Below are 57,671 nucleotides of genomic sequence, written 5' to 3'. Positions count from 1 at the left end.
TACAGTTTATGGTTCTGCAAAGAATAACTGGATGAGTGACGACTGGAAAAATGAAACGGAAAATATAGAACCATTATTAGATATGGTTATTGAGCATATACCTGAGCCTAAATTTGAAGAAGGTACAACGCAGATGTTAATTACATCTTTAGATTTCTCTTCGTTTACAGGTCGTATTGCTATTGGTCGTTTAACAAGAGGTAGCTTAAAAGTAAACCAACAAATCTCATTAGTAAAAAGAGATGGTTCTATTGTAAAGAGTAAAATTAAAGAATTGCACACGTTTGAAGGTGTAGGTCGTTTAAAAGTAGACGAAGTACAAACAGGCGATATTTGTGCCATTGTAGGTTTAGAAGGCTTTGAAATTGGAGATACAGTTGCAGATATTGAAAACCCAGAAGCATTAAAAACAATTGCTATAGATGAGCCTACAATGAGTATGTTATTTACAATTAACGATTCGCCTTTCTTTGGTAAAGACGGAAAGTTTGTAACATCTCGCCATATAAAAGACCGTTTAACTAAGGAGTTAGAAAAGAACTTAGCACTTAGAGTTGAAGAAACAGATAGCGCAGATAAGTTTATGGTTTTTGGTCGTGGTGTATTACACTTATCGGTATTAATAGAAACAATGCGTCGCGAAGGTTACGAACTTCAAATTGGACAGCCACAAGTTATCATTAAAGAAATTGATGGTGTAAAATGTGAACCTTTTGAAGAAATGACAATCGATTTACCAGAAAATGTATCTGGTAAAGCCATTGAAATGGTGACAATGCGTAAAGGTGAAATGATTAGTATGGAAGCGAAAGGCGACCGTATGGTTTGTGAATTTATTGTGCCATCTCGTGGTATTATTGGTTTACGTAATCAATTATTAACTGCAACAGCAGGTGAAGCCATTATGGCACACCGTTTTGTAGATTATAAGCCGCTTAAAGGTGGTATTCCAGAACGTCAGAATGGATCTTTAGTATCTATGGAAAACGGACAAGCAATTCCTTATTCTATTGATAAATTACAAGATAGAGGTAAGTTTTTTGTTGATCCAGGTGAAGATATTTACGAAGGTCAGGTAATTGGAGAGAATTCTCGTGGTGATGATATGACGGTCAACGTAACTAAAACTAAAAAATTAAGTAACGTACGTTCTTCTGGTGCAGATGATAAAGCTAAGATTGTACCAGCGATTAAGTTTTCTTTAGAAGAAGCTTTAGAATATATTCAGAAAGATGAGTATGTTGAGGTGACGCCAAACTTCTTGAGATTGCGTAAAATCTATTTAAAAGAAGTAGATCGTAAGCGTAACAAGAATATATAATTACAAATTAATTGATAGATTTATTAAAGAGAAATACTGAAAAGTGTTTCTCTTTTTTATTGTGCTATACAGAAGCATAATTCAACTTTATTCTCAATCAATTTGATTTCATTTGGGCATAATAGAAAATTAGGATTATTTTTGATTAATGTCAGATTCTAAAATCAAAAACAAATTTAAGGTTGTAAGATACAATGCGTCTTATGAAGCCGATTGGAATTCATTTGTTAATGAAGCAAAGAACAGTACTTTTTTGTTTCATAGAGATTTTATGGATTATCACTGTGATAGGTTTACAGATTTTTCAGTTTTAATTTTTAAAGACGAAGAATTATATGCTATACTACCTGCAAATATGGTTAATGAGAAGTTAATTTCTCATCAAGGTTTAACATACGGTAGTTTTGTGTTGCAAGACAGTGCAAAATTATTCTATGCTTTTGAAGCTTTTAAAGCCATGTTAGCTTTTTATGAGTCTAATGGTATACAAGAAATAGAAATAAGGGTTATTCCAACGTTTTATAATAAAATGCCATCAGACGAACTCGATTACTTTCTGTATAAAGCCAATGCACAATTAATTAAAAAAGATGTGTTAATGATTATTGATTACGCTCATAAATTGCGTTTTCAAAAAAACAGAAGGGAAGGTATTAATAAAGCCACAAGAGCAGGATTAAAATTAAAAGTAGATTCTAATTTTTCAGGTTTTTGGAATGATGTACTTATTCCAAATCTTAAAAATAAACACAACGTTTCACCTGTTCATACATTAGAAGAAATAGAATTGTTAGCTTCTCGTTTTCCTGATAATATTAAACAAGTCAATATTTACAAAGACAATAAAGTGGTTGCAGGTACAACTGTGTTTTTAACTGAGACTACAGTGCATCCGCAATATGTTTCTGGTAATGTAGATAAAAATTCTTTTGGAAGTTTAGACTTAGCGTACGATTATGTTATTAATAAAATGTGCAAGGATAAACGTTATTTCGATTTTAATATATCAAGTGAAGATAATGGCAGTAAAATAAACGAAGGTCTTATTTTTTGGAAAGAAAGCTGTGGTGCTCGCAGCCATACTGCAAACACGTACCTTATTGAAACAGCAGCTTATAAGTCGCTTCAAATTGTAAAAGCATGATTTTTAACTTTTATTATACTGAACAATAATAATGCTATTTAATTCTATAGATTTTGCAATTTTTGTACCTATTGTATTTATACTTTATTGGTTTGTTTTTAAGTCTTTAAAATCCCAAAATGTCTTATTAATAATTGCCAGTTACGTGTTTTACGCATGGTGGGATTGGCGTTTCTTAGGGCTAATAATAGTTAGTACTTTAATAGATTTTAGCATTGGTTTAGCAATTGAAAAACAAACCAATTTAAAATCTAAAAAGTCATTTTTGATTTTGAGTATTTTACTCAATCTAAGTATTCTAGGTTTTTTTAAATATTATAATTTCTTTATTGAAAATTTTAATGCTGCTTTTCAGCTATTTGGTAGAGATTTAGACCTCAATTACTTAAATATTATTTTACCTGTAGGTATTAGTTTCTACACGTTTCAAACCATGAGTTATTCTATAGATATTTATAGAAATAAGATAAAACCAACCACCAATCTTGTTGCATTTGCCTCCTTTATTTGTTTCTTTCCTCAGCTGGTCGCTGGTCCTATAGAACGTGCTTCCAGTTTTTTGCCTCAGGTAGAAAAACGACGTGTTTTTAATTATGCAAAAGCTACAGATGGCTTAAAACAAATGCTTTGGGGACTTTTTAAAAAAATGGTCATAGCAGATAATTGTGCGGTTTTTGTAAATGATATTTTTGAAAATTATGCCAATTATTCTGGCAGTACATTATTATTTGGCGCTTTTTTGTTTACCATTCAGATTTATTGTGATTTTTCAGGATACTCAGATATTGCCATTGGTGTGTCTAGATTATTTGGTTTTAATTTAAAGAAGAATTTCGCCTTTCCATATTTCTCTAGAAACATAGCAGAATTTTGGAGACGTTGGCATATCTCTTTAACCACATGGTTTAAGGATTATTTTTATATTCCGATTGGTGGAAGTAGAGGTAGTAAATGGATGCAATTACGAAATACGTTTGCTATATTTTTAGTAATTGGTCTTTGGCATGGTGCGCATTGGAAATTTGTTGTTTATGGTTTTATAAATGCACTACATTTTGTGCCTTATATTATTAAAGGTAAAAACACAAAATACACGTCAGTGATAGCAAATAAGCGTTGGTTACCAAATTCAAAAGAACTGTTTGGAATGTTTCATACCTTTTTGTTTTTAGTATTTGCTAGGATATTTTTTAGAGCTGATTCTTTGACCAGTGCTATAGAGTTTTTGTCTGGTATATTCTCGTTATCAGTGTTTAGTTTTCCAAATTTATCTAATACTACTGATGCTTTAATATTGTTAGTTCTAATTGCATTCTTTTTTATAATTGAATGGATTGGTAGAGCCAAAGACCATGCTTTGGAACATGTTTTTTCGAACTATAAAAAACAATATCGCATTGCATTTTATTATGTTTTAGTGTTTCTTATTTTCTATTTCAATGGTGAAGAGCAACAATTTATCTATTTTCAGTTTTAGGTATGAAAAAATTCATAACATATACCGTATTTTTTATTTGTCCTGTGATAATCATAATGGTTGTTATGGAGTTTGCGCTGCGACAAATACCTAACGATTATAAGTTGAAAAGCGAACAAATAGAATTGAAAAAGGAAGCTATTGAGACACTGATTCTAGGTAGTTCTCATAGTATGTATGGTTTTAATCCAGAATATTTTACTAACGAAGCCTACAATTTATCGCATGTTTCACAATCTATAGATTTAGATTATTTATTGTTGCAGAAATATATAAATGAATTACCTAAACTAAAAACGATTGTAATTCGTTTGTCTTATACCACATTGCATGAACAACTTGGTGAGACTTCGGAAGCGTGGAGGCAAAAGGATTATAATTTGTACTATGATTTAGACATCTCTAATACTCTGAAATTTAATAGTGAAGTACTAAGTATAAAGCTTAAAAATAACATTAAGAGATTAAGGGATTATTATTTAAAGAACGAGAACCCTATTTCGGTAGAAAATTCTGGTTGGGCATTTTTTAATAAAACAAAACTCAATAAATCACTAGATGAATTAGGAGTTATGGTGGCTAAGAAACATACTGCCAAGAATGATAAGTTAGTTGAAGAAAATATTACATATCTAGAGAAAATAGTTAAACTCTGTGGTAAGCAAAATGTTAAAGTGATTATTGTTACCTTGCCTGCCTATAAAAGTTACAGAGCACATTTAAATAAGTCTCAATTAGAAAAGGTGATTTCAACTGGTGTCAAAATGTATAACAACTATAGTAATTGTAGTTATTTAAATTTGATACAAGATGAAAATTTTAATGAAAATGATTTTTACGATGCTGACCATTTAAATACAAATGGTGCAAAAAAGTTAAGTTTGTTTTTGGATGATTTTATAATACAATCTTATAATTGATTAATTTAGAATATGGTTAAATTCTTAGACTTACATAAAATCAATAATAGATTTAGAGATGAATTAGAAGCTTCATTTTCTAAGTCTTTAGAAGATTCTTATTATATTCTAGGTAATAATGTTTCTAATTTTGAAAATGAATTTGCTGAATTTTGTGGTGCAAAATTTTGTATTGGTACTGCAAATGGTTTAGATGCCTTAACTCTTATTTTAAAAGGCTACATTCAGTTAGGGAAACTGAAAAAAGGCGATAAAATTATTGTACCAGCAAATACATTTATTGCCACCATTTTATCGGTTTTACATGCTGATTTAGTTCCTGTTTTGGTTGAGCCAGACCCAAATACTTATAATATTTCAATTGATTCTATAAAAGAAAATTTAAAAGATGCAAAAGCTATAATTATGGTGCATCTTTACGGTCAGTTGTGTGCTATTGAAGGTTTACAAGATATAGCCAAAAAACATAATTTACTTTTAATTGAAGATGCAGCTCAGGCTCATGGTGCTATTTCTGAATATAATGGGTCTAGAGCAGGAAATTTATCTCATGCTGCTGCATTTAGTTTTTATCCGAGTAAAAATTTGGGTGCACTTGGTGATGGAGGCGCTGTAACCACAAATGATGGAGAACTAACTGAGGTTATAAAATTGCTTCGTAATTACGGAAGTATTAAAAAATATACCAATAAAATTATAGGCTTTAATAGCCGTTTAGATGATATGCAAGCAGCATTTCTAAATATCAAACTAAAAGCCTTAGATAACGATAATAATAAACGAAGAGCAATTGCAAAAGCCTACATTAACGGCATTACTAACCCAAAAATTAAACTACCGTTTTATAATGGTTCTCAGAATCATGTGTTCTATGCATTTGCGATAGAAGTAGAGGATAGACAGGGTTTTACTAAGTTTTTAGAATTACATAAAATTGAATGGTTAATACATTATCCTATTCCTCCACATAAGCAGGTGGCATTAGATGCTTTTTCTAGTTTAATTCTGCCTATTACAGAAAAAATTCATAAAAGAATAGTTAGTTTGCCAATGAGTCCCGTAATGACCAAAAATGACGTGCAACGTGTTATTGTAGTTTTAAATCTCTATTAATTGAAGCGATTTTTTAATTATATAAATAAAGAAGTATTGGTGCAATCTGCAGGTTTAAATTCTGCTAATATTGGACTAAAGATTATTTCTGGGATTATTATTTCAAAATTTATAGCGCTTTTTATAGGACCATACGGAATGGCTCTTATAGGTAATTTGAGAAATTTTTTAAGTGTTATTCAATCTTTAGCTATTTCTGGTTTATATAAAGGAGTTGTAAAACATATTAATGAAGTAAAAAATGATGTATTAGAATTAAGTAAAACCTTGTCTACCGTTTTTTATTTTGGTTTTTTCTCGTCTATGTTTTTGGCTATATTATGTTATTATAATGCCGAATTTATTAATGATATATTGTTTTCATCTACTTATAATTACACTTATATTATAGAGACTTTGGCTATAGTATTACCATTCTATTCATTAAATATGTTTGTGTTTTCTATAATGAATGGTTTTTCTAAGCATAAATATTTATTAATAATCAACATTTTAGGCCAAGTTTTAGGTCTTTTAGTGACCTTAGTTTTAATATATCAAGAAAATATTAATGGTGCATTAATGGCAATTGTTATAACACCAGCACTTAGTTTACTCATTACTTTGGTTGGTATTGTTTTTAGACGCAGCTTAATTGGGTCTATAAAAATATCAGAAATAAGTTTATCAATTTTGCAGAACTTAAGTCCATATATGGTAATGGCGTTGGTAAGTGCAATCGCTATTCCTATTGTTATGATTATTATTAGAAATCATCTCATTTCTGAAATAGGTATAAAAGGAGCGGGTTATTGGACAGCAATTACGCGTGTTTCAGATTATTATTTAATGTTTATAAATTCTTTAATGGCATTGTATATTTTACCTCGTTTTGCAGAAATTAACTCTAAAAATGAATTTAAAAAAGAGGTGATTAATTTCTATAAAACAGTAATGCCTGTGTTTTTGGTTTTATTATTTATAATATATATAAGTAGGTCTCTGTTGGTAAAATTGTTGTTTTCTGAAGATTTTCAACCTGTAGAAAGTCTCTTTGGTTTTCAAATTTTGGGTGATATAATGCGTGTTTTAGCAATGGTGATTGTTTATCAGTTTCTAGCAAAAAAGATGTTTGGTCATTTTTTAATTTTAGAAATATTTCTATTTATTATAATGTACTTTTCTAGTATTTATTTTATAGATTCATTTGGACTAAAAGGCGCAGTAATGGGTCATTTCTTTAGCTATTTATTATATTTTGCCATTATATTATTGACTTTTAATAGTTCATTATTCGGAATTCTGAATGATGATGGATTAGACGAAACTTATAATTAGAACCGTGAAACTTCCTAAATTTATTAGTAGTAATACTGTGCTTAAGATAACTTCTCTTAATGCAGTAGTTATTTCTATTAGGTTAGTTGTTTCAGTTTTTATACAGCGATTATTGGCTGTAACCGTTGGAGAAGCTGGTATCGCAAATATTGGGCAGATAAGAAACTTGCTGGCTATGCTTACAACGACATCTACTTTGGGTGTTTTTTCTGGAGTTGTAAAATATGTTGCGCAATTTAAAGAAGAGCAACCAGAACTTTCTAAATTATTTTCTACAGTTACACTTTTTGTGATTATTGGTTCAATAGTATCTGCTGCAATCTTATTTTTTGGAGCTTCTTATTTTTCGGATAGTGTATTCTATTCTCAAAACTATATTTATGTATTTCAATTGTTGGCTGTCATAGTTCCTTTTATAGCTGTAAATAGAGTGATAAATGGTGTTGTTAGTGGTTTGTCTGATTATAAAAGATATGCTAAAATAGAATTAATAAGTTACCTTCTAGGAGCTGTTGCCTTATTAATAGGTTTGTATACTAAAGATTTAAAAGGTGTAATAATTGCTATTGCATTAGCACCCGTAATTCAGTTACTGGTTTTGGGTTTTGTATTTGGGAAAACTCTAAATAGGTATGTTAATTTTAAATCTATTAAGCTCAATTTTAATTACCGAAATAAATTATTGGCATTTACATTAATGTCATTTATCTCATCTTTTTTAATCAATTATATAGAGTTAGACATTAGATCTCTAGTTACTGAAGAAATAAATATAAATGAAGCTGGTTATTGGACAGCCATGAGCTTTATATCTAAAAATTATATGGTGTTTGCTACAGGTTTATTTACGTTATATGTATTACCAAAATTTGCAAATATTAAAAGTAAGTCTGAGTTTAAACATGAAGTTTTAAATATCTACAAAACCATTTTGCCGGTTTTTGCTTTAGGTATGTTATTGGTATATCTTTTAAGAAATCTAATAATTCAGTTTGTGTATCCTGATTTTACAGGAATGGAACCTCTGTTTAAATGGCAGCTTTTAGGGGACTTAGTGCGTTTAGCGTCGGTTGTATTAGCGCATCAATTTTTAGCCAAACGATTGGTAAAAAGTTTTGTAATTACAGAACTAATTTCAATAGGCTTGTTTTTTGGACTCACTAAACTATTTATTCCGTATTACGGAACAGAAGGTGTTGTGATGGCTCATTTTGTGAGATATATAATTTATTTTCTAGTGGTAATAATGGTTATTAAAAACTATTATAACAAAACAGATTTAGAACTACAATAATCATAGCTTAATTCTCTCTATTCTCTTATTTTCGCTTGCCATTTCTCTAAGTAGTTTTGGGCACATTTAATATGATCATGTTCTGCCTCAACAAATTGTCTGGCATTTTTTGAAATTTCAATTATTTTTTCAGGATTAAGAATTAACCATTCTAATTTTTTTGCAATGGCTTCAGCATCTGGTAAAGCATTTATGGCAATGGCGTCTTCTGTGAGACTATAATACTCTAACCATTCTTTTTCTGCACCAGTAAACACAACTTTGCCTTTAGCCATAGCCTCGAGAGCATTATAACCTTGGTCATAGGCATAAACTTGGTCTAGTAAAATGTGAGCTTTATCAAAACTTTTAATGTAGTCTTTGTATGGTAAATCTTTGGTAATTAAAATCTCTACTTTATTTGGGAATTTTTCTGCAATAAGCTTTAATGCCTCATCAAAAATATCGTTCCCTTTTTTTATATAATTGAGTGTGTTAATTCCATGGAATATGACAATCTTATCATTAATAATAGGTGTTTTATAGTCTAGTTGACTTAAATCAATGGCATGCGGAATCATACCCAAATATTTTTGATACCCAATTAAAGGAATATGATAATCTAAATCATTAGAAATGACGCCTTTTATGGTTTTAAAAATGTGTTGATGTAAATTCTTATGTTCATCAGTTAAATAACTGAGCGCAGGAGAGAAATCGCGTTTGGTACCTTTGTTTTCAAAGTAAGGTGTTAAAATTGAGTATCTAAATTTTTTGTCAAAAGCATAACTAACACTAGGATAATCTAAACCTGCTGATAATAAAAACACATTTTTGTTCCAATCGGTTAGCCAATTAAAAATCTCTAATTGGTCTTTTCTGTCAAAATCAAATAGAGCTTCATTTATAAATTGAACAACATCGTAATTAGAAAGTAATTCTTTTTTAGATTTTATTTGTCGTTTAATGGCAAGAGCTGAAATGTCAATTCCTGTAAACCTTTTTATAATACTTCTTATTTTTTTTAATAAGTATGGTCTATAAGGGTCTTTAATTTCAACATCAACATCAACTTTTTTAAAACCATCTCTATTACTCACTAAAATGGCGTCGTGACCTAAGTGATATAGGCCATTTTTAATATTCCATTGCGCTCTATTATATTCACCAAAGAGTAAAACTTTCATTTATTGAGGTTTCATTTAATATCTTTATACTTTATTTAAACGTCATGCAAAGTAATCATAAAAAAAGAATCTGTATTGTGTCTCGATCACTAAGTGAAGGAGGAGCAGATAGAGTGGCTGCAATGCAGTCTGTTTTTTTATCAGATTTAGGCTATGATGTTTATATTGTTACTATTCTTAATAGTGTAAAGTACCCTTTTAAAGGTGAGTTATTTAATCTAGGAAAAATTAAAGAACAGAACGATACACTGTTTGGTCGTTTTAATCGGTTTCTTTTATTTAAGAAGTTTTTAAGGTCCAATAATATTGATGTGGTAATTGATCATCGTGTGCGCTGTAAACCATTTTCTGAGTATATAATTTCTGGTTTTGTTTATTCTGAGTCAACTATTTATATGGTGCATAATTTTACGGTAGACCGTTATTTTCCTCCATTAAAACTTTTAACCAATTTCTTCTATAAAAAGGCAAAATCCATAGTATCGGTTTCTAAAAATATTGAAGAAAAAGTAAGAGAAACTTATAAGTTCAAAAATTTAAAAACGATTTACAACCCAATAGATTTTGATTACATTAATAGATTAAAAGAACAAAAAATAGAAATGTCGTCTCCTTATGTTTTTTGGTATGGACGATTTGAAGAAAATCAAAAAAACCTGTCACTTTTAATAGATGCATATTCTAAATCACAACTTCCTAATCGTAATGTAAAGTTATTACTTATGGGAAATGGTAAGGACAAAAGTATAATAGTTAATAGAATTATTAATTTAGGTTTAAGTGAAAATGTAGAGGTATTACCTTTTTCTGAAAATCCATTTTGCTTCATAACTTCTTCAAAATTTACCATTTTGTCTAGTAATTATGAAGGTTTTCCTATGACCGTTTTAGAATCATTAGCGTGTGGTATTCCGGTGGTTAGTGTAGAATATAAAAACTTTGAAGATGGTGTTATAAAGCATGAATATAATGGCTTAATGGTAGAAAATCATAACCCTGAAGCTCTGGCAAAAGCCTTAAATCGTTTTATTAACGACGAAAAATTATATCTTCGCTGTAAAACAAACGCTAAAAAGAGTGTAGCATCTTTTTCCGTAGAAAATATATCTAAACAATGGCAAACTTTAATAGATAATTAATGGGTACAACAATTAACGATGTTACAATTTTAGAAATTCCAAGAGTTCATGATGAGCGTGGCTTATTGGCCGTAATAGAAAAAGAAACCATTCCTTTTAAAATAGAACGTGTTTATTATTTATATGATGTGCCATCAGATGCTTTTAGAGGAGGACATGCTCACAAAGAACTCTATCAGCTAATTATACCGCTTTCGGGCAGTTTTAATGTATTATTAAAAGATGGAAAGGAAAGTAAAACGATAAATCTAAACAAGCCACATAAAGGCTTATTAATTGTGCCTGGTATTTGGCGAGAAATTGATAATTTCTCTTCAGGTTGTGTGTGTTTGGTATTAGCATCTTCTGTATACAATGAAGATGATTATATTAGAAACTTTAGTGACTTTTTAGCCTTTAAAAAGACTTAGGTAGATTTTGTTTTTTATAATATAAGGCCTTATTTTGTTTAGAGCTTTTAAAACAAAAGAAGGCGTTTTTAGTAACGTTTTTTGTTTAAAATTTAGATGATTAAAATCTATTGTTTTTAATGTGTCCTTATATATTTTAGTTTCACCATTAATTTTAGTTCTTAAAGCTAATCCATAACGTTTAAGGTCTAAGTAATGTTTTAAATCTTCATTTTTTAATTCAGCCGTCTTAAAAGAATTAAATATTCTGTACCGTACATCATTAAACTCTGATTTAGATAAACTATTTGTAATTCCTTTATTGTAAATCATAGTTACCTTAGGATTAAAAATAATAGTTTCTTTAAGAGCAATTCTAATCCATAAATCTAAATCTTGTCCTGTTTTATATTCAACGTTGAACATTTCATAAGAAAAAAAATTTTCTCTAGATATAGCTGCGGCAGACGTCCAAATGATATTATCTTTTAAACTAGCCTTAAAATAGTTTTCTAAAAGAACAGGTTGATCAATGGTATTAATATTCAGGTTTGCGTTGGTAATATAATTAGAACTATATTTTATCTCATAATTATTTCCATAGAGGCCAGCATTTGGAAATAGGGAAATACTTTCTTTTAAACTTTGTAAATGATTTGTTTTCCAGTTATCATCTGCGTCTAAAAATGCTAAATATTTTCCAGAGGATTTCTTTGCAGCAAAGTTTCTAGCAGCTGCTACACCTGAATTTGTTTGATGAAACAACTTTATTTTATCTGAAGAGAATGATTCTACAATTGAAACACTTTGGTCAGTAGAGCCATCATTAACAATAACAATTTCGTAATCTAAAAAATCTTGAAGCAGTACACTTTTTAAACAATCAGAAATGTAAACTTCCTTATTATAAAGCGGTATAATAACAGAAAAAAAAGGCATATTATAAATTCTGTATTAAGTGATTAGCAATTGTTTTTGAAGATTTTAAAGTCCTGTCTGTAATTGCACCTTGTAGTAAAACACTATTAAACAAAGCATCTTTAAAGGTATCAATTTTAGATTTGTTAGGTATATAATCAACAGCCTTTTCTAAGATTTGAGAAAGTTCTGACTTATTTTCAAGTTTAAGACAAATAGTGTTGTTGTCATAAAAAGCATTACCTAAAACCACAACGGTTTTATAGTTTAGTATAGCTTCTACACCAACAGTAGAGTTATTTACAATGACAATTTTAGCTGTTTTTAAGGCTGAATTTAAAGATGTAGTATTATCAATTAAAATATGGTTTGTGTTTATAAATTTATATAGTTCGTTGTCATATTTATTAACATAAAGCGGATGTTCTCTAACTATTAATTTTACACTTTTTGGTAAATTGTCATAAACACTCTTTACAATTTCATTATGAGATTTAAAATGAGGACTATGATAAATCATATTAACATCTAATGGAACCTGAAGCACTAGTAAGGCAATAGGTTGCGAAGTGTTTTCAAAAGCTATTGCAGAATTTTTATTCCTTTTAGTTAAGCGTTGTACAACATCTGTAAACTTTATGTCTGGAGGACAAATAGTAGTTTTTTCAAATAAGATGGAAAACAGAACATCCATTCCACGATAAAAAGGAGAACGATTGTATTTTTTAGCAAAACTATTTAAAGGCTTATCATTATATTTTTTAGCATTATTTTGCACTTTAAGAGCACTCTTGTTTCGTATACTCAAGTTAGCATTTGCACCTTCATCATCAAAAAAAGTTGTGTTAACTGGTCCTTGTTCTATATAATAAACTTTGATGTTATGTTTTTTGGCTACGGCAACTGCAATTTCTACACAAAGTCTAGAATCGCCAAGGGTTAATAAATAATCGGGTTTTTCTATTGTAAATCTTTTTTCAAAAATATCTATGTATGCGAGGGCTTGAAGTTTTAGTGCTGTTTTTGAAATTTTAGAGTTTAGTGCTTTATGAAATTGAATACAATTTAGATATGAAATCTCTTTGAATAACTCAGAAGAGTTAATTATTCTTTTATAGGTCTTTTGTTTTTTCTGTACTAAAAACCAGGCTTTTAAGGTAATCCAACTACTAAACTTTAATCGGAATAACGTGTACAAAAAACCACTTATATGAATACTGTAAATTTTAAAATGAATTGAAGTTTTTGAATTAATTTTAAGATGCTTCTCTATATCTAGAAAGAATCTCGAAAATTTATCAAAATACCCAATGCATATTACAGTCATGTTTTAATATATAAATTTAGCTTCAATCAATGGTGAAATTAATTTGAAATGCTAACCAACCAACAACTAATTATCCTTTTCGCTGCACCACCTCAAAAACCTTATTCTCATCGCATTTTAAAGTTTTGCTTGGATATTTTAAAAGCAAAGCATAATCGTGTGTGGCCATTAAAATTGTATTGCCATTTTTATTAATGTCTTGCAATACTTCCATAACTTCTATACTTGTTTGTGGATCTAAGTTACCTGTAGGTTCATCAGCTAAGATAAGTTCAGGGTCATTTAATAAAGCTCTTGCAATAGCTATACGTTGTTGCTCTCCACCAGAAAGTTCATGAGGATATTTAAACCCTTTAGTTTTCATGGCAACTTTATCTAAAACGGTGTCAATTCGGTCTTGAATTTTATTTTTCTCTTTCCAGCCTGTAGCTTTTAAAACAAATTCAAGATTACCAATAATGGTTCGGTCTGGTAGTAATTTAAAATCTTGAAAAACAATACCCAACTTTCGTCTTAGAAAAGGAATGTCTTTCTCTTTCATGGTTTTAAGATTAAAATCTACTACAGAACCTTCGCCTTCAGTTAATTCTAAATCACCATAAAGGGTTTTCATAAAACTACTTTTACCGCTACCTGTTTTACCAATAAGATAAACAAAATCACCTTTTTGCATTTCAAAATTAACCTTAGAAAGGACTACACTTCCGCCTTGGTAAATTGTGGCATCTTTTAGTTCTAAAACCGTTTCAGACATAGTATTGATATAATTATTTGGTAACTGTAAATGTATTGCTTAAAATCTCAAATGCCAAAAGCTACAAGTTAATTTGTAAACGAAATTCTAATTACGTTAGTATTTTAGAACGTAAAACGGCCAACTATTAGTAACCAATCAAATATTAATAACTCGGTTTATAATTATAAGCAAATTCTGTCGTTATAGATTTGGTATATAATTATATTTGAACTTAAATTAAATCATCAATTAAACACATAACTAATGATGTTACTTAAAAGACAGTTAATCATCGTTTTTATAGTTTTTACTTCGTTTGGTATGGCACAAAAATCTGCCGTTTATACTAGCGATTTACAAGACTACCAAAAAGCATTAACTTTATATAATAATAAACAATACAAAGCTGCGCAGTCCTTGTTCGATGCTATTAAGGACAATACTTCAGATGTTACAATTCAGTCAGATTGTGCCTATTATATTGCAAATTGTGCTGTGCGTTTAAATCAGAATAATGCAGACGATTTAATAACCGATTTTGTAGATGAATATCCTACAAGTACTAAAAGAAATACAGCATTTTTAGATGTTGCGGATTATTACTTTAATAATGGCAAATATGCTTATGCACGCAAGTGGTACGAGCGTGTGGATGAAAGAAGTATTGCACGTTCAGAAAAAGAAAGTTTTAACTTTAATTATGGGTATTCCTTATATTCTACAAAAGACGAGAAGAAGGCAACCAAGTATTTAAATAGAGTTGTAAACTCTAAAGAATATGGTTCTCAGGCTAAGTATTACATAGGTTTTTTAGCATACCAAGGTGATGATTATGATACAGCTAACGAGTATTTTGACCAAGTTAGCGACAACGAAAAGTACAAAGAGAAGTTATCTTACTACCAAGCTGATTTAAATTTTAAACTAGGAAAGTTTGAAAAAGCCATAGAATTAGCTTCAGAACAATTGCCAAAAAGTAACGCAGCTGAAAAGTCTGAGTTGTCTAAAATTATTGGTGAAAGCTATTTTAATTTAGAGCAATATGCAGAAGCAATTCCTTATTTAAAAGACTATAAAGGTAAAAACCGAAAATGGAGTAACACAGATTATTACCAATTAGGTTATGCGTATTACAAACAAAATGATTTTGAAAGTGCTATTTCAGAATTCAATAAAATTATAGGTGGTGACAATTCCGTAGCACAAAATGCCTATTACCATTTAGGAGAAAGTTATATCAATTTAGATAAAAAACAAGAGGCTTTAAACGCCTTTAGAAATGCGTCTCAAATGGATTATGATTTAAAAATCCAAGAAGATGCATGGTTAAACTACGCTAAGATTAGTTACGAGATTGGTAATCCATACCAATCCGTTCCTCAGGTTTTAACCGGTTATTTAGATCAATATCCAGATTCTGGTTTTAAAGAAGAAATTGAAACACTTTTAATAGATTCTTACATCACATCAAAAAATTACGAGGAAGCATTAATACTTTTAAAAGGGAAAAACAGTTTTGAAAATAAAGAAGCTTACCAAAAAGTAGCCTTTTTTAGAGCAGTAGAATTATACAACGAAAATAAATATAACGAAGCTTTAGACTTGTTTAATGGTTCATTAAAGGAGTCAATTGACCCAATTTTTGTAGCCAAAGCAACGTTTTGGAATGCCGAAACAGAATATAACTTAAACAATTATAATGACGCTTTAACCGGCTTTAAACAATTTGCAGGTTTAAGTGAAGCTTCAGGTTTAGAAGAAAATAAGAATCTTAATTACAATTTAGCTTACACTTATTTTAAGTTGAAAGAATATAGTAATGCTTCCACTTATTTTGAAAAATTTATTCAATCTAATTCTTCAGATTTATTGCGAAAAAACGATGCTTATTTAAGATTAGCAGATGGTTATTTTGTGTCTAGCCAATATCAAAACGCTATAGATTCCTATAAGAAAGCGATTAAACTTAATAAAATTGAAACAGATTATGCTGCTTTTCAAATAGCCATGAGTGAAGGCTATTTAGGAAAAGGGGCTGCTAAAATTTCAGCTTTAAAATCGTTTATAAATGATTACCCTAAATCGGCTTTAAGAGATGATGCTATGTATGAGTTGGCTAATTCTTATGTAAAAGCTAACGACACAGACAAAGCAATGCAAATGTATGATAGGTTGAATACTGAATACAGTAAAAGTGCATTTACATCTAAGTCTTTACTGCGTCAAGGTTTAGTGTATTATAATGGAAATGATAATGAACGAGCGCTGAGTAAATTTAAAAAAGTAGCAACCGATTTTCCTGGTTCTGGTGAAGCTGTTCAGGCTGTTTCAACTGTAAGATTAATATATATCGATCTTGGTCGTGTAGATGAATATGCTAATTGGGTTAGAACTTTAGATTATGTTGAAGTTTCAGATATTGATTTAGATAATACAACCTATTTAGCAGCAGAGAAACCTTATTTAGATAATGAAACAGATAAAGCAATCCGTCAGTTTAACAAATATTTAAATGAGTTTCCTAACGGTATTCACAGTTTAAAAGCACACTTTTATGTCGCACAACTATATTATAAAAAAGATTTATTAGAAAACGCACAACCACATTATAAAGCGGTTGTTGAAGCTTCAAAATCTGAATATACAGAACAAGCCACTGTAAAACTGTGCGAAATTTATTTAAGTAATTCTAACTGGAATAAAGCTATACCAGTTTTAAAAGATTTAGAATTAGAAGCAGATTACCCTCAGAATGTAATCTACGCACAATCTAATTTAATGAATGCTTACTACCAAACGGAAGACTTTGCAAAAGCAGAAAATTATGCCGAAAAAGTATTAAGCCATTCAAACCTAGATAACAAAGTAACCAGTGATGCTAAATTAATCATTGCACGTTCGGCTATAAAAACAGGAAACGAAACTAAAGCCAAAACAGCTTATGCAGAAATTGAAAAAATAGCCACAGGAAGCGTGGCAGCCGAAGCATTATTCTATAATGGTTATTTTAAAAATAAGGCAGGTGATTATGAAGCATCTAATACAGTGATTCAGAAATTAGCTAAAGATTATGGGAGTTATAAATTGTTTAGTGCCAAAGGTTTGGTGGTTATGGCTAAAAACTTTTATGCTTTAGGTGATGCCTTCCAAGCGACATACATATTAGAAAGTGTGATAAGTAACTTCCCTGATTTTACAGAAGTTGTAAATGAAGCACAACAAGAACTGAATAAAATAAAAGCGGAAGAAGCAAAAACAAATTCATCAATTGAAACTGAAGACTAAAACAATCCCTTTGAAAAAGGAATCTCTTAGTTGAAGCAAATTCAAATCAAAACATATAAAATGAAAATCAAGTTTTTAATTTTTATACTAACCATATCAAGCAGTCTTTCTTTTGTCGTAGCACAAGAAAAAGACACCATTGCAGACCAAACGGTTAATGTTATAAAACCATATAAGCCAACAATTTCTGATGCCTTTAAGATTAAGGATAATCCAAAATTGAATGACTCCAACGCAGTGAAGAAAAAGGAAATAAAATATAATATTTTCTCAATTCCTGTGGCTTCTACATTTACACCAGCAAAAGGAAAAGCTGCAACTGTAGATAAAGTTAAGGCTGTAAAATTATATGATAATTATGCGTCTTTAGGTTTTGGAACGTACACTACTATTTTAGGTGAAGTGTATCTTAACCATGAGTTAAGCAGAGACGAGAATGTTGGTGGTTATTTTAGTCATCATTCTTCACAAGGTGGAATAGACGAATTATTGCTAGATGATAATTTCTCAAAAACAAAATTAAACGCATATTACTCTAAAAGTTTAAGAGATTTTTCTTGGAAAGTAGATGGAGGCATAGATATGCAAACTTATAATTGGTATGGCTTACCTCAAGATTATTTTGGTGAAGCAGAAGCCAATGTTATTAATCCAAAACATAATTTCACTAGTTTTAATATTGGCGGAAAAATTGATTTTAACGATGCTATTGTAAACGATGCTAGTATTCGTTTTAGACGCTTTGGAGATGACAGAAATTCTGGTGAAAACATTTTTAGTGCAAATACAAATTTTGAAGTAGCCATAAGAGATGCAGATATTGATGCAGAAGTATTTTTAGAAGGCATAGCAGGAAGTTTTGATGCAGATTATAATGGAATAGCAGAAGTGAATTATGGAAACTTTATGTTTGGTGTAGCGCCTTCTTACCAATTGATTAGAGATGATTTAACACTTAATTTGGGTGTGAGATTAACTTATCTTAACGATACGGAATTGAGTAAAAGTAAATTTTACTTCCATCCTAATGTAGATGCATCTTATCGTTTAGTAGACGAGCTTTTAATAGCTTTTGGTGGTTTAACAGGTGAAGTAATTCAGAATTCATATTACCAATTTGCAAATGAAAATCCATTTGTGTCGCCAACCCTTGCTATTGTGCCAACCAATCAACAGTTTAGAGCTTTTGTTGGTGTTAAAGGTAAATTAACCAATAATGTGAGTTATAACGTTAGAGGAAATTACGGTTCAGAAAAAGATAAGGCTTTATATAAATCTAATACAGCTGTGGCAACACCTACTGAAGATTACCAATACGGAAACTCTTTTGGAGTAGTTTATGACAATGTTACTACATTCTCTGTTTCAGGTGAGTTAAATGTAGATGTCAATAGAAATTTTTCTTTGGGAATTAAAGGCGAGTACTTTGCTTATGATATGAAAGACCAAGCACAAGCCTGGAACTTACCAGATTTAGAAGCATCCATATTTGTAGATTATCAAATATCCGAACAATGGTTTGCAGGCGCCAGTGGTTATTTTGTAGGCGAACGTAAAGATGAAAGAATCGTAGAAATTCTCTTTGATACTGCAGAAGTTACACGAGTTGGTTTAGATAGCTATTTTGACCTCAATGCACATGTTGGTTATAAATTAAATGACCAATTATCGTTTTTTGCAAAAGCAAATAACATATTTAATCAAGATTATGACCGTTGGTTAAATTTCCCAGTGCAAGGCATTCAATTTTTAGCAGGTGCTACATATCAGTTCGATTTTTAAATAGAACAGGTATTGCCAACTTAATTAGGTAACCTCTTTCTTTGTTATATAAAAGCGTTCCAAATCCGGAACGCTTTTCTTATTTTTACAATGCTTATAAACCAACCACTATGAAGAAATTATTATCCATTCTAACATTGTTTACAATCTTCGCATGTCAAAAAGATAAACAACAAGCAGATTTAATAGTTACAAACGCTAACATTTATACGGTAGATAATGACTTTAGTAAGGCTGAATCCTTTGCTGTAAAAAATGGTAAAATAATTGCTGTCGGTTCAACTTCAGAAATTGAAGGAAAATATAAAGCAATAGATACACTTAATGCCAACGGCAAAACTCTTTTGCCAGGTTTTATTGATGCACACTGCCACTTTTTAGGACTAGGTCTAGACCAACTAGATGTTGATTTGGTTGGAACAGAAAGTTTTGAAGATGTAATTAAACGTGTACTAGATTTTCAAAATAAAAAACAACAAAACTATATTGTAGGAAGAGGCTGGGATCAAAATGATTGGGAAGATAAAGCGTTTCCGAATAAAAAATTGTTAGATAAATTATTTCCTAAAATACCTGTGGCATTAACACGTATAGATGGTCACGCTACTTTATGCAATCAGGCCGCCTTAGATCTCGGTAATATTACAATTAATAGTAAAGTTGAAGGAGGAGAAGTAGTGATTGAAAATGGTGAATTAACAGGAGTTTTAGTTGATAAAGCTGTAGATATGGTGTGGAGTAATTGGCCAACAGAATATACAAGGGAAGATTTTGTAGAAGCGCTACTGGTTGCTCAAGACATGTGCTTTGATTTGGGCTTAACAACTGTTGACGATGCTGGTCTAGAACAGTATGCTATAGAACTCATTGATAGTTTGCAAAACACTGGAGATTTAAAAATGCGAGTTTATGCTATGGTATCAGCTTCGCAAGATAATTTAGATTACTTTTTAAGTAAAGGGACGATAAAAACAGATCGACTAAATGTGCGTTCATTTAAGTTTTATGCAGATGGAGCATTAGGATCTAGAGGAGCAATGCTAAGAGAACCTTATTCAGATAAACCAGGTCATTTAGGTTTAATGGTTACGGATTTAGAAACACTGAATAAGTCTGCTGAACGAATTGCAAACTCGGAGTATCAAATGAACACACATGCCATTGGAGATTCTGCAAACAGAGCGGTTTTAGAAACATATAATAAGGTTTTAAAAGGAAAAAAGGACAGACGTTGGCGTGTAGAGCATGCACAAATAGTATCTGAGGATGATTTTGAATTATATAAAAATGTAATGCCATCAATTCAACCAACACATGCTACAAGCGATATGTATTGGGCAGAAGATAGAGTAGGAGAAGAACGAATAAAAGGTGCTTATGCTTATAAACAATTATTAGAAGCTTATGGAAAAGTAGCCTTAGGAACCGATTTTCCTGTAGAACGTGTTAGTCCGTTTTTAACGTTTTATGCGGCTGTTGCCAGGCAAGATTTAGAACACTATCCAGAAGGTGGTTTTCAAATGGAAAATGCTTTAACTAGAGAAGAAGCTTTAAAAGGAATGACTATTTGGGCAGCTTATTCAAATTTTGAAGAAAACGAAAAAGGAAGTATTGAAGTTGGTAAATTTGCAGATTTTATCATCTTAGATAAAGATATTATGACGGTTGAAGCTAATGAGATTCCTGATATTAAGGTGTTGAAGACCGTTGTTGGTGGTGAAGTGCAGTAGTATGGATTAGTTAAAAAAGTTTCAAAGTTTCGAAGTTTCAGAGTTACAGAGTAGCATTGTTCCTAAGAAGCATAGATTTTTTTAATGAAATTTTAAATCGAATCACTCATTCAACTTTGCGGCTTAGCGTCTTTGCGAGCATTAATCTTCCATAGAAGCAAATTAATACAAGCGCGCCAAATAATCAAAATGTTCGCCATCCATAACCTTCTCACATTTTAAGCCAACAGTTAAGCATGCTGTTTTTAAAGTTTCAAAGTCGAGATATAACCATTTCATTGCAGCTTCTTTTTCGCCTTTATAAGATAAATAATAATTGAGTTCTCCAGGATAACCTTGGTTTAAATCTAACCATTGTCCACCATCTTCATCTTCGTACATATAAGAAATGTCAGAAGAATCAATAAGAATTTGTCCATTGGGTTTTAATAAGGATTTTAAATGCTTCAAGTTTTGAGAGACAAGAGACAATTCTTGAAAAATTCCTGTGCCATTCATTAATAATAAAATAGTGTCAAACCTTTCAGTCTCTTCTAAAAGCGGTTTTAATTCAGCACTAAAAACACCTCTTTTTTTAGCGACTTCAATTGCACCTTTAGAACTATCAATAGCTTTTACGTTTAGTCCTTTGTTTTGCAACCATAAAGAATGACTTCCAGAGCCGCAACCAACATCTAAAACTTGACCTTTAGATAATTGCAAAGCCTTTTGCTCTAGTTTAGGCATTTCAGAATAGGGTCTAAATAAATATGGTATAGGTAAAACATCGTCATCAGAAATGTTTGTGGATGTAATTATATCTTCAGAATAATTTCCGTTTTGGTAATCTAATAATGCTTTTCCAAAAATATCTTTTTTCATAATTTCTGTCAGTTCTAGTGATTTTGATTTTTCTCGAAATTGTATCGAGAACTTTACTTAAATTTGTGTTATGCAAGACCAAATCAATAACCTTCCAAAGCTCGCCAAAGATAAGCATAAGGAGAATAAAACCTTTTTTACCAAGCTAAAAAAGAAACCACCAAAACAGCTCGATTATTTAATGCAAGAGTTGCACGAAGATGAATTTGAGCGTACTGATTGTTTAGAATGTGCTAATTGCTGTAAAACAACTGGTCCTTTGTTTACAGATAAAGATATTCAGCGTATTTCTAAGTCTTTTAAGATGAAAGAGCAACAGTTTATTGAAACATATTTGCGCTTAGATGAAGAGAACGATTATGTATTACAATCTGTGCCATGCACATTTTTGGGAGCTGATAATTACTGTTCTATTTACGATGTAAGACCAAAGGCATGTAGAGAATTTCCGCATACAGATAGAAAAAAGTTTCAACAGATTTCTAATTTAACATTGAAGAATGTTGCCATTTGTCCGGCTGCTTTTAATATCGTTGAAGAAATGAAAAAACGGATTCAATTTTAATATTGAAGATTTCGGAATAATTTTTGATAATAAATCTTAAAAAATAAAATATGAGAAACCTTATTATAAAAACAATCTTTATTCTATTTACAACTTATGGTTTGTCTGCACAAGCATGGATGACTAATTTAGAAATAGCTCAAAGTTTAGCTTCTGTTGAGAACAAAATGATTTTAATGGTTTGGGAAGAAACTACAAAATTTCAATACCCAGTTTTTGTAAATGATGATAAAGGAAATGTTGTTTTTATAAATAATTTGTTTCAAGATGAAGAAATAAGTCCAATTATTTGGAAAAACTTTATTCCAGTTATTGTAAGCGAGTATCAATATGCAGATTTATATGAGAAAATAAAAGGTAAAAGAAGTCAGCGATATATAGATAAGTTTAATGACGATACTATTAAAATATTAGATGTTAATGGTAATATTTTAAATGTAAATGACACATCTGAAGATTTAGAAAATATTACAGTAATGATACAGAAGTATGCTCTTAATACAGAATATATAGCTATAGAGTTAAATGGTTACCGTCAAAAAAAAGATTTTTTTACAGCTTATTATTTAGCTTCGAAATACCTGGATTTTTCAATGTATATGAAAGATAACGTTAGAGATGATATCATAAGGTTATCAAATATTTATTTGAATGAAGCTTATTCATTTTTAAATTCCGAAAAGAAAGAAGATCAATTAGTTTTAAAGCAACGAGTAGAACTCTTGGGTATTCAGCAAAGTTTAGTTGCCAAGCGTCCAAAAAAGGTATTGAGACAGTTAAAGCGTATGGATGCCGAAAAAGTTGAATCTAGCAATCAGTCCTTTGTTGCTTTTTTATACTATACAGCTTATAAGATTTTAAAAGACGAAACTAATGCTGCAGTATGGGAATCTAAGATTTCTTCTGTAAATTTGAAGAAAGCGCAAATGATTATCAACTTAAATAAAACCTGATTGGAAAGCATCATAAACTATTTCGAAACTATTCCATCTCTGCATCGAAGTCTTATTCTAGTAGGCGGACTTACTTTTTTTTGGTTTCTAGAAAGTGGTGTACCGCTATTTAAATTTAAATATATAAAGTGGAAACATGCACTACCTAATTTGTTCTTTACGTTTACAACCATTATTATAAATTTTGCATTAGCATTTTTGCTTATAGGCGTTGCAGATTGGGTTAAAGCAAACAATTTTGGTATTATAAATTGGTTGCCAGAAATGCCATTATGGTTATATGCTTTTATTGGCGTTTTGTTTTTAGATTTTTTTGGTGCCTATTTAGCGCATTATGTAGAGCACAAAGTAAAACCGTTATGGATGGTTCATTTAGTGCATCATACGGATCATAAAGTAGATACTACAACCGCCAATAGGCATCATCCCATAGAAAGTTTAATAAGATTTGGTTTTACGTTATTAGGTGTTTTTGTTGTTGGCACACCAATAGCCTTGGTAATGTTGTACCAAGCTATGTCTTTAATATTTACACAATTTACACATGCTAATATAAGATTACCAAAAGGTTTAGATAAAGCACTAAGTTATTTTATTATTTCACCAGATATGCACAAAACGCACCATCATTATAGGTTACCTTATACAGATTCTAACTATGGTAATATTTTTAGTATTTGGGATCGCATCTTTGGAACTTATATGTATTTAGATCGCGAAAAATTGGTGTATGGTGTAGATGTGTTTCCAGATGAAGTAAAAAATAGTGACATAAAACATTTGCTTAAACAACCTTTCTTGCCATATGAAAAAGCAACACTTTCTACCAATCTTGAAGATTAGCGTATTATCATTTTTTATACTATTAGTTATGAGTTGTAATACTGAAATTATACAAATTGATATACAAGGTCATAGAGGTTGTAGAGGTTTAATGCCTGAAAATTCCCTGCCGGCTTTTGAAAAAGCGATTGAATTGGGTGTTACAACGTTAGAATTAGATATTGCTATTTCAAAAGACAATAAGGTTGTTGTAACTCATGAGCCTTATATGAATCCCTTAATTTGTCTAGATGCTACAGGTGAAGTTATTCCGGATGCTTTAGAAACACATTATAATTTATACAAAATGGATTATAATGAAATTAAACAATTTGATTGTGGTTCAAAATTTCATCCTAGATTTCCAAATCAACAGAAAATAAAAACCTTCAAACCTTTATTATCCGAAGTTTTTGATTTAGTGAAACGTAAAAATTCTGATGTAAAGTTTAATATTGAAATTAAATCAGAGCAAGATTATTATAACATCTTTACACCCAAACCAGAAGCTTATGTAGCTTTAGTATTAGATGAATTAAAGAGGAATGACATGTTGAGTCGTGTAATTCTTCAATCTTTTGATATTAAAATTCTGAGAGAGATAAGAAAACAATCTCCTAAAACAGAAATAGCGCTTCTAGTTGATGAGAATGAAGAGATTTGGGATAAAATATCAAAATTAGATATAGTAAAATTACCCGAAATAATAAGTCCATATTATAAGCTTTTAGATGAAAAAAAGGTTAGAAATTTACAAGCAGAAAACTTTAAAGTAATACCATGGACTATTAATGAAGAAAAGGATATGGAGCAAATGATGAAATGGAAGGTTGATGGCATTATTACCGATTATCCTAATCGATTAATAGACCTATTATAGATTATAGTTTATGTAATTGATTACAGACAAAGCGTATTTCCTCGATTATTTTGTGCAATTCACAGGTGTTTTGCCGAAATAATTAATAAAACCTATTATGTTTAAAACGGATTAATTAATTACTGTTGAGTTAACATACATTTTGTGTAACTTAAAGTATTAATGCATTGAAAAATTTAATCCGTCTCTGTCTCGTTGTTATTCTCACTATTCTATTAAGTTACACGTTACAAGCACAAAATCATTTTGCTAAATTAGAACAGAATAGAAATAGCCAAGCTAAAGAGTTAATTCATACTTTAAATAAAACTAGAGATACCCTTATTCTTAAAAGTGATAAAATTATCAATTCGTTATATACCTTAAATCATGACGATACACGAAATATTGATTTTGAGATAGATTCTACTAATTATAAATTTCCATTAAACAAATTACCTAAAGGTAAGCACGTTTTTGTAGCCGTTTTAGAACCAAAACTAATTGTGTTTGTAGTTAAAATTTTTAATGATGCTCCAAATAATCAATCGGAAATTAGTAGAACTAGCAATTTAATCTCTGTTGAACCTACGGATGAAGATATTTTAATTGTTGATTATTAAATCAATTATAGATAAGGTATTTACTTCTTACGGTTTTAAAGGTTTCTAATCCTTCTTGCCACGTTGCTCTTATCTCGGTTTCAGACCAACCATCCTCTATTTGTTTTTGTAATTTATCCGTACCAGAATGAGCTGTAAAGTTAGAAGTGTCAAATACTTTAGATTTATCATTCGCATATTTGTAGGCATCCATTATATATTTTAAAGTAAAATGCCGTTCTGCTTTTACGTCAGACAAATCAACACCATAGCACATTTTGTTTTGGTGCTTAGGATATTTAGCACCAAAATTAGCAATAGGAGTATAGCTAAATTTATAATGGTTTTTATCTAAAAATGGAGCACCATACCTCTGAAATTGAGATTCAGTGCCTCGACCAGCATTAATATTTGTACCTTCAAACAGGCCTAAACTAGGGTAAAGCATAATAGATTGGTCATTTGGCAAATTTGGTGAAGGTCTTATAGGAAGTTTGTAAAAAGAGTTGTGCGTATAATTATCGACCTCTATAATTGTAATATTACAAGTTATACCATTTTTTAGCCAAGCTTCTCCATTAATCATTTTTGCATATTCTCCTAAGGTCATTCCATGTACTAATGGAATAGGATGCATACCTAAAAAGCTACTATGTTTTTTTTCTAAAACAGGTCCATCAAAATAGTTACCATTAGGATTTGGTCGGTCTAATATAATAAGCGGAATATTTTGCTCAGCACAAGCTTCCATAACATAATGTAAGGTTGATATATAAGTGTAAAACCTAACACCAACATCTTGTATATCAAAAACCATAACATCGATATCTTTTAGCTGTGCTATTGTTGGTTTTTTATGTTTTCCATGAAGCGAATAGATAGGTAATCCTGTTTTAGTGTCTATGCCATCTTTTACCAATTCACCAGCATCTGCAGTGCCTCTAAATCCATGTTCAGGAGCAAATACTTTATTGATGTTAATTTTAAGCGACAGTAAAGAATCAATAATGTGGCGATAATTTAAGTTGGTAAACTTTCGTGTCTTATTTCTAAAAATAACAGAAGTTAAATTGGCAACAACACCAACACGCTTACCTTTTAATAATGGTAAATATAATTCCGTTCGGTTGGCACCAACCTTAATTGGTTTTTCTGTTTTACCATTGGCTAAAATGGTATCGTTACTAATTTCTTCAATACTATGTGTAGTTTCAACTGTAATTTTATCAGCAGTATTATTCATTGAAATAGAATTAGTTTCTTCGACTTCTTGCTTAGAACTTCCTGTTTCTTCCGTTACTCTATTGCCACAAGAGAAGGGAATGAATAAAATCCCAATAATTAATGAGAATAAAACTGTATTTTTGACAACCTTAAAATGCATATATAGGTTTTGAATTTCGAGTTATTTATAGCTAAACGTATAATTGGCAATAATACGTATAAAAGTAGTGTTTCGGCACCAATTATTAAAATTGGTATTGCTGCAATCGCTATTGGTATCATTGTAATGCTTATTGCAATTGCCACAGGCTTGGGATTACAACAAAAAATTAGAGAAAAAGTAGTGGCTTTTAATGGTCATATAGAAATCACTAATTACGATAGTAATGCTTCAGACGAATCTCAAGTGCCAATCTCTATAAATCAAGATTTTTATCCAGATTTTAATACTGTAGAAGGTGTAAAACACGTACAAGCCGTAGCCACAAAATTTGGGGTTATTAGAACTGAAACTGATTTTGAAGGTGTTGTGGTAAAAGGTGTTGGAGCTGATTATAATTGGAACTATTTTAAAGAGTTTTTAGTAGAAGGCAAACTTCCTGATTATACAGAAAAACGAAATGAAGAAGTTTTAATCTCAACATATTTGGCCAACCGATTAGGATTTAAAGTAGGTGATAAATTTCAGACCTTGTTTACCGATCAGATTAATCGATTGCCAAGAATTATGAATTTTAAAATTGTAGGTATTTATAATTCTGGCTTTCAAGAACTCGATGAGAAATTTCTTATTGCAGATTTAAGACATGTACAACGTCTTAATAAATGGAAAGCTGACCAAGTTGGCAATTTTGAAGTTTTTATTGATGATTTTTCTGAAATTGATGCAGTAACGCAACAAGTTTATAAAAACACAGATTCAAATTTAAATGCCACGTCAATAACTCAAAAATATTATACAATTTTTGAGTGGATTAAAATCTTTGATAACAACACCTACGGTATAATAGCTATTATGATTATTGTAGCTGGTATTAATATGATTACAGCGCTGTTGGTTTTAATCTTAGAACGCACACAAATGATTGGTATTCTTAAAGCACTTGGAGGTTCTAATTGGACTATTAGAAAAGTGTTTCTATATAATGCCTCATACCTTATTGGTTTAGGATTACTTTGGGGAAATGTTATTGGATTGGGTTTATTATTTGCCCAAAAGTATTTTAAGTTATTTCCATTAAATCCAGATACGTATTATGTGAGTACAGCTCCAGTTTATATTAGTTTAGATTATATTTTACTACTTAATATTGGCACATTTATAGCTTGTTTATTAATGTTGTTAATTCCTTCAGTAATCATTTCTAGGATTTCTCCAGTTAAATCAATAAGGTTTGATTAATTATTTGTTGAAACCTTATTATATGATTTTGTTACAAGCTCTAAAAACATAATAACGAAGTTTTAACTTTATACATTTAACTTTTCACTTATTTTTGCAACTTCGAAATAAAACTATGGAATACGCAGAAAATATATTAGGTACAATAGGAAACACGCCATTGGTAAAAATGAATAAACTTGTGGAGGATTTACCGTGTTTAGTACTTGCCAAATACGAAACTTTTAACCCAGGAAATTCTGTAAAAGACCGAATGGCTTTGCAAATGATTGAAGATGCCGAAGCAGATGGAAGATTAAAACCAGGAGGAACTATAATTGAAGGAACATCAGGAAACACAGGAATGGGACTAGCATTAGCTGCCATTGTAAAAGGTTACAAATGTATTTTTGTAATGGCAGATAAACAGTCTAAAGAAAAGGTGGATATTATGCGTGCTGTAGGCGCCGAAGTTATTGTTTGCCCAACCGCAGTAGAGCCAGATGATCCACGTAGTTATTATTCAGTTTCTAAACGATTAGGTGAAGAAACCCCAAACTCTTGGTACGTTAACCAATACGATAACCCAAGTAATACAAAAGCACATTACGAAAGTACAGGTCCAGAAATCTGGAAACAAACTGATGGTAAGATTACACATTTTGTAGTTGGTGTAGGTACAGGAGGCACAATCTCTGGTGTTGGTAAATATTTAAAGGAACAAAACCCTAATATTAAAGTTTGGGGAGTAGATACTTATGGTTCCGTTTTTAAAAAGTATCACGAAACAGGAATTTTTGATGAAAACGAAATATATCCTTACGTAACCGAAGGTATTGGTGAAGATATTTTACCAAAAAATGTAGATTTTAGCGTAATCGATGGGTTTACTAAAGTAACCGATAAAGATGCGTGTGTTTATACACAGCGTTTAGCAAAAGAAGAAGGTATGTTTTTAGGAAACTCTGCTGGGTCTGCCATAAAAGGAGTATTACAATTAAAAGAACATTTTAAACCAGATGATGTGGTTGTGGTTTTATTTCATGATCATGGAAGTCGTTATGTAGGCAAAATGTTTAATGATGATTGGATGCGTGAGATGGGTTATATTGAGTAATCAATTGCTGCCTTGGCAATAATCATATATTAAAATAAACAAAAAATCCTGTGTATTACTCAGGATTTTGTTTGTTTAATAGGATTACTCATTCTTTATCTTCTCCAAATAACTCAGACTAAAGTTAATTTTTAATTCTGTCCACATGGGTAAATGATCACTGAGCTGAAAAGTGCGCCATTCTTTTTTATAATAGTCCTTTTGTTTGGCTTCATTGGCAATAATGCCTTCAAATTTTGCAATAGATTTTTTAATAGTTTTTTGTTTTTTTAAATCTGTTGTTTTCGCTAGTTTATTTTTTTGTTTTTTTAATTTGCCTTTTAAGTTTTCGAATACCAGAGATTGGTAATCTTTAAATTGACGTGTACTAAAAACACGATTGTAATAATTATAAGCTCCAGCACTATTGTCTTGGTCACCAAAAATAACTTCTCCCTTTTTTTCCATAAAGGCAATTTGGTCATAATGTTTTGTTTGGTACATATTAGAAGGGTTATCTTCAATACCTTTAGGAATTATATACCCATGTTTTTTTAATGTCTTCATGGTTTCATGCTCTGGACTAAAGATGTTAAAGTCACCTAATAGAATTAGATTTTCATCATAACGTTTAGCTCGTTTTTTAATGTTGCTTGCTATAGCATCAATTTCTTCAATTCGTTGTTTTAGTTTTTCACCAGAGTCTGCTCCAAAATAAATATGAGCAGTACATAATTTAAATTTAAACCAACCCGATTGAAAAGCAACCAAATATGGTGTTCTTGCAAATTGTTTTTTATCTCCAATTAGTTGGCTTGGTGTTAAAACTATTTCGCCAGCTACTTTTTTAAAAGAAACACGTTTGGTATCATAAATATAAGCCATACGTTCTCCATTACCAGAACTTCCTTCTGTTACGTCTGTCATAATGTAGTCCCAATCTTCACCCATTACATACATTAAGCGATTAAAGGCATATAGGTTTTCGTTTACTTCTTGTATAGCTACCAAATCGAAGCTCGAAATAATTTCTGACATATAAAAAAAAGCTTCTTTTGTTCTAGGTCCATAACCGTATTTATTAGAATCAAAATCTCTAATATTCCAGGTAGCAATTAAAACGTTTTTATTAAAGATTTTTTCAGGAATTCTATTATCTAAATCTTCTTTTAGGCTTGTTAATCGTTTGATAACCCGATGTCGTTCAGCAGGTTCTCGAAAATCACTTTTAAGAGCATAGTAACGCATAGATTTTTAGATTTTAAGTTGCGTTTACAAGTTAATTATAATCTAATTGAAATTTGTACGTAGAACTACGTAAATTTTTTAAAAACACGTAATAGTTTAATTGTAATTCTCTATTTTAGAGCATGCAAGAAGATTTTCTTCATTATATCTGGAAACACAAGGCCTTCGATTCGTCATTATTAAAAACCTCAAATGATGAGGTTATTAGTATTTCTAATTTAGGGCAGCATAACCATAATGCTGGTCCAGATTTTTTTAATGCACAGCTAAGTATTGGAGACCAGCTTTGGGCTGGTAATGTAGAGATACATATTAAATCTTCAGATTGGTATGTCCATAACCATGAAACTGATAAAGCTTATGATAATGTTATTCTGCATGTAGTTTGGGAGCATGATACTGAAATATTTAGAAGTGACAATTCTAAAATTCCGACGTTAGAATTAAAAAATGTTGTGGATTTAAACTTAATCCATAATTATAAAAACCTCATGCAATCTAAAACTTGGATTAATTGTGAGTCTAGCTTTTCAAGTGTCAATGAATTTGTGTTAAATAATTGGTTAGAAAGATTATACATAGAACGTTTAGAACTAAAATCTGAGTCTATAAATCAATTGTTAAAAGAATCCAATAACAATTGGGAAGCCGTATTGTTTAAAATGTTATTGAAAAATTTCGGACTTAAAGTCAACGGAGAATCGTTTTTGAGTATAGCTAATTCAATAGGTTTTTCGATTGTTCGGAAACTTCAAAATGATGTTTTAGATTTAGAAGCGTTGCTATTTGGGCAGTCAAATTTATTGTTTGATGAAAATATTGAAGATGCCTATTATATAGATTTAAAGCATCGTTACGGATTTTTAAAACAGAAATTTAATCTTACTAATCAAGGTGTTTTACCAATGCAATTTTTTAGATTGAGACCTCCAAATTTTCCAACAATTCGTTTGTCTCAATTTGCTAATTTATATAGTTTAGAACAGAATTTGTTTTCAAAAGTGATGCAATTAAATTCAAAAAATGAGTTTTATAAACTTTTTAATTTAGGAGTTACAACGTACTGGACAACGCATTATACATTTTCTAAAACCTCTAAAGTTTTTAAAAAATTAATGACTAAACCTTTCGTAGATTTATTAATAATTAACACCTTAATCCCTTTAAAATTTAGTTATGCGAAGTTTCAAGGAAAATCAATTGAAGAGGAGTTATTTCAACTTATAAAAGAAATTAAGATTGAAAATAATAGTATTGTTTCTAAATTTCTAGATTTAAAACCATTGGAAAAGAATGCGTTAAACTCGCAAGGTTTACTGCAATTAAAACAAAAATTTTGCGATAACAACAAATGTTTACAATGTGCAATTGGTAATAGTCTAATAGTTAAAAATTAGCTAAATTGCGTTATGAAACGAGCGTGTAAAATGTTTTGTTATATAAACAAAGATTACGTGTCGAGTATCAAAATATAAACTATAAAAAAACATGAATAAGCCTTACAGCTTACTATTATATTTTCAAAAACGAGGATACTACGTTTGTCAGCGTATTGCAGACCGTTTAGGGATTAGAGCAAAAATAGTAAGAACATCATTTATGTATCTCACCTTTGTTACCTTAGGTTTTGGTTTTGCATTATATGTGTTTTTAGCATTTTGGATGCGAATTAAAGATATTGTTTATACCAAACGCTCTTCTGTTTTCGACTTATAATAATTATGGATAATCCACTTTTAAGACTCTATAGATCTAAGATTTACACTGCAATTATGATGCTTGTGTTTTTAATGACTATTGGTGTTTTTGGATATCGATTTATTTCAGATTACGATTGGTTAGATGCCGTTTACATGACGGTTATTACAATTACAACTGTGGGTTTTGCAGAAGTTAACCCATTAGATACACAATCTAAGATTTTTACGATATTCTTAATTTTAGCAAGTGTGGTTATTGTCGGTTATGCTATATCTATAATTACCGAATACATTCTTAGTAGAAATAATTTTGAAGACATAAAACAACGTAAAATGCAGAAGAAAATTGATGCCATGTCTGACCATATTATCATTTGTGGTTTTGGACGTAACGGAAAGCAAGCCGCAAAAAAACTATTGGATTATGGTAAGCCATATGTTGTTATTGAACGTAATAAGGAGATTATAGAAAAATTTCAAGAAGAAGATATTCCATTTATTTATGGAAATGCTAATGAAGATGACATACTATTTGAAGCTGGTATAGAGCGAGCAAGCACCTTAATTAGTGCCTTGCCAAGTGATGCAGATAATTTATTTGTGGTGCTTTCTGCAAGGCAAATAAATAAAGAGATGTGCATTATTAGTAGAGCATCTCAAGAAACTTCTTATAATAAATTGAAGCTAGCAGGAGCCAATAATGTTATTCTTCCAGATAGAATAGGTGGTGATCACATGGCGTCACTAGTTGTAATTCCGGATTTGGTAGAGTTTATTGATAATTTAGGAATTGTAGGAGAACGCAATATTAATATTGAAGAAGTTAAAGTTGAGCAACTTTATAATGCAGCTCAAGAAAAAACGATTAGAGATTTAGACTTACGCAAAAAAACGGGTTGTACAGTAATTGGTTTTAAAGACCTTCAAGGAGAATATATTGTTAATCCAGAAGCAGATACCAAATTAATATCTGGTTCAAAAATCATAGTTTTAGGAAGACCAGAACAAATACAAAAGTTGAACTCTATTTATAACATAGAGCTAGAATAAAGACCTTTTTAACAGGTGATGCTTTAAAAACTCAATATTTTTTAGCATCTTGTCAGCTTCAAATACAAAACTAACTAACAACCCTTACACATGAAGAAATATCTTCTATCACTTTTTACACTCATTTTACCATTATTAAACTTTGCTCAAGAGGCACAAGAAGTTGGCATTGACCAGCAAATAGATGAAGCTTTTGGTAATGCAACAGGTTGGTTTGTTCGTGGAATTTTTTATCAAATAGATTTCGGTGGAGGAGTAAAAGTCTTTTGGGTATTATTCCCTTTAATTTTGGGTGCGCTATACTTTACAATCTATTTCAAGTTTATTAATTTTAAAGGTTTTTTTACTTCTGTAAATATTGTTAGAGGAAAATATGATGAATTAGACCATCATGAGTCTTTAGTTGGCGCAGGAGATTCTACACCAGGTGGCGATAACATTGAAACAATTGCAATAGAAGACCATGAAGGCGAAGTATCACATTTTCAAGCTTTAACGGCAGCTTTGTCAGCAACCGTTGGTTTAGGAAATATAGCAGGTGTTGCTATCGCAGTTTCTGTTGGTGGTGCTGGTGCAACATTTTGGATGATTGTGGCTGGTTTTCTTGGTATGGCATCTAAATTTGTAGAATGTACACTTGGTGTAAAATATAGAGATATTGATGAGGATGGTACCGTTTACGGTGGTCCAATGTACTACTTAACTAAGGGTTTAAAATCTAAAGGCCTTGGCGGATTAGGAAAAGTATTAGCATCCATATTTGCATTATTTGTTATTGGAGGTTCTTTTGGAGGCGGTAATATGTTTCAAGTTAACCAAGCAGCTCAGTTATTTGAGCACATGACGGGTGGTGAAGAATCATTTATGAATGGTTATCGTTGGGTTTTTGGTATAGTAATGGCATCACTTGTAGCAATTGTAATTATTGGCGGTATTAAGAAAATTGCAAAAGTTACAGACAAGATAGTACCATTTATGGTAGTTATATATGTGGCAGCTTCCCTTTTCGTGATTTTTGCTAATTTCAATATGGTAGGTGACGCCTTTGTTCAAATTTTTGAAGGTGCTTTTAGTCCAGAAGGAGTAGCAGGAGGAGCAATTGGTGTGTTAGTACAAGGATTTAGAAGAGCAGCATTTTCTAATGAAGCTGGTGTTGGTTCTGCATCTATTGCTCATTCAGCAGTGAAAACAAAATATGCAGCATCAGAAGGATTAGTAGCTTTGTTAGAACCATTTATAGATACAGTTGTGGTATGTACAATGACAGCCTTAGTTTTAGTAATTACAGGAAATGTAACTTCAGCAAATGCAGGCTTAAATGATGCAGATGCAATTTTGTTAACATCTGGTGCTTTTGAATCTGTTATATCATGGTTCCCATACGTTTTAACCGTTGCAGTAGTATTGTTTGCATTTAGTACAATGATTTCTTGGTCGTATTATGGTTACCAAGGTTGGGCCTTTTTATTCGGAAGAACAAAGACAACAGAATATGTATATAAAGTATTATTTTGCTTATTTGTAATAGTTGGTGCTTCCATTAGTTTAGGTTCTGTAATTGGCTTCTCAGATGCTATGATTTTTGCAATGATGGTTCCAAATATGGTTGGTTTAGTTCTACTTGCTCCAAAAGTTAAGGGAGAGCTTAATAAGTACATGAAAGCTATTAAGGAAAATAAAGCATAAATCACTTAAAACATTAATACATGAAATCCCATTTTCAGTTTTCTAATCAACAACGAAATGGGATTTTTTTATTGTTGGCTATAATAATTTGTTTACAATGTGTGTATTGGTTTGCGCCTAATAGTTTTTTTTCATCTAATGATGATATTCCATTAGATACTATTGAAATCGAAAAATTTAAAGCCGAAGTAGATTCATTACGTTTAGTTGAAATTGAAAATAAGAAACCAAAAATTTATCCTTTTAACCCAAATTTCATTACAGATTACAAAGGCTATACTTTAGGAATGACAAATGAACAAATTGATAGACTTCATAAGTTTAGAGCAACCAATCAATGGGTAAATTCAGCTAAAGAATTTCAAAAGATAACTAAAGTTTCCGACTCATTTTTAGCAGTTGTATCGCCATATTTTAAATTCCCAGATTGGGTAACTAACCCAAAACCTAAGTTTCAAGATTATAGTAATACTTATGCAAATTCTAAAACACCAAAAACTTATGAGCAAAAAATAGATTTAAATATAGCCTCAGCATCTCAATTACAAAAGGTTTATGGTGTAGGAGAAAAGTTATCCGAAAGAATTATTAAATACCGAAGTAAATTTAACGGTGGTTTTATTTCAGATGTTCAACTAACTGAAGTTTACGGTTTGTCTCCTGAGGTTGTAGAACGAATAAAAAACGATTTTACAGTTAAGACACCAAGAGCAATTAAAACCTATAATCTTAATACAGCAAGTAGAGATGAACTAGTAACTATTCAATATATAGATTATGAAGTTGCGCATCACATCATAGAAGAAAGGACACTTAGAGATGGATTTAAATCAATTGAAGATTTATTAAAAGTAGAAGATTTCCCAATCAAGAAATTCGATATAATTAAGTTATATTTGCATCTTTAACAAACAACAATTTATGTCTAATTTATATTTTACTGAAGAGCACAATTTGTTTAGAGAAAGTCTAAGAGATTTTTTACAAAAAGAAGTGCTGCCACATATTGATAAATGGGAAGAAACGGGTAGTATAGAACGTTTTATCTGGAAGAAGTTTGGAGATATGGGTTATTTTGGGTTAGCAACACCTGAAGCTTATGGTGGACTAAATTTAGATTTATTTTATACAGTTATTTTTCTAGAAGAATTACAACGTATTAATTCTGGTGGCTTTGCGGCTGCAATGTGGGCACATGCTTATTTAGCAATGACACATCTAAACAAGGAAGGAAACCATGCACAAAAAGAAAAATATTTAACACCAAGTGTTTTAGGTGAAGCTATAGGATGTTTATGTATCACCGAGCCTTTTGGAGGAAGTGATGTTGCTGGTATGAGAACTACAGCAGTAAAAAAAGGAGACACGTTTGTAATCAATGGTTCAAAAACGTTTATAACAAATGGTGTTTATAGCGATTACTTAGTTGTTGCTGCAAAAACAAAACCCGAGTTAGGAAATAAAGGGATTAGTATTTTTGTAATGGATAGAGATACACCAGGAATTTCTGCAACAAAATTAGATAAGTTAGGTTGGAGAGCTTCTGATACCGGAGAAATTGCTTTCGATAATGTGGTAATTCCTGCCTCAAATTTAATGGGCGAAGAAAATCAAGGATTTCCATATATAATGCAACATTTTGCCTTAGAGCGATTAATAATGGGTGTTAACGGACATGCGAGAGCAGAGTATGCTTTAGAATATGCAAAACAATACATGTCAGAAAGAACTGCTTTTGGGAGAACTATTGATAAATTTCAAGCCTTAAGACATGCATTTGTAGAATGCGAAACACAAATGGAAATTTGTAAGCAATTCAATTATTATGTTGCAAAACGTTTAGATATGGGAGATTATGTGGTGAAAGAAGCAACCATGTCTAAATTGCAGTCTACTAAAATGGCAGACGATGTAATATATCAATGTCTTCAATTTTTAGGTGGTTATGGTTATATGGAAGAGTATCCATTAGCTCGTATGGCTAGAGATAGTCGTTTGGGGCCAATTGGAGGTGGAACTTCTGAAATCTTAAAAGAGATTATCGCTAAAATGGTAATCGATAATAAGGATTATAAACCTGCTACTTAATATAATAAGTTTTAATAAATTGAATTATAAATCCTGCCTTAGAGCAGGATTTTTTATTTTAAAATTCAATATTTATTAGGGTAAATAGTTATATTTAAAGTTCATCAATAAAAAAGAATGAGTATCAAGGCTTTTAAAGACTATCTATTATTAGAAAAAAAATATTCTAAACATACGGTTTTAGCATATACTACAGATATTGAAAATTTTCAAAGTTTTTTAAATCAAAATCATGACACTGACAATTTGGTAAGGGTCGGTTATTCTGAAATAAGACAATGGATTGTGGAATTGGTGGATAGTAATATTTCAAACCGAACTATAAACAGAAAAATATCTTCATTAAATACATATTATAAGTTTTTACTTAAAACTGAAGGATTAGAGGTAAATCCGTTAAAACAGCATAAAGCATTAAAAGTTGGTAAAAAAATACAATTGCCTTTTTCTCAACAAGAATTAAAGACGGTTTTAGAGCAATGCATAGAAGTAGTAGATTTTGAAAGTGCAAGAGATTTTTTAATTATAGAACTTTTTTATGCTACAGGAATTAGACGTATAGAGCTAGTAAATTTAAAATTATCAGATGTTGATAATAGTAATAATCAAATAAAAGTTTTAGGTAAAAGAAATAAAGAAAGGTACATACCATTAATTAAATCTTTAGCAAAAGCCTTAGATTGCTACTTGGATTATAGAATGAAATTACCAAAAATAGAAGATAAAGAGATGTTGTTTTTAACAAAAAATGGTCTTAAAATATACGAAAAACTTGTTTACAGAATAATAAATAAGTATTTTAGTAAAGCATCCACTAAAGCAAAATGCAGTCCTCATGTATTGAGACATTCATTTGCAACTCACTTATTAAATCAAGGTGCAGATTTAAATACTGTTAAAGAATTACTTGGACATACTAGTTTAGCTGCAACCCAAGTTTATACACATAATAGTATAAGTGAATTAAAAAAAGTATATGCAAATGCGCACCCTAGAAATAAACATTAGGCATAAGCTTAATACTAATTAATAATAAATTGATTGCTAAATTAGTTTTTGGCTCAATTGTTTAACTTAAAATAAGATATATGAAAGTAAACACCCAATCCGTTAATTTTACGGCAGATAGTTCTCTAATAGAATTCATCCAAAAAAGAATGGATAAGTTAGATATGTTCTATGATAAAATTATTCAATCAGATGTGTATTTAAAAGTCGAGAACACAAGCGATAAGGAAAATAAAATATTTGAAGTTAAATTAAGTGTACCTGGAGATAGTTTTGTAGTAAAGAAACAATGTAAGTCTTTTGAAGAAGGTGCAGACGCTGCAATTACAGCATTGGGAAGACAGATAAAAAAACATAAAGAAAAACAAAGAGCACATAGTTAGATAAAATTTTTTAAAAAAAGTTTTGATTAAATAAATAAAACATTACATTTGCAGTCCGTTAGAAATAGCGGACTTTTTTTAAGTCAATTTTTGATGGTAAAAAAGTAAGAAAAAGCCGATGTAGCTCAGCTGGCTAGAGCAGCTGATTTGTAATCAGCAGGTCGTGGGTTCGAGTCCCTCCATCGGCTCTTAAAAGGTTTATTTTTTTTGTTAGATTTAAAAATAAATTTTTATAAATTTGAAATTTTGAATTTATGTTTTGGGGAGATACTCAAGCGGCCAACGAGGGCAGACTGTAAATCTGCTGACTACGTCTTCGCAGGTTCGAATCCTGCTCTCCCCACAAATATTTTTTAGTAGTAGTTTTTTAATGCTTACTTTTGTAGAACTATTTGCTAAATGTTGATTGAAATTATTCAGTCATGTTGAAATATTGATTACCAGTCAAGATGTAAAGATTTTGATAAATGCGAGAGTAGCTCAGTTGGTAGAGCGTCAGCCTTCCAAGCTGAATGTCGCCGGTTCGAACCCGGTCTCTCGCTCTAAAAAAATTTACGAGTTAAGATTTAGACTTTTATATCGTAATTCGAAAATCGGCTATCGTAAATGAAAAGCCGGTGTAGCTCAGGGGTAGAGCGTTTCCTTGGTAAGGAAGAGGTCACGAGTTCAAATCTCGTCATTGGCTCTTTTTTCTAAGCGCAAATTTAGAATATAACAATTGAACACTAATATTAAATAAGATTAAAATAAATTAAACATGGCAAAGGCAACTTTCGATCGTTCAAAACCACACTTAAACATTGGTACTATTGGGCACGTAGATCACGGTAAAACAACTTTAACTGCTGCTATTACTAAAGTATTAGCTGATGCAGGTTTATCAGAAGCAAAATCATTTGATCAAATTGATAATGCGCCAGAGGAAAAAGAAAGAGGTATAACAATTAATACTTCTCACGTAGAATATTCAACTGCTAACCGTCACTACGCTCACGTTGACTGTCCAGGTCACGCGGATTACGTAAAGAACATGGTTACAGGTGCTGCTCAAATGGATGGTGCTATATTAGTTGTTGCTGCAACTGATGGTCCAATGCCACAAACTCGTGAGCACATCTTACTTGGTCGTCAGGTAGGAATTCCTCGTATCGTTGTATTCATGAATAAAGTGGATATGGTTGATGATGAAGAGTTGTTAGAGTTGGTTGAAATGGAAGTTAGAGATTTATTATCATTCTACGAATACGATGGTGATAATGGTCCTGTAGTAGCAGGTTCTGCTTTAGGTGCACTTAACGGTGAGCAAAAGTGGGTTGATACTGTAATGGAATTAATGAATCAAGTAGATGCTTGGATTGAAGAGCCAGTTCGTGATATGGACAAGCCTTTCTTAATGCCAATTGAAGATGTATTCTCAATTACAGGTCGTGGTACTGTTGCAACTGGTCGTATTGAAACTGGTGTAGCTAACACGGGAGATCCTGTTGAAATCATCGGTATGGGTGCTGAGAAGTTAACATCTACTATTACTGGTATTGAAATGTTCCGTCAAATCTTAGATAGAGGTGAAGCTGGTGATAACGCTGGTATCTTATTAAGAGGTATTGAGAAGTCTCAAATTTCTAGAGGTATGGTTATAACTAAGCCAGGTTCTGTAACACCTCACTCTAAATTTAAAGCAGAAGTTTATATCCTTAAGAAAGAAGAAGGTGGACGTCATACTCCATTCCATAATAATTACCGTCCTCAGTTTTATGTACGTACTACTGATGTAACTGGAAACATTGCTCTTCCTGATGGTGTTGAAATGGTAATGCCAGGTGATAACTTGACAATTACTGTAGAATTGATTAACACAATTGCAATGAACGTAGGTTTACGTTTCGCTATCCGTGAAGGAGGTAGAACAGTTGGTGCTGGTCAGGTTACTGAAATTTTAGACTAAACAACTAAATAAATAATTAATTAAGGTGTCCCGAAATATCGGGATGCCTTGATTATTGTTTACGGGTTTAGCTCAGTTGGTAGAGCACTGGTCTCCAAAACCAGGTGTCGTGAGTTCGAGTCTCTCAACCCGTGCAATATGCAAATAGGTTCTATGTAACCTCAATAAATTTAAATCAAATGGCAGGATTAGTAACATATATAAAAGAATCGTTTGAAGAGTTAAAAAACAATGTGTCTTGGACACCTTGGCCAGAAGCTCAAAAATTAACGGTGATTGTAGCTGTGTTTTCAATTATTTTTTCACTGGCTATTTGGGGTGTTGATACTGTTTTTAGTAAGGCGGTAAAAGCTTATTTTGATTTGATTCACTAAACAATTATACAAGAAGAAGATGTCTGAAAAAAAATGGTATGTTGTTAGAGCAGTAAGTGGTCAAGAAAACAAAATTAAGAGCTACATTGAGAATGAAATCTCTAGATTAGGTTTAAGTGATTTTGTAGATCAGGTTTTAGTTCCGACTGAAAAAGTTATTCAAATTCGTAACGGAAAAAAAATTCAGAAAGAGAAAGTTTATTTTCCTGGTTATATAATGATTCAGGCTAATTTAAGTGGTGAGATACCACATATTATTAAATCAATTACTAACGTTATTGGTTTTTTAGGTGAAACAAAAGGTGGTGAGCCTGTGCCGTTAAGACAATCAGAAGTAAATAGAATGTTAGGCAAAGTGGATGAATTATCTATTGAAGCGGATGCTAACGTAGCTATTCCATATACAAAAGGAGAAACAGTAAAAGTAATCGATGGTCCATTCAATGGTTTTGATGGTACTATTGAGAAAATAAATGAAGAAAAGCGTAAGCTTGAAGTAATGGTGAAAATATTTGGAAGAAAAACACCGTTAGAATTAAGTTATATGCAAGTAGAAAAAGTATAATAATTGTTACAATAAAGAGCGTTAATCTATGCTTCCTAAAATAGATAAACGTATAAACATTAAGAAATGGCAAAAGAAATAGACAAAGTAGTTAAGCTACAAGTTCGGGGAGGTGCTGCGAATCCATCGCCACCGGTAGGACCCGCTTTAGGTGCCGCTGGAGTTAACATCATGGAGTTCTGTAAGCAGTTTAATGCTAGAACTCAAGATAAGCCAGGTAAAGTATTACCTGTGGTAATCTCTGTTTACAAAGACAAATCATTTGAATTTGTAATAAAGACTCCACCAGCAGCAGTACAATTATTAGAAGCGGCCAAAGTAAAGAAAGGATCAGGAGAACCAAACCGACGTAAAGTAGCAAAAGTAACTTGGGATCAAGTTAAAGCAATTGCTGAAGACAAAATGGTAGATTTAAATGCCTTTGAAATCGGTTCAGCTATGAAAATGGTTGCCGGTACAGCAAGATCGATGGGTATCACTGTTAAAGGAGGAGAAGCTCCAAACTAAATTTTTAGAAATGGCAAGATTAACAAAGAAGCAAAAAGAAGCAAGAGCAAAAGTTGATAATAACAAAGTTTACTCTCTAGAAGAAGCTTCAGCTTTACTTAAAGAAATTACATATACAAAATTTGACGCTTCTATTGATTTAGCAATCAGATTGGGTGTAGATCCACGTAAGGCGAATCAGATGGTACGTGGTGTAGTTTCATTACCACATGGTACAGGTAAAGACATGAAGGTTCTTGCACTTGTAACTCCAGATAAAGAAGCTGAAGCTAAAGAAGCGGGCGCTGATTATGTTGGGTTAGATGAATACTTACAAAAAATTAAAGATGGTTGGACAGATGTTGACGTTATCGTTACTATGCCAAGCATTATGGGTAAGTTAGGACCATTAGGTAGAGTATTAGGACCAAGAGGACTAATGCCAAACCCTAAAACTGGAACAGTAACTATGGATGTAGCTAAGGCAGTTGCAGAAGTAAAAGCTGGTAAGATTGATTTTAAAGTAGATAAGACAGGTATTGTACATGCACCAATTGGTAAAGCATCGTTCAGTACAGATAAAATTATTGGGAATGCTCAAGAATTATTATCTACAATTATGAAGTTAAAGCCAACTGCTTCAAAAGGAACTTATGTAAAAAGCATTTATATGTCTAGTACAATGAGTCCAAGTATAGCAGTTGATACAAAAATAGGATAGTAGTTAAACTTAGAATATTATGACAAGAGAAGAAAAATCCCAAGTAATTGAAGAGTTGACTGCTCAGTTAGCAGATAATACAAATATCTATTTAACGGATATTTCTGGATTAGATGCAGCAACTACTTCAAATTTAAGAAGAGCATGTTTCAAGTCTAACATTAAGTTAGCGGTTGTTAAGAATACACTTTTAGAGAAAGCAATGGAGGCATCGGATAAGGATTTCGGTGATTTACCAACAACTTTAAAAGGGAATACGTCAGTAATGTATTCTGAAACAGGAAACGGTCCAGCTAAAGTAATTAAAGAATTCCGTAAGAAATCTGAAAAACCTTTATTAAAAGGTGCATTTATTGAGGAGTCCATTTACATTGGCGACGATTTATTAGACGCATTAGTTGAAATTAAGTCTAGAGAAGAACTTATTGGTGAAATTGTAACATTGTTACAATCTCCTGCTAAGAATGTTATCTCTGCTCTTAAATCAAGTGGTGGAACGATAGCAGGTATCGTTAAAACATTGTCCGAAAGAGAAGGATAATTAAGTATTACACAATAGAAAATTAAATTATAACACACATTATTAAACAATAGAAAAATGGCAGATTTAAAAGATTTCGCAGAACAATTAGTTAACTTAACAGTAAAAGAAGTTAACGAATTAGCAACTATATTAAAAGATGAGTATGGTATTGAGCCTGCTGCTGCTGCAGTAGCTATGGCTGGTCCAGCTGCTGGTGGTGGAGACGCTGCTGAGGAGCAAACTGAATTTGATGTTATCTTAAAAGCGGCTGGTGGTTCTAAATTAGCTGTTGTAAAATTAGTTAAGGAATTAACTGGTTTAGGCTTAAAAGAAGCAAAAGGTTTAGTTGATGATGCACCAAGTGCAATCAAAGAAGGTGTAGCTAAAGACGAAGCTGAGGCATTAAAATCTCAGTTAGAAGAGGCTGGCGCTGAAGTTGAGCTTAAGTAAGCTTACCTCATCTACAATACAAGGTTTAGGTCTAGAGTAATACTCTAAGACCTAAACCATTTTGTGTATATAAACGTTATATACATTTTTTAGTTTTTATTTATTAAAATCTCGTTCATCAATGTTAGCAAAAAAGGCTGAAAGAATTAATTTCTCTTCTATTGTAAATAGAACAGATTACCCAGACTTTTTGGATATTCAAATTAAATCCTTCCAGGATTTTTTCCAATTAGAAACAAAGTCAGAAGAAAGAGGTACCGAAGGTTTATACAACACCTTCATGGAAAACTTCCCAATTACAGATACACGTAATCAATTTGTATTAGAATTTTTAGATTACTTTATTGATCCACCAAGATATTCGATTGAAGAATGTATCGAGAGAGGATTAACTTATAGTGTACCATTAAAAGCAAGATTGAAGTTGTATTGTACAGATCCAGAGCATGAGGATTTTGAGACAATCGTTCAAGATGTATATTTAGGTACTATTCCTTATATGACTCCGAGTGGTACGTTTTGTATCAATGGAGCAGAACGTGTTGTGGTTTCTCAATTACATAGATCACCTGGTGTTTTCTTTAGTCAGTCTTTCCATGCAAATGGAACTAAATTATATTCAGCTAGAGTAATTCCTTTTAAAGGATCTTGGATAGAATTTGCTACAGATATCAATCAAGTAATGTATGCTTACATTGATAGAAAGAAAAAATTACCTGTTACCACTTTATTTAGAGCTATAGGTTTTGAACGTGATAAAGATATTTTAGAGATTTTTGACCTTGCTGAAGAAGTTAAGGTTTCAAAGTCTGGATTGAAAAAAGTATTAGGACGCAAACTTGCGGCTCGTGTACTTAACACTTGGCACGAAGATTTCGTTGATGAAGATACTGGAGAAGTTGTATCTATTGAGCGTAACGAAATTGTTTTAGATCGTGACACAATTATAGATAAAGATAATATTGAAGAAATTCTTGAAGCAGAAGTTAAAACTGTTCTTTTACATAAAGAAAGTGCACAACAAGGAGATTACGCAATTATTCATAATACATTACAAAAAGATCCAACAAATTCTGAAAAAGAAGCTGTTGAACATATTTATCGTCAATTGCGTAATGCTGAGCCGCCAGATGAGGAAACAGCACGTGGTATAATCGATAAATTATTCTTTTCTGATCAACGTTACTCTTTAGGTGAAGTAGGTCGTTATAGAATGAATAAGAAATTAGGTTTAGATATCGGAATGGATAAGCAAGTGCTTACAAAGGAAGATATCATAACTATCATAAAATATTTAATTGAGTTAATTAACTCTAAAGCAGAGATTGATGATATTGATCACTTATCTAACCGTCGTGTTCGTACAGTTGGAGAACAATTATCTTCTCAGTTTGGTGTTGGTTTAGCTCGTATGGCACGTACTATTCGTGAGCGTATGAATGTACGTGATAACGAGGTGTTTACACCAATAGATTTAATTAATGCTAAGACTTTATCGTCTGTTATTAATTCTTTCTTTGGTACAAACCAATTATCTCAATTTATGGATCAAACGAACCCTCTTGCAGAGATTACGCACAAGCGTCGTCTTTCAGCATTAGGGCCAGGAGGTTTATCTAGAGAAAGAGCAGGTTTTGAGGTTCGTGATGTTCACTATACGCACTACGGACGTTTATGTCCTATTGAAACACCAGAAGGACCAAACATTGGTTTAATTTCTTCTTTATCGGTATTTGCTAAAGTAAATGCTATGGGATTCATTGAAACTCCATATAGAAAGGTTGAAGAAGGTGTTGTAGATATTAAAAATGAACCAACATATTTAAGTGCTGAAGAGGAAGAAAATATGTTGATTGCTCAGGCAACAATTAAAGTTGATGAAAAAGGGAAGATATTAGCAGATAAAATTATTTCTCGTCAAGAAGGTGATTTCCCTGTAATTGACCCAGTTCAAGTAGATTATACAGATGTTGCTCCAAACCAGATAACATCTATATCTGCATCTTTAATTCCGTTCTTAGAACATGATGATGCCAACCGTGCGTTAATGGGATCTAACATGATGCGTCAGGCTGTACCTTTATTGCGTCCTGAAGCACCTATTGTAGGAACTGGTTTAGAACGTCAAGTAGCATCTGATTCTAGAGTATTAATTAATGCTGAAGGCGCAGGTACTGTTGAATATGTTGACGCGGAGAAAATTACTATTAGATATGAGCGAACCGAAGAAGAAGCAATGGTTAGCTTTGATAGTGATACAAAAACATACCCTTTAGTTAAATTTAGAAAAACAAACCAAGGAACATCTATTAACCTAAAGCCAATTGTTGAAAAAGGTGATAAAGTTGCAAAAGGGCAAGTTCTTTGTCAAGGTTATGCAACTGAAAATGGTGAATTAGCACTAGGTAGAAATATGAAAGTAGCCTTTATGCCTTGGAAAGGGTATAACTTTGAGGATGCGATTGTAATTTCAGAAAAAGTAGTAAGAGAAGATGTATTTACATCTATTCATATTGATGAATATTCTTTAGAAGTTAGAGATACTAAATTGGGTAATGAAGAATTAACTAATGATATTCCTAATGTTTCTGAAGAAGCAACTAAAGATTTAGATGAAAATGGTATGATTCGCATTGGTGCGGAAATCAAGCCAGGAGATATCTTAATTGGTAAGATTACGCCTAAAGGAGAATCTGATCCAACTCCAGAAGAAAAATTACTTAGAGCTATCTTTGGTGATAAGGCAGGTGATGTAAAAGATGCTTCTTTAAAAGCGTCTCCATCTCTTAACGGTGTTGTAATCAATAAGAAATTATTTGCTAGAGCAGTAAAAGATAAACGTAAGAGAGCACAAGACAAAGAAGATATTGAAGCATTAGAAAATGCTTACGACAATAGATTCGATGATCTTAAAAACGTTCTTGTTGAAAAATTATTCAACATTGTAAATGGTAAAACAGCTCAAGGCATCTATAATGATTTAGGTGAAGAAATTATTCCAAAAGGTAAAAAATATACCTTAAAAATGTTAAATGCAGTAGATGATTATACACATTTAACATCTGGAAAATGGACAACCGATGAACATACTAATGAATTAGTTGCAGATTTAATCCATAATTATAAAATTAAGGAAAATGATCTTCAAGGTTCATTAAGACGTGAGAAGTTTACAGTATCTGTTGGAGATGAATTACCAGCAGGTATTATTAAATTAGCTAAAGTTTACATTGCCAAGAAACGTAAACTTAAAGTTGGTGATAAAATGGCAGGTCGTCACGGTAACAAAGGTATTGTTGCGCGTATCGTTCGTCAAGAAGATATGCCTTTCTTAGAAGATGGAACGCCAGTTGATATTGTATTAAATCCACTTGGTGTACCTTCTCGTATGAATATTGGTCAGATTTATGAAACCGTTTTAGGTTGGGCTGGTAAAGATTTAGGAAGAAAATATGCAACACCAATATTTGATGGTGCTACATTAGATCAAATTAACGAATATACGGATGAAGCTGGTATTCCAAGATTCGGTCATACATATCTTTATGATGGTGGAACAGGAGATCGTTTTGATCAACCAGCAACGGTTGGTGTAATCTATATGATTAAACTTGGTCACATGATTGATGATAAAATGCACGCTCGTTCTATTGGACCATACTCATTAATTACGCAACAACCATTAGGTGGTAAAGCACAATTTGGTGGACAACGTTTTGGTGAAATGGAAGTTTGGGCACTTGAGGCTTATGGCGCATCAAGTACTTTACGTGAGATCTTAACTGTAAAATCAGATGATGTTATTGGTAGAGCAAAAACTTACGAAGCAATCGTTAAGGGTGAGCCAATGCCAGAACCAGGACTACCAGAATCATTCAACGTACTTATGCACGAATTGAAAGGTTTAGGATTAGATATTAGATTAGAGGAATAAAAAATAGTAGGCAGTCGTCAGTACGCAGTGAATACTGTGTACTGAAGACTGAAGACTGAATACTATAAAGAACATGGCAAGAAAACAAGATAAGAATACAGTACAGAAATTTAATAAAATTTCTATTGGTTTAGCATCACCAGAGTCTGTTTTAGCAGCATCTCGTGGAGAGGTATTAAAGCCAGAAACTATTAATTATCGAACTCACAAACCAGAAAGAGATGGTTTGTTCTGTGAGCGTATTTTTGGTCCTGTAAAGGATTTTGAATGTGCTTGTGGTAAATATAAAAGAATACGTTACAAGGGTATTGTTTGTGACCGTTGTGGTGTAGAAGTAACAGAAAAGAAAGTACGTAGAGATCGTGTAGGTCACATCAACTTAGTTGTACCAGTAGCGCATATTTGGTATTTTCGTTCGTTACCAAATAAAATAGGTTACCTTCTTGGATTACCATCTAAGAAATTAGATATGATCATTTATTATGAGCGTTATGTGGTTATTCAGCCAGGTATTGCAATGAATGCTGAAGGAGAGCCAATTCAAAAAATGGATTTCTTAACTGAAGAAGAGTATTTAAATATATTAGATACTATTCCTCAAGAAAATCAATATTTAGACGATACAGATCCTAACAAATTCATCGCTAAGATGGGTGCTGAGTGTCTTATCGATTTGTTAGCTAGAATTGATTTAGATCAATTATCTTATGATTTAAGACATAAAGCTAATAATGAAACGTCTAAGCAACGTAAAACTGAAGCATTAAAGCGTTTACAAGTTGTAGAAGCATTTAGAGATTCTAACGAAAACAGAGAAAACAGACCAGAATGGATGATTATGAAGGCTGTACCTGTAATTCCACCAGAATTAAGACCTTTAGTGCCTTTAGATGGTGGTCGTTTTGCAACATCAGATTTAAATGATTTATACCGTCGTGTAATTATCCGTAACAACCGTCTTAAGAGATTAGTTGAGATAAAAGCACCAGAAGTAATTTTACGTAATGAAAAACGTATGTTACAAGAATCAGTAGATTCTTTATTTGATAACACACGTAAATCATCTGCAGTAAAAACAGATTCTAATAGACCATTAAAGTCATTATCAGATTCACTTAAGGGTAAGCAAGGACGTTTCCGTCAAAACTTACTTGGTAAGCGTGTTGATTATTCTGCACGTTCTGTAATTGTTGTTGGACCAGAATTAAGATTATTTGAATGTGGATTGCCAAAAGGAATGGCAGCAGAGCTTTATAAGCCTTTTATTATTAGAAAATTAATAGAAAGAGGAATTGTAAAAACTGTAAAATCTGCGAAGAAAATTATAGATAGAAAAGAGCCTGTAGTTTGGGATATATTAGAGAATGTTTTAAAAGGACATCCAGTTCTTTTAAATCGTGCTCCTACGTTACACAGACTAGGTATACAAGCATTCCAACCTAAACTTATCGAAGGTAAAGCGATTCAGTTACACCCATTAGTGTGTACTGCATTTAATGCCGATTTTGATGGTGACCAGATGGCTGTGCATTTACCATTAGGACCAGAAGCTATTTTAGAATGTCAATTATTAATGTTGGCTTCACATAATATATTAAATCCAGCAAATGGATCACCAGTTACTGTACCTTCACAAGATATGGTACTTGGTTTGTATTATATGACTAAGCTTCGTAAATCAACGCCTGAAGTTCCAGTAAAAGGTGAAGGATTAACTTTTTATTCTCCTCAAGAAGTAACAATTGCTTATAACGAGAAGAAAGTGGACTTAAATGCAGGTATAAAAGTTAGAACTTACGATTTTAATGAAGAAGGAGAATTAACTAAACAAATTATTGAAACTACAGTTGGACGTGTACTTTTTAATGAAAAAGTTCCAGCAGCTGCGGGTTATATTAATGAAGTTTTAACTAAGAAATCTTTAAGAGGAATTATTCATGGTATTCTTAAAAAGACAAGTGTACCTGAAACAGCTGATTTCTTAGATGAGATAAAAACACAAGGTTATAAGTTTGCATTTCAAGGTGGATTGTCATTTAGTTTAGGTGATATTATTATTCCTCAAGAAAAGCATACAATGATTGCTGCTGCTAATAAGCAGGTTGATGGTATAATGGGTAACTATAACATGGGACTTATTACCAACAACGAGCGTTATAACCAAGTTATTGATATTTGGACTTCAACAAATGCAGAATTGACTGAATTGTCAATGAAACGTATTAGAGAAGACCAACAAGGGTTTAACTCAGTATTTATGATGCTAGATTCTGGTGCAAGGGGTTCTAAAGAACAGATTCGTCAGTTAACTGGTATGCGTGGATTAATGGCTAAGCCTAAAAAATCTAATGCAGGTGGTGGTGAAATTATTGAAAATCCAATTCTTTCTAACTTTAAAGAAGGACTTTCAATTTTAGAATACTTTATCTCTACTCACGGTGCACGTAAAGGTCTTGCAGATACGGCTCTTAAAACTGCCGATGCTGGTTACTTAACGCGTCGATTAGTAGATGTTTCTCAAGATGTAATTGTATATGAAGAGGATTGTGGTACATTAAGAGGTATTGAAGTTTCTGCACTTAAGAAGAATGAAGAAATTGTTGAGAGCTTAGAAGCTAGAGTAGTTGGTAGAACATCTCTTAATGATGTATATGATCCATTAACGGAAGAATTATTAGTTGAAGCTGGTGGACATATAGACGATGTAATAGCTAAGAAAATTGGTGATTCACCATTAGATTCTATAGAAGTTAGATCTCCATTATCTTGTGAGGCTAAAAAAGGAATTTGTGTTAAATGTTATGGACGTAACCTAGCTACTGGTAAAATGGTACAAAGAGGTGAAGCTGTAGGTGTAGTTGCTGCTCAATCTATTGGAGAACCAGGTACACAGTTAACATTACGTACGTTCCACGTTGGTGGTATTGCAGGTAACATTTCAGAGGATAACAAATTAACTGTGAAGTTTGATGGTATTGCAGAAATAGAAGACCTAAAAACTGTAAAATCAAAAGATAACGAAGGAAACGAAGTAGATGTTGTTATCTCTAGAACTTCAGAATTAAAATTAACTGATGCTAAAACAGGAATTGTTTTAAGTACCAATAATATCCCTTATGGTTCATTTATATATGTTAAGCCAGGTGATAAATTGAAGAAAGGTGATGTAGTTTGTCAATGGGATCCATATAACGGTGTAATTATTTCAGAATTTGCTGGTAAAGTAAGATATGAAAACATCGAACAAGGTATTACTTACCAGGTTGAGATTGATGAACAAACAGGTTTCCAAGAGAAAGTGATTTCTGAATCTAGAAATAAGAAATTGATTCCAACTTTAGTAATTGAAGATTCTAAAGGAGAAACAATTCGTTCTTATAACTTGCCTGTTGGAGCTCATATTATGATTGATGATGGTGATAAGATTGATATAGGTAAGATTTTAGTTAAGATTCCTCGTAAATCTGCTAAAGCAGGTGATATTACAGGTGGTCTTCCTCGTGTAACTGAATTATTTGAAGCTCGTAACCCTTCTAATCCTGCTGTAGTAAGTGCGATTGATGGTGTTGTTTCTTTTGGTAAAATAAAGCGTGGTAATCGTGAAATTATTATCGAATCTAAATTAGGTGAAGTTAAAAAATACTTAGTAAAATTATCTAATCAGATTCTTGTACAAGAGAATGATTACGTTAAAGCTGGTATGCCTTTATCTGATGGTTCTATAACACCAAATGATATCTTAAACATTAAAGGACCTTCTGCAGTACAACAATACTTAGTTAACGAAGTTCAAGAAGTATACCGTTTACAAGGTGTAAAAATTAATGATAAGCATTTTGAAGTTGTTGTAAGACAGATGATGCGTAAAGTTAGAATCATTGATTCTGGTGATACTATTTTCTTAGAAAATCAATTGGTTCATAAATCAGATTTTATTGAAGAAAACGATAAAATGTTTGGAATGAAAGTAGTTGAAGATGCTGGTGATTCTGAGAATTTAAAATCGGGTCAGATAGTATCTGTTAGAGAATTAAGAGATGAAAACTCTAGTTTACGACGTGAAGATAAGAATCTTGTAACAGCAAGAGACGTAAGTCCTGCTACGGCAACACCTATCTTACAAGGTATAACAAGAGCATCATTACAAACCAAATCGTTTATTTCAGCAGCATCGTTCCAAGAAACAACAAAAGTTCTTAACGAAGCAGCAGTAAATGGTAAGGTAGATTCTTTAGAAGGACTAAAAGAAAATGTAATTGTTGGGCATAGAATTCCAGCAGGTACAGGAGTAAGAGAATACGAAAACATCATTGTTGGTTCTAAACAAGAATTTAACGAAATGATGAAGGCTAAAGAAGAGATGAATTTTAATTAATTCAGTTTTCGTAATAAATTAAAGTGATAAAAGCCTTCTTGTATTTATACATGAAGGCTTTTTAAATTAAAGTAGTAATTATTAGAATTGCTAACTATTTAAAAAAAATTAAAAGATATTAAAAATGGCGGATGAAAAAAATAACCCAAAGAAAGGGCAAATCAATATAGAATTAGATGAGAAAATTGCAGAAGGAACTTATTCAAACTTAGCAATTATTAATCATTCTGTATCAGAGTTTGTAGTAGATTTTATTAGTATTATGCCTGGTACTCCAAAGAGTAAAGTTAAGTCTAGAATAATTTTAACACCACAGCATGCAAAACGTTTATTAAAAGCATTGGCAGACAATGTTACGCGTTTTGAGAATGCACATGGTGAAATTAAGGATTACGAGCAGCCTCCTATTCCTTTAAATTTTGGTCCAACTGGTCAAGCATAGTGTATAGAAAAAATTAATTACATGTTTAAAAACTATTGCCAACCACTATATTAAATGACTTATTATGAGGTGTGTTTTAAGGTTTTTAAATATTTTTGCTTATACTTTGTTGTTTAAAAATAATAAGTGTTTTAAATGCCTTAAAAATTAATTTAAGTCAGTTTTAGGCCAAAAAATTATAAAAAAACCCTTAGAAGATAATTTCTAAGGGTTTTTTATTGAATGATGAATTATTTATTTAGGCAACTTCTTTTTGTTTCAAATAATACTTCAATGCACCAGAAGGGCATTTATTTACTTGACTGATTATGTCGTCCGTTTGTGCTCCATCTAAATTAATCCATGGAATCACTGAATTTCTAAATACATCTGATAGTTGTAATGCGCAAATTCCTGCGTTTGCACAACGGCGAGGATTGTAAGTAACAGTAATCTTGTCGTTACTGAAAACGTTTTCGTTATTTTCCATAATAAGTAGATTAGTTTGGGGTTAATCTTATTTTGAATGTAGAAACTACTCAGCTAATATATTCAAAAAAATCGACAAAATAACTAAAACAACGTTGAAATACGTTGTTTGCGAAGGTAAATCGACGAACTACCTACCTAATTTATTCAAATTCTGATGTCATATGAAACGTAATACTAGGGTATTTTTGCTGGGTCATTTGCAATGTAAACATAGAGTCTGCAAGGAATACTAATTGATTTCTTTTATCTCTCGCTAAAAAGCGTTGTTTAACTCTTAGAAACTCCTTAAACTCTTCACTTTTTGGATTATTCGTTTCGACCCAACAAGCTTTATGTACATTTAAATTTTCATAAGTACATTTAGCTCCATATTCGTGCTCTAATCGATATTGTATCACTTCGTACTGCAATGCGCCAACGGTTCCAATAACTTTACGGCCATTAAAATCTAATGTAAATAATTGAGCAACACCTTCATCCATTAACTGATCGATACCTTTATAAAGCTGTTTTGCTTTCATAGGATCAGCATTATTGATATATCTAAAATGCTCTGGAGAAAAACTTGGGACTCCTTTATAATTTAAGATTTCGCCTTCGGTTAAAGTGTCTCCAATTTTAAAACTACCAGTATCTTGTAAGCCTACAATATCGCCTGGATATGAGATATCTACTATTTCTTTTTTTTCAGCAAAAAAAGCGTTAGGACTAGAGAATTTTAATTTTTTATTGTGTCTTACATGTAAGTATGGTGTGTTTCTTTTAAACTCACCAGATACAATTTTAATAAATGCTAATCTGTTTCTATGATTAGGATCCATATTGGCATGAATTTTAAATACAAATCCACTAAATTCGTTTTCTTCTGGTTTTACTAAACGCTCTTCACTCTGCTTAGGTCTAGGTTTAGGAGCAATCTCTATAAAACAATCTAGTAACTCTCTAACACCAAAATTGTTTAATGCCGATCCAAAAAATACTGGTTGTTGTTTACCATTTAGATAATCTTCCTTGTTAAAGCCAGGATATATACCTTCAACCAATTCTATTTCTTCTCTTAGTGTATTAGCGGCTTTTTCACCAACTAATTGGTCTAATTCAGAAGACGATAAATCAGATATTTCTATAGTTTCTTCGATATCTTTTCGGCTATCGCCCGAAAATAGATTCACGTTTTTTTCCCATATATTATATATACCCTTAAAGTCGTAACCCATACCAATTGGGAAACTCAAAGGCACAACACTGAGACCAAGTTTTTGTTCAATTTCATCAAGAAGATCAAATGCATCTTTACCTTCTCTATCCATTTTATTGATGAAAACAATCATAGGTATGTTGCGCATTCTACAAACTTCAACTAATTTTTCAGTTTGTTCCTCTACACCTTTTGCAACATCAATGACAACTATAACACTATCTACAGCAGTAAGTGTTCTAAATGTATCTTCGGCAAAATCTTTATGTCCAGGAGTATCGAGAATGTTTATTTTAATACCGTTATATTCAAAAGCTAAAACGGAAGTCGCTACAGATATCCCTCTTTGGCGCTCAATCTCCATAAAGTCACTGGTTGCACCTTTTTTAATTTTGTTGCTTTTTACGGCACCTGCTTCTTGAATTGCACCTCCAAATAATAGTAACTTTTCAGTTAATGTTGTTTTACCAGCATCTGGATGTGAAATGATACCGAAGGTTCTACGTCTATTGATTTCTTTTATAAAACTCATGCTATTTTTTTGAAGTATGCAAAAATAGAAATAAAAGAGTATACTCAGATTTTTTACATTCGATATTTTCTAAATATACTTTTCATCTTAAGTTTTATAACAATCTATCTAGATTTGATGCCTTTGGTCTAAAATTTCCTTTTCCATTTTTATTGTAGTTTATATTTGTCGATTATTTTAATGTTCGGTTATATAGTTATTCGTAAAAAGTAAAGAATGATTTTGTAATTTTGTTTTAAGATTTTATTAAGGGTAATTTTCTTTCTCAAATCTTGTTAAGGAGTTGATTAATAGCTAATCTCTTCACATTTTATAAATGAAATCTAAATTATACGTTATAATGTGACTTTGGGACATTTTTTTGTGTCCTATAGAACTTATTCAGATAATATCGTTAAAGTAGAAAAATCTCACAAATTCATTTGACACTTAATCTTTGTGGGATATATTTGTTGTTTAAACGATAATGTATTGTTTATAAAATGAATTTTAATTATACGCTTAACTTTTTATCGAAAAAACTGGGATAAGTAAAGTTTTAGTTGTTCTAATAAAATACATAGTTATTAAAAATAAATTACCCATAGATAATATGAAAATCTCTACCCGATTCTCTTTAACGAAGAACATTATAAATTATTTTTTTGTAAACTCACCTTTAGAGAAGTTATTTTTACTTAGGTTACAAACCATAGTTCTTGTTGGTTTCTGTTCATCATTTTTATTAATTAATGCTCAAGAAAACGTTACAACGGTATATGGTGATCAAGGTGGTTTTTTTGAATCTACTACTTCATCAGTGGTTACTGCAACGGATTCAAATAATTTATTAGGATTTGTGGCTAATGGTATCACTTATTCTACTGGTGTTGATGATTCTTTGTTAACATTAAATGGAATATCATTTACCCCAACTAACTTTCGTGCATTTCCAATACCTGGCGTGATTAATTATAGTAATCCGGAATTATTAGGAGTGGCTTATAATTGGGGAGGAGTAAATCAAACAAACGCTCCAGTAGACTATATTAATAGTTTCTCACCAATTGTTCCTACTAATTTTGTAAGAGATGGGTCTAATGGGTTAGAAATGAGTACTAATTTTTTTAACATAGATTCACAAGATATAGCTTATGATGATATAACGGTGATTTCTACAGCGGCCATTTCTGATAATATACCAGATATTATTGTTAATCAAACGGGCGAACCTGGTGGAAGTGATACATTTAGGTTCGTAGATAATTTAGGTAATACTGTTGGAAATATTGTAGTGGTAGATTTTTCTTCTACACCAGTAGTGGCTGGTGTAGATTGGACAATTTACAATGTTGACCCCAATACAGGTAATGTTGTTGGTACATTTGCTATTAACTCTTATCGAGACTTTAGAGTATTAGCATTTTTATTAAGTGATTTTGGAATAACTGCTGGAAATTCTGCTCAAATAGTAAAGTTTATACATACAACCTCAGGAAACACTGATATAGCTTTTACCGCTTATAATTCTAATAGTTTAGGTTTTAATACATCCATAGATTTAAGTATTGATGCCAATATAGAGTCGTCAACAAGTATATGTACATCTTCATCGATTAATATTATTACTACTGTTACAAATAACAGTGCTAATTATGCAAACGATTTTGAAATAGAAGCACCATTACCAGCAGGTTTAACTTACGCAAATAGCACAGCTGTTTTTTCTTCAGGAACTGGAACAGCAACGTATAATTCGGCTGATAATAAATGGGTGATTTTTGGATTGCCAGCAGGTGAAAGCGTTACACTAACTGTGCAGACGTCAGTTTCGTCTATAGCATTACCTTTAATTTACAGTGCAGAAATTACCAATTTAACTCAAACAGATTCAAATGAAAGAAATAACTCGATAAGTATTTCTGAGAATGACAACGATTGTGATGGTGTAAATGATTTTACTGATTTAGATGATGATAATGATGGTATATTGGATATTGATGAACTAGAGTGTTCAACTGGATTCGTTTTATTAGGGCAGACATTTAATAATAATTCTAACAATCCAGTTTTAGTAAATGATATTTACGGTTATAATGGAGTTGACGTTGATGCAAGTTTTGAATTAGTAGGTAGCGCTAGTTGGAATGGTGGTGTTAGTGATAATTCTGCTGCAGGTGTATCAGGTTCGTTTGTTAATACACAACCTAATAATACAGATTTTACAAATGGTGATGTAGCTGTATATAAATATACTTTTTCTCAACCAGTTTATAATGTAAATTTCAAATTTGGAGGGTTAGATAACGCAGACAGAGTAGATTTTATTGGTCTTAATGGAATTTATAACGTTCCAGTTAGTATTACTGACATTAACTTAGGTGCTAACGTAACAATTAATGGACAGAGTGCAATTAGTGCTGCAGGTGGTGCAAATGCTCCAAGCAATAGTATAGCTGTTGCTATTAATGGTCCAGTAACAGAAATTATTATAACTGTAGGAAAAAATAATGGAAACGCAGGTGATGTTACAATGCAATTCTATGAATTAACATATTGCATTGGTTTAGATACTGATGGAGACACGGTTTCTGATTATTTAGATTTAGATTCAGATAATGATGGAATATATGATGTAGATGAAGTAGGAGGAACAGATGCCAATAATGATGGAATAGCAGATGGTACTCCAGACTTGAATGGTGTTCCGAGTAGTGCTTCTGGAGGTATTACACCAATTGACACTTTGAGTGATGGAATTTACGATTTTCAAAATACAGATAGTGATGGCGATGGATGTAGTGATGCTAATGAAGCTTATGGTGATGCAAATGCCTCTGGTTCAGATGATGGTCAGTATGGTGAGCCTGATCCAGCTTCTGTTAATCTAGCAAACGGATTAGTTACCGAGCTTGGTATAGATTACAGTAATGGTACCAACGCTCAAGTTGTTGATGGTGATTTTACTTTAAGTGTTTGTTATATAGATCCTTGTGATGCACTGGCTTCAGGTAATTTAGATTCTGATGGCGATGGTATTTCAGATATTTGTGATGATGATGATGATAATGATGGTATTTTAGACACGGTAG

The 57,671-nt window shown here is 31.6% G+C and carries 47 protein-coding genes and 5 tRNA genes (1 of these 52 running past the window's edge); 43 read left to right on the top strand and 9 right to left on the bottom strand.

Translation table 11 applies throughout. The annotated features are described in order from the left end of the window. The 7 genes from typA to HNV10_RS15065 all read left to right on the top strand — a co-directional run. Window positions 1–1,321 carry the 3' portion of a translational GTPase TypA gene (gene typA / locus HNV10_RS15095; RefSeq protein ID WP_173302229.1) on the top strand. 479 nt of this gene lie to the left of the window's left edge, so only the last 1,321 of its 1,800 coding nucleotides appear in the window; the start codon falls outside the window, past its left edge; its stop codon occupies window positions 1,319–1,321. Between the two features lie 148 nt (window positions 1,322–1,469). After that, window positions 1,470–2,465: a GNAT family N-acetyltransferase gene (locus HNV10_RS15090; protein ID WP_194241053.1), complete on the top strand. Its 996-nt coding sequence runs from the start codon at window positions 1,470–1,472 to the stop codon at window positions 2,463–2,465. A gap of 31 nt (window positions 2,466–2,496) precedes the next feature. Further along, window positions 2,497–3,942, top strand: a complete 1,446-nt coding sequence (locus HNV10_RS15085) for an MBOAT family O-acyltransferase (RefSeq protein ID WP_173302228.1) — start codon at window positions 2,497–2,499, stop codon at window positions 3,940–3,942. A gap of 2 nt (window positions 3,943–3,944) precedes the next feature. Further along, entirely contained in the window at window positions 3,945–4,862 is a 918-nt protein-coding gene (locus HNV10_RS15080) for a DUF1574 family protein (protein ID WP_173302227.1), read from the top strand. A gap of 12 nt (window positions 4,863–4,874) precedes the next feature. Continuing rightward, on the top strand, window positions 4,875–5,975 hold the full coding sequence (locus HNV10_RS15075; protein WP_173302226.1) for a DegT/DnrJ/EryC1/StrS family aminotransferase: 1,101 nt from the start codon (window positions 4,875–4,877) through the stop codon (window positions 5,973–5,975). After that, window positions 5,976–7,292: an O-antigen translocase gene (locus HNV10_RS15070; RefSeq protein ID WP_173302225.1), complete on the top strand. Its 1,317-nt coding sequence runs from the start codon at window positions 5,976–5,978 to the stop codon at window positions 7,290–7,292. Window positions 7,293–7,296: 4 nt separating this feature from the next. Further along, window positions 7,297–8,586: an O-antigen translocase gene (locus HNV10_RS15065; RefSeq protein WP_173302224.1), complete on the top strand. Its 1,290-nt coding sequence runs from the start codon at window positions 7,297–7,299 to the stop codon at window positions 8,584–8,586. A gap of 17 nt (window positions 8,587–8,603) precedes the next feature. Here HNV10_RS15065 and HNV10_RS15060 read toward each other — a convergent pair whose 3' ends face one another. Continuing rightward, window positions 8,604–9,752, bottom strand: a complete 1,149-nt coding sequence (locus HNV10_RS15060; RefSeq protein WP_173302223.1) for a glycosyltransferase — start codon at window positions 9,750–9,752, stop codon at window positions 8,604–8,606. A 77-nt stretch (window positions 9,753–9,829) separates the two neighbouring features. On the opposite strand from HNV10_RS15060, the gene HNV10_RS15055 reads away from it, so the two are divergent. Both HNV10_RS15055 and HNV10_RS15050 read left to right on the top strand, forming a co-directional pair. Further along, complete coding sequence (locus HNV10_RS15055; RefSeq protein ID WP_173302222.1) at window positions 9,830–10,891, top strand: glycosyltransferase; 1,062 nt, start codon at window positions 9,830–9,832, stop codon at window positions 10,889–10,891. After that, on the top strand, window positions 10,891–11,301 hold the full coding sequence (locus HNV10_RS15050) for a sugar 3,4-ketoisomerase (RefSeq protein ID WP_173302221.1): 411 nt from the start codon (window positions 10,891–10,893) through the stop codon (window positions 11,299–11,301). The genes HNV10_RS15055 and HNV10_RS15050 overlap by 1 nt, the downstream gene beginning before the upstream one ends. Here the strand turns inward: HNV10_RS15050 and HNV10_RS15045 are convergent. From HNV10_RS15045 to HNV10_RS15035, 3 genes are all read right to left on the bottom strand, one after another. Continuing rightward, the gene (locus HNV10_RS15045; protein ID WP_173302220.1) at window positions 11,281–12,219 is read right to left on the bottom strand and encodes a glycosyltransferase family 2 protein; all 939 of its coding nucleotides are present in this window, start codon (window positions 12,217–12,219) and stop codon (window positions 11,281–11,283) included. The genes HNV10_RS15050 and HNV10_RS15045 overlap by 21 nt on opposite strands. A gap of 1 nt (window position 12,220) precedes the next feature. Next, a complete protein-coding gene (locus HNV10_RS15040; RefSeq protein WP_173302219.1) occupies window positions 12,221–13,525 on the bottom strand; it encodes a capsular polysaccharide export protein, LipB/KpsS family in 1,305 nt (434 codons plus the stop codon). Window positions 13,526–13,595: 70 nt separating this feature from the next. After that, window positions 13,596–14,279 (bottom strand): cell division ATP-binding protein FtsE, encoded by a 684-nt coding sequence (locus tag HNV10_RS15035; RefSeq protein WP_173302218.1) that lies wholly within the window; start codon window positions 14,277–14,279, stop codon window positions 13,596–13,598. Window positions 14,280–14,525: 246 nt separating this feature from the next. Here HNV10_RS15035 and HNV10_RS15030 point away from each other — a divergent pair, with 246 nt between their 5' ends. The 3 genes from HNV10_RS15030 to HNV10_RS15020 all read left to right on the top strand — a co-directional run bounded on the left by HNV10_RS15030 (window position 14,526) and on the right by HNV10_RS15020 (window position 21,058). Then, the gene (locus tag HNV10_RS15030) at window positions 14,526–17,546 is read left to right on the top strand and encodes a tetratricopeptide repeat protein (protein ID WP_173302217.1); all 3,021 of its coding nucleotides are present in this window, start codon (window positions 14,526–14,528) and stop codon (window positions 17,544–17,546) included. 60 nt (window positions 17,547–17,606) lie between these two features. Further along, window positions 17,607–19,328 (top strand): porin family protein, encoded by a 1,722-nt coding sequence (locus HNV10_RS15025; protein WP_173302216.1) that lies wholly within the window; start codon window positions 17,607–17,609, stop codon window positions 19,326–19,328. Window positions 19,329–19,438: 110 nt separating this feature from the next. Then, complete coding sequence (locus HNV10_RS15020) at window positions 19,439–21,058, top strand: amidohydrolase (protein WP_173302215.1); 1,620 nt, start codon at window positions 19,439–19,441, stop codon at window positions 21,056–21,058. Window positions 21,059–21,220: 162 nt separating this feature from the next. On the opposite strand, the gene HNV10_RS15015 is transcribed toward HNV10_RS15020, so the two are convergent. After that, a complete protein-coding gene (locus HNV10_RS15015; RefSeq protein WP_173302214.1) occupies window positions 21,221–21,919 on the bottom strand; it encodes a class I SAM-dependent methyltransferase in 699 nt (232 codons plus the stop codon). Between the two features lie 70 nt (window positions 21,920–21,989). On the opposite strand from HNV10_RS15015, the gene HNV10_RS15010 reads away from it, so the two are divergent. From HNV10_RS15010 to HNV10_RS14990, 5 genes are all read left to right on the top strand, one after another. Then, window positions 21,990–22,484, top strand: a complete 495-nt coding sequence (locus HNV10_RS15010; protein ID WP_173302213.1) for a YkgJ family cysteine cluster protein — start codon at window positions 21,990–21,992, stop codon at window positions 22,482–22,484. Window positions 22,485–22,534: 50 nt separating this feature from the next. Next, complete coding sequence (locus HNV10_RS15005) at window positions 22,535–23,437, top strand: hypothetical protein (protein ID WP_173302212.1); 903 nt, start codon at window positions 22,535–22,537, stop codon at window positions 23,435–23,437. Then, window positions 23,438–24,280: a sterol desaturase family protein gene (locus HNV10_RS15000; protein ID WP_173302211.1), complete on the top strand. Its 843-nt coding sequence runs from the start codon at window positions 23,438–23,440 to the stop codon at window positions 24,278–24,280. It begins immediately after the preceding gene. A gap of 28 nt (window positions 24,281–24,308) precedes the next feature. After that, window positions 24,309–25,139 (top strand): glycerophosphodiester phosphodiesterase, encoded by an 831-nt coding sequence (locus tag HNV10_RS14995; RefSeq protein ID WP_173302210.1) that lies wholly within the window; start codon window positions 24,309–24,311, stop codon window positions 25,137–25,139. A 167-nt stretch (window positions 25,140–25,306) separates the two neighbouring features. Continuing rightward, window positions 25,307–25,741, top strand: a complete 435-nt coding sequence (locus tag HNV10_RS14990) for a hypothetical protein (protein WP_173302209.1) — start codon at window positions 25,307–25,309, stop codon at window positions 25,739–25,741. 1 nt (window position 25,742) lies between these two features. On the opposite strand, the gene HNV10_RS14985 is transcribed toward HNV10_RS14990, so the two are convergent. Beyond that, window positions 25,743–27,104: an exo-beta-N-acetylmuramidase NamZ family protein gene (locus HNV10_RS14985; protein ID WP_173302208.1), complete on the bottom strand. Its 1,362-nt coding sequence runs from the start codon at window positions 27,102–27,104 to the stop codon at window positions 25,743–25,745. A 9-nt stretch (window positions 27,105–27,113) separates the two neighbouring features. On the opposite strand from HNV10_RS14985, the gene HNV10_RS14980 reads away from it, so the two are divergent. After that, the gene (locus HNV10_RS14980; protein ID WP_173302207.1) at window positions 27,114–28,346 is read left to right on the top strand and encodes an ABC transporter permease; all 1,233 of its coding nucleotides are present in this window, start codon (window positions 27,114–27,116) and stop codon (window positions 28,344–28,346) included. A gap of 115 nt (window positions 28,347–28,461) precedes the next feature. After that, window positions 28,462–29,442: a PLP-dependent cysteine synthase family protein gene (locus HNV10_RS14975; RefSeq protein WP_173302206.1), complete on the top strand. Its 981-nt coding sequence runs from the start codon at window positions 28,462–28,464 to the stop codon at window positions 29,440–29,442. A gap of 84 nt (window positions 29,443–29,526) precedes the next feature. On the opposite strand, the gene HNV10_RS14970 is transcribed toward HNV10_RS14975, so the two are convergent. Next, the gene (locus HNV10_RS14970; protein WP_173302205.1) at window positions 29,527–30,669 is read right to left on the bottom strand and encodes an endonuclease/exonuclease/phosphatase family protein; all 1,143 of its coding nucleotides are present in this window, start codon (window positions 30,667–30,669) and stop codon (window positions 29,527–29,529) included. A 122-nt stretch (window positions 30,670–30,791) separates the two neighbouring features. Between HNV10_RS14970 and HNV10_RS14965 the strand changes: the two genes are divergently transcribed. The 23 genes from HNV10_RS14965 to HNV10_RS14855 all read left to right on the top strand — a co-directional run bounded on the left by HNV10_RS14965 (window position 30,792) and on the right by HNV10_RS14855 (window position 52,399). Next, window positions 30,792–32,066, top strand: a complete 1,275-nt coding sequence (locus HNV10_RS14965) for a DUF2851 family protein (protein ID WP_173302204.1) — start codon at window positions 30,792–30,794, stop codon at window positions 32,064–32,066. Between the two features lie 91 nt (window positions 32,067–32,157). Continuing rightward, window positions 32,158–32,385 carry a PspC domain-containing protein gene (locus HNV10_RS14960; RefSeq protein ID WP_173302203.1) on the top strand — a complete coding sequence of 76 codons (228 nt, stop codon included), beginning with the start codon at window positions 32,158–32,160 and terminating at the stop codon, window positions 32,383–32,385. 5 nt (window positions 32,386–32,390) lie between these two features. Continuing rightward, on the top strand, window positions 32,391–33,419 hold the full coding sequence (locus HNV10_RS14955) for a potassium channel family protein (RefSeq protein WP_173302202.1): 1,029 nt from the start codon (window positions 32,391–32,393) through the stop codon (window positions 33,417–33,419). A gap of 90 nt (window positions 33,420–33,509) precedes the next feature. Beyond that, entirely contained in the window at window positions 33,510–35,105 is a 1,596-nt protein-coding gene (locus HNV10_RS14950) for an alanine/glycine:cation symporter family protein (RefSeq protein ID WP_173302201.1), read from the top strand. A gap of 20 nt (window positions 35,106–35,125) precedes the next feature. Beyond that, window positions 35,126–36,013 (top strand): ComEA family DNA-binding protein, encoded by an 888-nt coding sequence (locus HNV10_RS14945; RefSeq protein ID WP_173302200.1) that lies wholly within the window; start codon window positions 35,126–35,128, stop codon window positions 36,011–36,013. 13 nt (window positions 36,014–36,026) lie between these two features. Further along, window positions 36,027–37,193 carry an acyl-CoA dehydrogenase family protein gene (locus HNV10_RS14940; protein ID WP_173302199.1) on the top strand — a complete coding sequence of 389 codons (1,167 nt, stop codon included), beginning with the start codon at window positions 36,027–36,029 and terminating at the stop codon, window positions 37,191–37,193. A gap of 117 nt (window positions 37,194–37,310) precedes the next feature. Continuing rightward, window positions 37,311–38,201: a tyrosine-type recombinase/integrase gene (locus tag HNV10_RS14935; RefSeq protein WP_173302198.1), complete on the top strand. Its 891-nt coding sequence runs from the start codon at window positions 37,311–37,313 to the stop codon at window positions 38,199–38,201. A gap of 80 nt (window positions 38,202–38,281) precedes the next feature. Next, on the top strand, window positions 38,282–38,584 hold the full coding sequence (gene hpf / locus HNV10_RS14930; RefSeq protein WP_173302197.1) for a ribosome hibernation-promoting factor, HPF/YfiA family: 303 nt from the start codon (window positions 38,282–38,284) through the stop codon (window positions 38,582–38,584). A 114-nt stretch (window positions 38,585–38,698) separates the two neighbouring features. Further along, a tRNA-Thr gene (locus HNV10_RS14925) sits at window positions 38,699–38,772 on the top strand. A gap of 73 nt (window positions 38,773–38,845) precedes the next feature. Next, window positions 38,846–38,927 (top strand) — tRNA-Tyr (locus HNV10_RS14920). Between the two features lie 126 nt (window positions 38,928–39,053). Next, window positions 39,054–39,126: transfer RNA gene (locus HNV10_RS14915), tRNA-Gly, on the top strand. Window positions 39,127–39,197: 71 nt separating this feature from the next. Continuing rightward, window positions 39,198–39,269 (top strand) — tRNA-Thr (locus HNV10_RS14910). 72 nt (window positions 39,270–39,341) lie between these two features. Beyond that, window positions 39,342–40,529, top strand: coding sequence for an elongation factor Tu (gene tuf, locus HNV10_RS14905; protein ID WP_173302196.1), 1,188 nt, complete (start codon window positions 39,342–39,344; stop codon window positions 40,527–40,529). A gap of 61 nt (window positions 40,530–40,590) precedes the next feature. After that, window positions 40,591–40,663: transfer RNA gene (locus HNV10_RS14900), tRNA-Trp, on the top strand. A gap of 45 nt (window positions 40,664–40,708) precedes the next feature. Further along, window positions 40,709–40,903: a preprotein translocase subunit SecE gene (gene secE / locus HNV10_RS14895; protein ID WP_157364682.1), complete on the top strand. Its 195-nt coding sequence runs from the start codon at window positions 40,709–40,711 to the stop codon at window positions 40,901–40,903. A 19-nt stretch (window positions 40,904–40,922) separates the two neighbouring features. Then, window positions 40,923–41,468: a transcription termination/antitermination protein NusG gene (gene nusG, locus HNV10_RS14890; protein WP_173302195.1), complete on the top strand. Its 546-nt coding sequence runs from the start codon at window positions 40,923–40,925 to the stop codon at window positions 41,466–41,468. A gap of 66 nt (window positions 41,469–41,534) precedes the next feature. After that, the gene (gene rplK / locus HNV10_RS14885) at window positions 41,535–41,975 is read left to right on the top strand and encodes a 50S ribosomal protein L11 (RefSeq protein ID WP_008270923.1); all 441 of its coding nucleotides are present in this window, start codon (window positions 41,535–41,537) and stop codon (window positions 41,973–41,975) included. A gap of 10 nt (window positions 41,976–41,985) precedes the next feature. Then, window positions 41,986–42,675: a 50S ribosomal protein L1 gene (gene rplA / locus HNV10_RS14880; protein ID WP_173302194.1), complete on the top strand. Its 690-nt coding sequence runs from the start codon at window positions 41,986–41,988 to the stop codon at window positions 42,673–42,675. A 19-nt stretch (window positions 42,676–42,694) separates the two neighbouring features. Then, window positions 42,695–43,216, top strand: coding sequence for a 50S ribosomal protein L10 (gene rplJ, locus HNV10_RS14875; protein WP_173302193.1), 522 nt, complete (start codon window positions 42,695–42,697; stop codon window positions 43,214–43,216). A gap of 57 nt (window positions 43,217–43,273) precedes the next feature. Further along, entirely contained in the window at window positions 43,274–43,648 is a 375-nt protein-coding gene (gene rplL, locus HNV10_RS14870; protein WP_173302192.1) for a 50S ribosomal protein L7/L12, read from the top strand. 121 nt (window positions 43,649–43,769) lie between these two features. Then, window positions 43,770–47,582, top strand: a complete 3,813-nt coding sequence (rpoB, locus tag HNV10_RS14865; protein WP_173302191.1) for a DNA-directed RNA polymerase subunit beta — start codon at window positions 43,770–43,772, stop codon at window positions 47,580–47,582. Window positions 47,583–47,655: 73 nt separating this feature from the next. After that, window positions 47,656–51,957: a DNA-directed RNA polymerase subunit beta' gene (gene rpoC / locus HNV10_RS14860; protein WP_173302190.1), complete on the top strand. Its 4,302-nt coding sequence runs from the start codon at window positions 47,656–47,658 to the stop codon at window positions 51,955–51,957. Between the two features lie 124 nt (window positions 51,958–52,081). Further along, window positions 52,082–52,399 carry a DUF3467 domain-containing protein gene (locus HNV10_RS14855; RefSeq protein WP_173302189.1) on the top strand — a complete coding sequence of 106 codons (318 nt, stop codon included), beginning with the start codon at window positions 52,082–52,084 and terminating at the stop codon, window positions 52,397–52,399. Window positions 52,400–52,637: 238 nt separating this feature from the next. Here HNV10_RS14855 and HNV10_RS14850 read toward each other — a convergent pair whose 3' ends face one another. Next, a complete protein-coding gene (locus HNV10_RS14850) occupies window positions 52,638–52,868 on the bottom strand; it encodes a (4Fe-4S)-binding protein (protein WP_173302188.1) in 231 nt (76 codons plus the stop codon). A 142-nt stretch (window positions 52,869–53,010) separates the two neighbouring features. After that, complete coding sequence (locus tag HNV10_RS14845) at window positions 53,011–54,600, bottom strand: peptide chain release factor 3 (protein ID WP_173302187.1); 1,590 nt, start codon at window positions 54,598–54,600, stop codon at window positions 53,011–53,013. A 592-nt stretch (window positions 54,601–55,192) separates the two neighbouring features. On the opposite strand from HNV10_RS14845, the gene HNV10_RS14840 reads away from it, so the two are divergent. Continuing rightward, window positions 55,193–57,671, top strand: a 2,479-nt coding sequence (locus tag HNV10_RS14840) for a DUF11 domain-containing protein (RefSeq protein WP_173302186.1), incomplete at its 3' end; no start/stop codon positions are given.

Origin of the sequence: Winogradskyella litoriviva (genome assembly GCF_013249065.1) — a bacterium.
GTDB classification, from domain to species: Bacteria; Bacteroidota; Bacteroidia; order Flavobacteriales; family Flavobacteriaceae; genus Winogradskyella; species Winogradskyella litoriviva.
The sequence above is the reverse complement of the archived record's forward strand: the minus strand, read 5'-3'. Positions and strand labels throughout refer to the sequence as shown.

Coding starts and splice junctions, on each gene's coding strand:
- HNV10_RS15015 (WP_173302214.1), bottom strand. CDS start 21,919: ATGAAAAAAGATATTTTTGGAAAAGCATTATTAGATTACCAAAACGGA.
- rplJ (WP_173302193.1), top strand. CDS start 42,695: ATGACAAGAGAAGAAAAATCCCAAGTAATTGAAGAGTTGACTGCTCAG.
- nusG (WP_173302195.1), top strand. CDS start 40,923: ATGTCTGAAAAAAAATGGTATGTTGTTAGAGCAGTAAGTGGTCAAGAA.
- HNV10_RS14965 (WP_173302204.1), top strand. CDS start 30,792: ATGCAAGAAGATTTTCTTCATTATATCTGGAAACACAAGGCCTTCGAT.
- HNV10_RS15010 (WP_173302213.1), top strand. CDS start 21,990: ATGCAAGACCAAATCAATAACCTTCCAAAGCTCGCCAAAGATAAGCAT.
- HNV10_RS15060 (WP_173302223.1), bottom strand. CDS start 9,752: ATGAAAGTTTTACTCTTTGGTGAATATAATAGAGCGCAATGGAATATT.
- HNV10_RS15085 (WP_173302228.1), top strand. CDS start 2,497: ATGCTATTTAATTCTATAGATTTTGCAATTTTTGTACCTATTGTATTT.
- HNV10_RS14995 (WP_173302210.1), top strand. CDS start 24,309: ATGAGTTGTAATACTGAAATTATACAAATTGATATACAAGGTCATAGA.
- rplK (WP_008270923.1), top strand. CDS start 41,535: ATGGCAAAAGAAATAGACAAAGTAGTTAAGCTACAAGTTCGGGGAGGT.
- HNV10_RS15040 (WP_173302219.1), bottom strand. CDS start 13,525: ATGACTGTAATATGCATTGGGTATTTTGATAAATTTTCGAGATTCTTT.
- HNV10_RS15045 (WP_173302220.1), bottom strand. CDS start 12,219: ATGCCTTTTTTTTCTGTTATTATACCGCTTTATAATAAGGAAGTTTAC.
- HNV10_RS15090 (WP_194241053.1), top strand. CDS start 1,470: ATGTCAGATTCTAAAATCAAAAACAAATTTAAGGTTGTAAGATACAAT.
- HNV10_RS14975 (WP_173302206.1), top strand. CDS start 28,462: ATGGAATACGCAGAAAATATATTAGGTACAATAGGAAACACGCCATTG.
- HNV10_RS15050 (WP_173302221.1), top strand. CDS start 10,891: ATGGGTACAACAATTAACGATGTTACAATTTTAGAAATTCCAAGAGTT.
- rplA (WP_173302194.1), top strand. CDS start 41,986: ATGGCAAGATTAACAAAGAAGCAAAAAGAAGCAAGAGCAAAAGTTGAT.
- secE (WP_157364682.1), top strand. CDS start 40,709: ATGGCAGGATTAGTAACATATATAAAAGAATCGTTTGAAGAGTTAAAA.
- HNV10_RS14970 (WP_173302205.1), bottom strand. CDS start 30,669: ATGCGTTACTATGCTCTTAAAAGTGATTTTCGAGAACCTGCTGAACGA.
- HNV10_RS14950 (WP_173302201.1), top strand. CDS start 33,510: ATGAAGAAATATCTTCTATCACTTTTTACACTCATTTTACCATTATTA.
- HNV10_RS14855 (WP_173302189.1), top strand. CDS start 52,082: ATGGCGGATGAAAAAAATAACCCAAAGAAAGGGCAAATCAATATAGAA.
- HNV10_RS15020 (WP_173302215.1), top strand. CDS start 19,439: ATGAAGAAATTATTATCCATTCTAACATTGTTTACAATCTTCGCATGT.
- tuf (WP_173302196.1), top strand. CDS start 39,342: ATGGCAAAGGCAACTTTCGATCGTTCAAAACCACACTTAAACATTGGT.
- rpoC (WP_173302190.1), top strand. CDS start 47,656: ATGGCAAGAAAACAAGATAAGAATACAGTACAGAAATTTAATAAAATT.
- HNV10_RS14945 (WP_173302200.1), top strand. CDS start 35,126: ATGAAATCCCATTTTCAGTTTTCTAATCAACAACGAAATGGGATTTTT.
- HNV10_RS14985 (WP_173302208.1), bottom strand. CDS start 27,104: ATGCATTTTAAGGTTGTCAAAAATACAGTTTTATTCTCATTAATTATT.
- HNV10_RS14940 (WP_173302199.1), top strand. CDS start 36,027: ATGTCTAATTTATATTTTACTGAAGAGCACAATTTGTTTAGAGAAAGT.
- HNV10_RS15075 (WP_173302226.1), top strand. CDS start 4,875: ATGGTTAAATTCTTAGACTTACATAAAATCAATAATAGATTTAGAGAT.
- HNV10_RS15080 (WP_173302227.1), top strand. CDS start 3,945: ATGAAAAAATTCATAACATATACCGTATTTTTTATTTGTCCTGTGATA.
- rpoB (WP_173302191.1), top strand. CDS start 43,770: ATGTTAGCAAAAAAGGCTGAAAGAATTAATTTCTCTTCTATTGTAAAT.
- HNV10_RS14845 (WP_173302187.1), bottom strand. CDS start 54,600: ATGAGTTTTATAAAAGAAATCAATAGACGTAGAACCTTCGGTATCATT.
- HNV10_RS15035 (WP_173302218.1), bottom strand. CDS start 14,279: ATGTCTGAAACGGTTTTAGAACTAAAAGATGCCACAATTTACCAAGGC.
- rplL (WP_173302192.1), top strand. CDS start 43,274: ATGGCAGATTTAAAAGATTTCGCAGAACAATTAGTTAACTTAACAGTA.
- hpf (WP_173302197.1), top strand. CDS start 38,282: ATGAAAGTAAACACCCAATCCGTTAATTTTACGGCAGATAGTTCTCTA.
- HNV10_RS14935 (WP_173302198.1), top strand. CDS start 37,311: ATGAGTATCAAGGCTTTTAAAGACTATCTATTATTAGAAAAAAAATAT.
- HNV10_RS14955 (WP_173302202.1), top strand. CDS start 32,391: ATGGATAATCCACTTTTAAGACTCTATAGATCTAAGATTTACACTGCA.
- HNV10_RS14960 (WP_173302203.1), top strand. CDS start 32,158: ATGAATAAGCCTTACAGCTTACTATTATATTTTCAAAAACGAGGATAC.
- HNV10_RS15030 (WP_173302217.1), top strand. CDS start 14,526: ATGATGTTACTTAAAAGACAGTTAATCATCGTTTTTATAGTTTTTACT.
- HNV10_RS14850 (WP_173302188.1), bottom strand. CDS start 52,868: ATGGAAAATAACGAAAACGTTTTCAGTAACGACAAGATTACTGTTACT.
- HNV10_RS15025 (WP_173302216.1), top strand. CDS start 17,607: ATGAAAATCAAGTTTTTAATTTTTATACTAACCATATCAAGCAGTCTT.
- HNV10_RS15005 (WP_173302212.1), top strand. CDS start 22,535: ATGAGAAACCTTATTATAAAAACAATCTTTATTCTATTTACAACTTAT.